Raw genomic sequence first — 56,997 nt, forward strand, 5'->3', positions numbered from 1 at the left:
ACCGCCCTTTAAGTTGTACAGAGGACCGGTGTAACCCGCTTCGCGCAAGGTGTTGATGGCAAGTTCGCTACGCTTGCCTTGTTTACAAATGAAAATCGTATCCTTATTTGGATCGAGTTCCTTTTGTCTGCGAACGAGCTGTCCGATAGGAATCACGATGGCGTTCGGGAAACGCAAAATCGCGCGTTCGTGCGGCTCGCGGACGTCAACAATTGTGATGTCGTCGCCGTTGTCGATGCGCTTGGCGAGTTCTTCGGGCGTGAATCCTTCCACTGGAGTTTCGTTTGTGGTCTTCAATCCGCAAAGGTCTTCGTAGTCGATATCTTCGACGTTTGTGATTGTCGGATTGTTACCGCAAATCGGGCAATGGCAATCGCGTTCGACCTTGAAAATTCTCGAAGATAAGTACAAACTATCCACGTGGAGAATTTTGCCGTTCAGGTGTTCACCGATGCCCAAAATGAGCTTGAGCGCTTCGTTTGCCTGGATGCTGCCGATGATTCCCGGGAGCGGGCTGATGGCACCGCCTTCTGCGCAGGAGGGGATGAGCCCTGCCGGCGGAGGGGATGGGTATTGGCAACGCAAGCATGGACCGCCATCCAAGTTGAAAATGCCGACTTGGCCTTCGAACTGGTAAATCGCGCCGAACACAAGCGGAATGCCGTGCAGAGCGCAAGCGTCGTTGATCAGGTAGCGAGTCTTGTAGTTGTCCGTGCAGTCAATAACGAGATCGTAGCCTTCAATTTCGGCTTCGATGTTCGATGCGTCGAGCTGTTCCCTGACGGCTTCAAAGACGATATTCTTGTTGATGTTTTTGACTTTGTCCTTTGCAGAGGCGACCTTCGGACGCTTGACGTCGCGTGTGCCGTGCAATACCTGGCTTTGCAAGTTTTCGAGCGAGACTTCGTCGAAGTCGATGGCCTTGATGGTGCCAACGCCTGCGGCGGCGAGATACTGGATCACCGGAGAGCCGAGTGCGCCAACGCCAATGACGACGACTTTTGCGGCCTTGATGCGCTTTTGGCCCTTGACGCCGATGTCTTTGAGCATCAGGTGCTTGCCGAAGCGTTCAATTTCGCTATCGTCAAAAGCGACTTCCTTGCGTCTTTCGTCAGAAATCAAGCTTTCGACGTGTTTGCTTTGCGATTCTTCAATCGGTGCGCCGCCTGCGATGGCGGGCAAGAGCAAAATTTCAGAATCGTCTTCAAGTGTGGCGTCCCAGAGTGTATCGACGTTCAAATTCTTGCCGTTGAGGTATATTTTGATGAAACTTCTGAGCTTGTTGTTTTCATCAAAAAGGACTTTTTCTCCTTCTGGATAAGTACTTATTAAATTGGCGAGAGCCTTTCTAACCGTGTTTTCGGGGACGCTGACTTGCTCGTTTTTCCCGAAGAAATTCCTAAGGGTTGCTGATATATAAATTCTCACTTTTTTCTCCGTACATTAAAAAGTGTTTGCTCCGTACAAATTTTCCCACAATAGTTGTAGGATTTTTTCGTGCTGAAATATAGAACGTAAAAACGCGTTTGTCCAATACTTAATTTTTATGCGGACTTATTGATTTTTTCTATAGCTCGGAGGCTTTTTGTTGTCGTAGGTTATTACTGTTGTTGGCGGATGGGATGAAGTTGTCATCCTGAGCGAAACGTAGTGGAGTCGAAGGATCCAGTGACGTTTTTTTTTTGCGGTGTCAAGCCGGATCTTTCCGGCATCGCCTTCTTGTATTTTTTTTGGAAATGTATTATATTTACAATTATGAAAAATACCTTGTTCATTATTTTGCCCGCTCTGCTTTTTGTTGCTTGCGGTAACGATTCGTCAACTTCGGCTAATAATTCGAATGATGATATTTCATCTAAATCCAGTAGCAGTCAAATGTCTGTTTTGTCATCGTCAGACAAGGTTGCTGATGTGATTGGGAACTCCATGACGGACTCTCGTGACGGGCAAAAATACAAGATTGTGAAAATTGGTTCGCAGGTTTGGATGGCTCAGAACCTGAACTACGAAATGGCCGACAGCTACTGCTACGAAAATTATGCCGGCAGTTGCACCAAGTACGGCCGCCTTTACACGTGGGCGGCGGCCATGGACAGTGCTGGTATATGGAGTACGACCGGCAAGGGTTGCGGATATGGCAAGATATGCTCGCCGACATACCCTGTTCGCGGTGTGTGCCCTAGCGGCTGGCACCTGCCGACCCAAACGGAATGGAACACCCTGTTCACGGTGGTGGGCGGATCATCGGTAGCCGGGGAAAAACTCAAGTCTACATCAGGTTGGTATAATAATGGCAACGGCACGGATGGTTTCGGTTTCTCGGCACTCCCTGCAGGCTACAGGCGCTACTATGGATTCAGCGGCGGGAACAACTGCGCTGGCTTCTGGAGTGCCTCTGAGCACGATAGCAACGACGCCTACTACATATACTTGAGCATCGACAATGTCGGTGCGTACCTGGAATTAAGCCTCAAGGACAACGCGTTTTCAGTTCGTTGCCTGAAGGATTAGCAACAAGGGACTCCACAGGAGTCCATTAGAAAAACGGATAGCCTTTGGGCTATCCTAAATGTTTTAGAATAAATCGCTATGTGAGCCTGTTGCTGTTAAACTCAAAATGAGTTCATTGTCCTTGTACTTGTATATCAGTAACCAGTCGTTTTGAATGTGACATTCTCGGTATCCGTTCCAATTAGATACCAGTGGATGGTCCTTGTATTTTTCTGGGAGAGGCTCGCCTTTTGCAAGAATCTCAATGACGGTTCGCAACAAATTTATGTCACGTCCTCTCTTTTTTGCCAATTTGTATTCTTTCTTGAAACGAGAGGTGTATTCGATTTGATATGCCATCTATTCCTTCGCATCAAGATCAGCAAATAGAGCTTCTACGGAATCGAACTTCTTTGCGTTCGGATCGTTGAGCATGGCTTCGCTTTCTTTGATGGCGGCGGTTAATTCATCGGATGGTTTCTTTTTCATTTGATGCTGAATCATCAATCCGTCGATAAAGGCGTCGATGATGGCAAGATATTCCTCAGGCACTTTTCTGATTTTTTCTTCGATTTCAGAATATGTCATAAAAGCCTCCGGAAAAACAGACTTCATTAAAATATATTTTTTCCCTTGAGCGTGAACTTTGGTGTTGCTTGGCATTATCCTTTTAGACCTCTTTTTTTTAAGTTCGAGGTAAATCTACAAACGGAAATCTCAAAAAACGGAATCAGCCTAAATTTTGCAACCAACCGTTAGCAAGAATGATGGAAAAATATTTTTACAACAGAATCTCTTAACTCATTTCCTATAGCTTTTCACATCCACGACTTCGCCGTTTTGCACAGACATGATGACGTATTCGAGGCCGGGGACCATGTATTTTTCGTCTTCTTTGGAGAGAATGGCGGGGCAGTCGGGGTGCGAATGGTAAATGCCGACAATCTCAAGGCCGCGGACTTCAAGTTCTTGCTCCAAGTGGTAAAGATATAGCGGGTCTATTTTGAAGTGGACTGCTTTTTGCCCTTGAAACTGGTTCTCGGCTTCGCGAATTTCGGTGACTTCGATTTCGCCCCTTTCGGACTTTTTACCCACCAAAATGCCGCAGCATTCGTTCGGATATGCTTTTTTGGCTGCTAAAACCATTTGTTCATAAATGTTTTTACTATATTTGGCCATCATTAAAATTTCCCCTATAAAAAAGCGCCCCCGGAATCGGAATTTCAGAAGGATCCCAGGGGCGCCACTTGTACGGAGACCTTTTACCCTATCACCAAGCCTTCGTTCGTGGCGTTGTCGCCTTCGATATGGAACGAATTGAGCACCGGATTTTCACGATCCATCAGCGAAAGAATCAAGTAGCTTGCCTTGCTGTCGAAAGCGAGGCGCTTGTCTTCTTGCGACGGGCGCGACGGGGACTCGGGGTGGGAATGCCAGTTACCAAGCGGGGATAGGTCGTTTTGGCGCATATCCTTGATGGCGGCTAAGTGTTCCTTGGGGTCAAGCGAAAAGTGCTCATTGGAATGGTCAATATTCGTGAGCAGGTAAATCTTTTCAATATGCTTGTCGTTCCCCTCAATTTTCCCGGCAATCAGCCCGCAAGCCTCTTCGGGGAGGTTCTTCTGGGCATGCTCCAGGATTTTTTGATAATTATCTTTTGAAATTGTAATCATTGAAATTCCTTAGTGCTTCATCTCACAGACGGCTTGTTCGTAGTCGATCAGATGGTCAATCGTCGGGTGGTCACCGCAGACTGCGCAATCCTTCGTGTTCGTCGGGAGCTTGATCTTGCGGAATTCCATTGTGAGCGCATTGTAGGTGAGCAAGTAGCCCGTGAGCAAATTGCCAACACCGAGAATGTACTTGACGGCTTCCATGGCCTGGAGGCTTCCGATAACACCGCCCATAGCGCCGATCACGCCTGCCTGCTTGCAAGTCGGCACGGCATCTTTCGGAGGGGGTTCCTTGAAGACGCAGCGGTAGCACGGACCTTGACCCGGAACGTACGTCATGAGCTGCCCCTGGAAGCGGATAATGCCCGCGTGAGAGAACGGCTTCTTGGCCATGACGCAAGCGTCGTTGATGAGGAACTTTGCCGGGAAGTTGTCGGTTCCATCAATGATAAAATCGTAATCCTTGATGAGGTCCATGATGTTTTCGCTAGTGACGAACGTGTGGTACGTAATCACCTTGACATCCGGATTCATCGCTTCCATCGTTTCCTTGGCGGACTGCACCTTGGGCTTGCCCACGTCCTTTGTCGCGTGGATAATCTGGCGCTGCAAATTGGAAAGGTCAACGACGTCTGCATCGGCAATGCCGATGGTGCCAACGCCTGCGGCAGCGAGGTACATAGCGACAGGAGCACCGAGGCCACCTGCGCCAATGACAAGCACCTTGGCGTTCAAAAGCTTCTTCTGGCCCTTTGCGCCCACTTCCTTGAGGATGATGTGGCGGGAATAGCGTTCGAGTTGTTCGTTAGTAAAAGCCATTACTGACCACCTCCCATGAAGTAGAGGAATTCGACGTTGTCGCCGTCCTTGAGGGCGGTTGTTGCGAAATTGTCGTTTTCAACAAATTCATCGTTCAGGGAAACGGTCACGTATTGCGGTGTTTCGACCTTTTCTTGTTCAATGAGTTCTGCGACGGTGAGGCCGTCTTTAACTTCTTTCTTGTTTCCTGCAACAGTAATAATCATGTTTGAAATTCCTTTTTGGTTAAAAATTATTGGTTAGTCCCCGACTTTTTTCACAAAGAGCGTAAAGGTTCCGTCCTGATTGTCGTTGAGCTTGAGGATTTCGTGACCTTCTTCCTTGAGGCTGCGCGGCACATTCTGCACCGGTTCGCCGTCGTTCAGGCGGATTGCGAGAATCTGACCTTCGTCAAGTTCTTCGATAGCGACTTTAGCCTTGACAAATGTAGTGGGGCATTTGACGTCGGTGACGTCGACGGTATCGTCTACTTTAATTTCTTCTGACATTTTTTATCTCCGTACTTTAATTTTGATGCTAAATATAGAACGCGTTTTTTAACTTGTCCAATACTTAATTTTTATGCTGAGTTATTGAAATTTTCTATAGGTTGCTCGCGGATTCTTCGACTACGCTGCGCTTCGCTCAGAATGACACCTTTTGGGGGCTGTCCTTCTACGAAATTTGCTTTATAGCTTGTTCGAAATCTTCCTTGAGGTCGGCAATATCTTCGATGCCTACGCTGATGCGGATGGAACCTTCGAATACGCCTGCGTTTTCTTTTTGCAGTTTGGTACTGTGCGTGAAAATCGTGCTATCCGGGTGGATGACGAGTGTGCGCAAGTCGCCAATGTTCGTGGCTATTGTAGCGTATTTCAAGTTGTTGATGAGCTTGAAAGCCTTTTCCTTGGAGCCTGCGTCAATCGAGATGATGGCGCCGCCCTTGCCGTTAAACTGCTTTTGAACGAGATCGTAATAGGGATTGCCTTTCAATGCGGGGTAGTTGACCTTGATGCCTTCGAAACCCTGCAAAAATTCAGCGAGTTGCAAGGCGTTATCGCAAAGGCGTTCCATGCGGAGTCCGAGAGTTTCAAGCCCGAGCGAGTTCAGGAATGCGGTAGCGGGTGCGAGACAACAACCAATATTGCGCCAGACACCGTTGCGGAGCTTCGCGAGGTACGCAAACTTGCTAAAGCGCTTGTATTCTTCCAAGCCCTTGTATTTGGTGTAATCCCACTTGAATTTTCCGCTATCGACGATGATGCCGCTGATGGCACTGCCGTTTCCGTTGATGTACTTGGAAGAGGAGTGGACAACGATATCTGCGCCAAAGTCAAAAGGATGAACAAGGTAAGGAGTTGCCGTCGTGCTGTCGACAATCAGCGGGACGCCTGCTTCGTGTGCGACATCTGCAACGCTTTGAATATCAACGACATTGAGTTTCGGGTTGCCGATAAGTTCTGTAAAAACTGCCTTGGTCTTATCGCTCAATTGCGAACGAACGCTCTCAGCGGTAACTTCTGTGACGTAACGGGTTTTAATGCCGAATGCTTCCAAATCATGGAACAAGTCAATCGTGCCGCCAAACAATGCCGTACTTGCAATAACTTCGTCGCCGGACTGCAAAATGTTCAAGAGCGACATCGTCACGGCAGCCATGCCCGACGAGCAGGCTATGGCTCCAATGCCCTTTTCAAGAGATGCAATGCGCCTTTCGAAAGAATCTGTCGTGGGGTTTCCAATGCGCGTATATGCAAAACCCGGAGCCCTATTGTTAAAAACAGCTTCGAGTTTCTCTGCGGATTCTTGCGAAAATGCACTGACTTGATAAATAGGGGTAAGCGTAGAGCCGGTACTTCGTTCACTTTCAAAATTATGATGCAATAAAGTCGTATTAAAATCCATTCAACATTCTCCGTACATAATCCTATAAATTTTGTGGGTAAATATAGAACGCAAATGTGTAATTGTCCAATACTAATTTTATATGGCTTTTAATAGGTATTTTCTATAGGAAAGAGGTTTTTGGTTGCTATAAAAAAAACTCGCTCAGCTATTGAACGAGGTGCTTCTATAACTAGGATTTTGTTACTTTATTTGCGCTTTGAAATGCTTAATTTTTCTCGTAAATCTGGTCGAAAATCCCATACTCGGAAAAGTGCGTCTTCTGTGCATTTTCCCAACCGCCAAAATGCTCAATCGTAATCAGATTGACATTCTGATCGAATTCTTTGTACTCGTCAAGAATCGCCTTGTTTGTCGGACGGTAATGATGCTTTGCCGCAACATGCTGCGCTTCGTCAGAGTATAGATAATTCAGGTATTCCGTCGCAAGTTTACGTGTGTTGCGCTTGTCTACAATCTTGTCTACAATCGCGACAGATGGCTCTGCTAAAATGCTCACACTCGGCATCACGATTTCGTAATCCTTAGGATAGTCCTTGAGCGAAAGGAACGCCTCGTTTTCCCAAGATAGCAACACATCGCCCTTGTGCTCTTCAATGAACGTATTTGTAGAACCGCGCGCCCCCGAAGCGAGGTCAAGAACATTCTGGTATAGCTTCTTCATGAATCCCTTGATTTGCGCTTCGTCGCCGTTGAACTGCTTTTCTGCATAAGCCCAGGCCGCGAGATAATTCCAGCGCGCACCGCCCGAAGTTTTGGGATCTGGCGTGATGATGCCGATGCCGTCCTTGACGAGATCGTTCCAGTCCTTGATTTTCTTGGGATTCCCCTTGCGCACGAGAAACACAATCGTCGAAGTGTAAGGAGCGCTGTTGCGCGGGAATTCCTTGATCCAGCCGTTTTCAATAAGCCCTGCGTCACGGACAATGTCCACGTCGTATTCCAGCGCGAGCGTGACCACATCCGCTTCAAGCCCGTTCACCACCTCAAGCGCCTGCTTGCCCGAACCGCCATGAAACTGCGTGATCTTCACATCTTTGCCGGTAGCCTCTTTCCAATGCTTCATAAAAATATGATTGTAATTGGAATAGAATTCACGCGTCGGGTCGTAAGACACGTTGATAAGCGAGTTGTTCTCAATCTCGGGAGCCTTTTCCGAACTGCAACCGAAAAAACAACCCGCGCCCACCACCAGCGCCACCGCAAAAACCGTCTTGAAAAAATGCAGATTCATAGTGAAATTCCTTCTTATTGAGAATGATAGTAATATTTTATTCCCAATATGTTTGTTTTTCTTGCGCATGGTAACAAAATGTGTATTATTTTCTTATTTTTATTGTAATCCAATTATGTCTGAAACAGAGCAAAAACAATACTGGACAATGAAAATTAAGCCACATGAAAAACTGTGGCATATTGATTTCAAGGAAATCTGGCATTACCGCGACCTGATAGAACTGTTCGTCAGGCGCAATATCGTGGTGCAGTATAAGCAGACCATACTGGGGCCGCTTTGGTATCTGATACAACCCATTTTGACCGTTATCATGAATATGGTGGTGTTTGGAAATATTGCTAAGATGAGTACCGACGGGATGCCCCAGGCCTTGTTTTATATGGCTGGCAACATCTGCTGGTTCTATTTCTCTAACTGTCTGAACCAGTCGTCAAACACTTTCGTAGCCAACCAGAATATGTTCGGCAAGGTCTATTTTCCCCGTTTGGTGGTGCCCATCGCTGTGGTGATATCCAATCTGTTGCGATTTGTCATTCAGGTAGGACTCTTTGTGGTGCTCTATCTCTATTTCTTTGTGAAGGGTGCTCCGATTGCCCCTAATTGGACTATTCTGCTTACTCCCCTCTTGGTCATGATGCTGGCTGGCCTTGGTCTTGGCTTTGGAATTCTGATCTCCTCGCTTACCACGAAGTATCGCGACTTCACGATTCTCTTCACTTTTATCGTCCAACTCTGGATGTATGCTACGCCTATTGTCTATCCACTCAGCATGGTGGAAGAAGGGCCCCTACGCACACTGATTATGGCCAACCCGATGACCTCCATTATCGAGGCTTTCAAGTATGCCACGTTGGGACAGGGCTATTTCTCATGGTTCGCCTTAGGCTATAGTTTCTTGTTTATGAGTGTACTGCTGCTATTCAGCGTCGTTATATTTAATAAGGTACAACGTAATTTTATGGATACTGTATGAAGGCTATTGAGTTTAATCATGTAGGCAAGCAATATCGCTTGGGGCTGGTATCCACAGGTACCTTCAAAAATGACTTGAGTCGTTGGTGGGCCATGAATGTCTTGGGCAAGGAAGATCCCTTCCTGAAGATTGGCGATACCAACATACGTTCCACGAAGGGCGACAGCGATTTTGTATGGGCGCTGAAGGATATCAATTTCAGTGTGGAGCAAGGCGATGTAGTAGGCATCATTGGCAAGAATGGCGCAGGTAAGAGTACCTTGCTGAAATTACTCTCTCGTGTGACTGCTCCAACCGTTGGCGAGATTAACGTCTGCGGTCGTATTGCCTCACTGCTTGAAGTAGGTACAGGCTTCCACCCAGAGATGACAGGTCGTGAGAACATCTATATGAATGGTGCCATCATGGGCATGACCAAGGCAGAGATTACCCGCAAACTCGACGAAATCGTTGATTTCTCTGGTTGCGAGCGTTATATCGACACCCCCGTCAAGCGCTATTCGTCGGGTATGAAGGTGCGCTTAGGGTTTGCTGTTGCCGCTCATTTGGAGCCAGAGATTCTGGTAGTTGATGAGGTACTGGCCGTAGGCGATGCCGAATTTCAGAAGAAAGCTATCGGCAAGATGCAGGATGTGTCGAAAGGGCAAGGAAGGACTGTTCTTTTTGTAAGTCATAATATGGCTGCAGTCCGTAGTCTCTGTCAGAAGGGTGTCGTCCTTCGCGATGGCATGACGGCTTTCATCGGCACAGTCGATGAAGCCGTCAATCATTATATGGAATCATCTACCTCTCAAGCGGAGGAACAGAAACTGATGACCGATTGCATCCAAGAATGCAAGAGTTTCTTGAAAATTAGCGAAATCCAGATAAACAACACGCCATATAACTTCACATCCCTCAACCATGGTCAGGAAGTATTTGATGTGCTTGTCAAGGGTAATACCAGTGAACCCATGAGGTGTGACATCAAGTTGGTCATAAAAAAGTTGGATGGAACTCCAATGGCATGTTATATGGAAGGTCGTTATAAAGGGCATCTTAACGATATTCCACCTAGTGAATTTGCCATTGAGCGCCACATTCGTCTTCCCAAATACATGGCTGATGGCGCTTATACCATAGACATGGCTTTATACGAACCCAATTGTCAGGTGTTTTTTAAAGCGCCCAATTGCCAGACCATCCGTGTTGAAGGTTTTTATGACCAATTTGCGCACCCAATCAACCTTTCAAGGGATGGTTTTTGGGGCCTGGAATCAGTATAATTAATAATTTGATAGACATTAGTGATGGAATATAGAATTTACTATCCTCAAATACCAAACATGGGTGATTTGCTTAATAAAGACATGCTTGAGTCTTTATTTCAAATTAAAGTTCAAAGAGTAAGTAAAAAAGAAAGTAATATATTTGCCATTGGCAGTTCTTTATCATCTGCACTTCGACTTCGTGCGCTGTATTCAGTCAATTTTAAAAGACAAATAAAACAAGTAATAATAAAATTATTCAATATTGATCCTTTTTATATTTGGGGAACTGGTTTCATGGATTATAATACTAAAGAAGAGAATATAGTTCAATTTAGAAATCTTAAGTTTTTATCATTGAGAGGAAATCTTTCTAAAAATAGAGTTGAGAGAGTTTTAGGAGAAGATCTTAATATACCTACAGGTGATGGAGGATTGCTTGTTGACAGATGGATTGGTGAAAAACCGCCAAAGAAATATCGTTTAGGAATTATTCCTCATTACAAAGAAAAGGATTCGCCATTTGTTGGTGAAATGAAGAAAAAATATTCTGATTCAGTAATCATTGATTTGGGAAAGAAGCCAATAGATGTGGTCAAGGAAATAGCATCATGTGAAACCATATTGTCAAGTAGTTTGCATGGATTGATAGTAGCAGATAGTTTTCATATCCCCAATAAGCATATACTCTTGTATCCTTATGGAGAGAGAATGTTGGGTGACGGATTTAAGTTTGCCGACTATTATTCATCATATGGATTGAAAGACAACCCTATAGATGTGACGACAACCACTTGGCCAACTATTCAGTCTATTATAGATGATTATTGCATAGAGCCTTCTGTTGTTGAAAAGAAGAAAGATGAAATCTTTTCGGTCTTCCCTAGATAAACTATATAAATAAGTCTACCTATAAATGAGTAAGATGTTATTTAGTATCATAATTCCTCATTACGATATTCCAGACTTGCTGATGCGCTGTCTGAAATCAATACCTGTATCTGAAGATATACAGGTGATCGTGGTGGATGACAACAGTCCAGATGCCGATACGTATTTGGAAAGATATCCAGAACTGTCGCGTCCTTATTTGGAGTTTATCAGAACGACAAAAGGCGGAGGCGCTGGCTATGCTCGCAATATAGGATTGGATCATGCAAAGGGTGAATGGTTGCTATTTGCTGACGCCGATGACTTCTTTGTGGAAGACATGTATGATATCATTACTTCAAATTCAGACTCAGAAGCAGATGTCATTTATTTCAAGAAAGAATCTGTACTTTCAGAAAATATTATCCAAAAAACAGATAGGGATATTAATATTGATAGGATAGTTGATAATTATTATGCGAATGGTGACGAATGGCCTTTAAAATTTATGTATTGTCCTACATGGGGCAAGATGATCAAAAGAGATTTGATTAATAAATATAACATCCGCTTTGAAGAAATAAGATACTCAAATGATGTGTTTTTCTCTTTGTTTGTAGGATATCATGCTGAAACTATTGAGGTAGTTAATAAAGTCCTTTATGTCTTGACTTCCCGCCCCGATTCGTTAGTGGCTAATTATTGTTCAAAACCAAATGAGTTAAGAATAAGGTCAGAAGTGCATTATCGTTCTGATCTGTTTTTGCATCAGCATCAAATGTGTAAGGAAAGGTCCATGAAAAAATATTTGTTACTCATGTTCAATAATGACCGGAAACTGTTCAAATACTACTTCTTTAAACTTGATGAGATTTATCCGTCAAAGTTATCGGCACTGCGGGATTTTTGCAAGAACAAACCCCTAAGATTCAAGATTAAATTCTATTTATATTCATTTTTAGTATGGACAAGGATTCTGTAAGTATTGTCGCAAATATTAAAACGATGACTCCAACGTATAGTATCATCATACCCCATAAAGGCATTCCGGATTTGCTGATGCGATGCTTGAGGTCAATACCTGTATCTGAGGATATCCAGGTGATTGTGGTGGATGACAACAGTGTGGGTGCTGACACCTATTTGGAAAGATACTCAGAGCTGTCACGCCCTTATCTGGAGTTTGTCAGAACGACTAAGGGCGGAGGAGCTGGCTATGCCAGGAATGTAGGACTGGAGCATGCTAAAGGCAAATGGCTGCTGTTTGCCGATGCGGATGACTTCTTTGTTGAAGATATGCATGACATCATCAGCTCATACGTTGATTCGGAAGCAGATGTCATATACTTCAAAAACAAGGCGGTTCTTTCGGAGAATATAAACATAGAATCAAATCGATGTTCTTGGATGAATAGAAAGATTGATCAGTGTTTGAAAGATGGTGATGAATGGCCTGTAAGATTTAAGTTGTTTGTTCCATGGGCCAAGATGGTAAAAAGGGATTTAGTTGTTAAATACAATATCCGATTTGACGAAGTAGTGTATTCGGCTGATGTATATTTTTCCATGCTTGTTGGTTATCATGCAGGAATCATCAAGGTTGCAAATATAACCCTATATGTCGTGACTTTTCGTCCCAAATCATTAAGTGCAGAATTTTGCACCAAGCCAGGTGAATTGAAAACAAGGGCAGAAGTGTTTTTCCGAGAAGAAAAATTCTTGATTAGGCATAATATCTGTAGAGTTAGGTCTATGAGAAAATATTTATTGATAATGTTGAAGAAAGACCATTCTTTATTCAAATATTACTTTTATAAATTAGACGAATTATATCCATCAAAACTATTGGCATTGCTTGATATTAGCAAAGGTACATCTCTGTTTATTAAAATCAAGTTGTATATATATTCATTGCTGATATGGGCAAGGATTCTGTGAATATTCAACAAACATGAAAACAATGCATCCTACATTTAGTATTATCATTCCTCATAAAGAGATACCGGATCTTCTAATGCGGTGCTTACAGTCAATCCCTGTATCTGAGGACATTCAAGTGATTGTGGTAGACGACAATAGTGCAGATGCTGACACCTACTTGGAGAGGTATCCGGAACTGTCACGCCCCTATCTGGAGTTTATCAGAACGACAAAAGGTGGAGGTGCAGGCTATGCCAGGAATGTAGGATTAGACCATGCTAAAGGGAAATGGATATTGTTTGCTGATTCGGATGACTTCTTTGTTGAAGACATGTATGATATCATCTGCTCATACGTTGATTCAGAAACAGATGTTATATACTTTAAATCTAATTCGGTTCTTTCAGCAGATATAAATAGAGAAGCAAAACGGAATGCTCATGTAAACAAAATAATTAATCAATACCTGATAGACGGTGACGAGTGGCCTATTAGAGCACAAATGTATGTACCATGGGGTAAAATGGTTAAAAGAGATGTGATGGTCAAACACGACATCCGTTTTGACGAAGTAATGTATGCTGATGATGCTTACTGTTCTTTACAGATAGGCTATTACGCAAGGACAATTCAGGTTGTTAATAGGGTCCTTTACGTTGTCACTTCTCGTCCTGATTCCCAGATGTCAGATTTTTGTTTAAAGCCCAATGAGTTGAAACTTAGAGCAGAGGCAGCCTTTCGGATGGACAAATTTATGCTGCAAAATGATTTTTGTAGAGAGCATCGATTGAAATTTTTTTTAGTTAAGATGTTAACGCATGACAGGAGGTTGTTCAAGTACTACTTCTTCAAGTTGGAAGAAATCTATCCGTCAAAGTTATCGGCATTACGGGATATTTGCAAGAATAGTCCCCGAAGATTCAAGATTAAATTCTATTTATATTCATTATTGGTATGGACAAGACTCCTGTAAGTATTATGGCAAATATAAAATCTATGTGTCCTACGTTTAGTATCATCATACCTCACTACGATATTCCGGACTTGCTGATGCGCTGTCTGAAGTCAATACCTGTATCTGAAGATATTCAGGTGATTGTAGTGGATGATAACAGCCCTGATGCAGATACCTATTTGGAAAGATATCCAGAGCTGTCTCGTCCATACTTAGAGTTTATTCGTGCTTCTAAGAATGGAGGGGCTGGATATGCCCGAAATATCGGATTAGATCATGCAAAAGGGAAATGGCTGTTGTTTGCAGATGCAGATGACTTCTTTGTGGGCAATATGTATGATATTATTAATACGCATGTAGAATCTGACGCCGATGTTATCTATTTCCAGAAACGGGCAGTTTATTCTGATAATCTGAACTGCAAATCATCCAGAAGTGGCTATATTGATAAAATAATGGATATTTATCTCAAAACGGGTGATGAGGTGCCAGTAAGAACCAGATATAATGTACCATGGGGTAAAATGATTAAGAAAAGTCTGGTAGAGAATCATCACATTTGTTTTGAAGAAATCAAGTATTCTAATGACATTCTTTTTTCCGTACATGTAGGTTGTTTAGCAAAGAAGATCGAAGCCATTGATACTGTTCTATATGTCGTGACATATCATGAAGGTTCAGCGACTTATGAATTTTGTAAAAAACCTGATGAATTAAGAATTAGAGCAGGAGCTGCATTCAGATATGATTCTTTTTTATTTCAACACAATATGAGCCAAGGAAGAGAAATTGTATCTTACATAAAAAGGATGTTAAGCCAGGACAGGAATTTATTTAAGTACTACTTCATAAGATTGGACGAAATCTATACATCAAAGATAGCCGCGCTCAAAGACATCACTAAAGGTTGTTCTTGTAGATTCAAAATCAAATTGTATTTTTATTCGTTTAAAATATGGATAAGCCGCTGTTTAGTATCATAATTCCTCATTACGATATTCCAGACTTGCTGATGCGCTGTCTGAAATCCATCCCTGTGTCTGAAGACATTCAGGTGATCGTAGTGGATGATGATAGCCTAGATGCAGACACATATTTGGAAAGATATCCAGAACTTTCCCGTCCTTTCCTCGAATTTATTCGTGCACCTAAAAATGGAGGGGCTGGTTATGCCAGGAATATCGGTTTAGATCATGCAAAAGGAAAATGGCTCCTGTTTGCAGATGCAGATGACTTTTTTGTTGAAGATATGTATGATTTGATATTATCCGATATTGATTCAGAAGCAGATATCATTTTCTTCAAAAAGAAGTCGGTTCTTTCTGATAATGTTAATATAGAAACAGTTAGGGATCCTCATATAAATAGGAGAATTGATCAATATCTTTCGGATGGTGATGAATGGTATATAAGAGTTAGGCTGGATGTTCCATGGGGCAAAATGATGAAAAGGGATTTGATAAACAAATACAATATTCGATTTGACGAAGTAATGTATGGTAATGATATAATATTTTCTATGCAATCTGGTTATTATGCTAAAAGCATTAAAGTTATCAATGAAATCCTTTATGTTAGTACTTCCCGCCCTAATTCATTAGCAGATGATTTTTGTTCTAAGCCTAGAGAGTTAGAGATAAGGGCGGAGGTGGCTTTTATGGCTGACAGATTTTTGATACGAAATAAATATGATAGAGAACGTAGGTTAAAGCCTTATCTATGGAGGATGTTAAAACAGGATCGAAGGTTGTTCAAATATTATTTTTATAAGCTTGACGAAATATATCCTTCAAAATTGAAAGCACTAAATGACCTGCGTAAAGGGCATTCTATCATATATCAAGTGCTATTATACATATACTTTTTCTGGTTATGGATAATTCGTTAGTCAGTATAATAGTCCCTGTATATAACACGGCAGAATACGTTGAAGAATGTGTTCAGTCTGTTCTGTCGCAATCATACAAGAATATTGAGCTGATTCTTGTGAATGATGGAAGTACAGATGGCTCTGGTGATATTTGCAAGAAGTATGAGAATCGTCCCAATGTGATATACATTGAGCAAGATAACCTTGGAACTACAGCAGCAAGAAGACGGGGTGTAGAAAAATCTCATGGTGAGTGGATTATGTTCGTGGATTCTGATGATATACTTTTGGATAACGGATTAGAGTATATGGTTGAACTATCTGAAAAAACGAACATTGTTCTTAGTGGACATACACATAACATCAATTTAATCCAAAAGCTTCCAGATATAATAAGTAAAGATGAGTATTTAAAAATGATTTATACAAGGGACATTTATGTGGCACCATTTGGTCGCCTGTTTCACAAATCATTATTTAATGAAAGAACTTTAGCGTTTCCCCGTTACTATGTCCTTGGAGAGGATTATTTAATGAATTTACAAATCGCAATAGATAATAAGGAAGATATAAGAGTATATAAACAGTCAATGTATTATAGAAGATACAACCCCCTATCAACTATGCACATAAATTCTCTAACCTTTGACTATTGTCAAAAGATATGTGGTTTAGCTGATAATATGGTAATGGGAGTTTGGGGAAATAGGTTTCCATTGTTGCAAATGAAACAACGAATGGTGTTCTTTAATCTGACTCTGAAAGATGTTCGATATCACAGCGACTCCCACCATCCGTTTGTCAAAGATATAAAGCGCTATATGGATGAGTCAGGTGTATGGAGGCCCATGGACAGATGGTTGTTAAGTGTGTCATCTCCTTGGGCTGTTAAAACTGTGTGGAATCTACGGAAGGTTTGGATGAGGCTGGAACATCCATCTATGTTTTTGCGTGACTTAAAAAAATGGCTGGGATGGTGCATATACCTTATATTATGGACTCGACAAGGAACAGCGGGTAAAGATTTTTTCAAAAAATAACATTATTTCCATTTTTGGAGCATTGCATTTTAGTTATTTGTTATAATTGTATTACAAATACATAACGTAAACATTTCAAATGAATTCAAAGTTGTGGAAAATAGCAAAGCCTGTGGTCAGGCCTGTGTTGGCGAAGGGCGTGCAGATCCTCTTCTATTTGCTACGCATGTTCCCTATAAAGAATAACAAGGTGTTGGTAAGTGTTTTTGAGGGTAGACGCTATGACGACAACCAAAAATTCATTATGGAGGAGTTGCATAAGCTTCGGCCTGATATGGATGTTGTTTGGGTGAGAAGGCGTCGTTATAATTACGAGTTGCCTTCGTGGATGAGGTCCGTAAATTGGCGCAGTTGGAAATGGCTGTATGAATATGTGACCGCAAAGATTTGGATTGATAATGGTACATTGCCTGACTATTTTGTTAAGCGTAAGGGACAGATGTATATAGAAACCTGGCATGGTGGGCTAGGAATCAAGAAAGTGGCGATGGATGAAGTTGGTGCGTTGGCTAAGATCAGGAACGACCGCAGATACCTAAAAGGGACATCTTTGGCTGACGTGTATATCTCGAATTCCGACCACCTGTCGATTATCTATCGCAGGGCATTCAATTATCATGGGCCTATCTGGAAATGCGGCTATCCGAAAAACGATATGCTGGTGCAGAACAACCCTAAGGAGGGAATGAAGGCTCGTAAGGACTTAGGCATTCCTTCTGATCATAAAGTGCTGCTCTATGCGCCTACTTGGCGATTGCGCTTTGCAGAAAATCATTATATCGACATGAATGTATATGATTTGGATATACAGCGTCTGAAGAAGACTCTGGCGAACAAATTTGGCGGTGAATGGATGATGCTCATCAGATTCCACCCATTGCAGCGCCTCTATGCCAAAGACTTTCAAGAGGCGCATCCAGAGGTAAAGAATGTGACGGACTATCAGGATATGCAACGGTTACTGATGGCGACGGATGTGATGGTAAGTGACTATTCGAGCTGTATTTTTGATGCTGCCTTGAGGCGGATTCCCTGCTTTGCATACGCAACAGACTTCGAACAGTATAAGAATGAAGAACGCGGCGTGTATTACGAAATGGATGAACTTCCGTTTCCATACGCCAAGAATAATGACGAGATGGAACAAAATGTGAAGGCTTTCGACATGGATGGCTATCTGAAAAAGTGGGACGCCTTTGCTGTGAGAATGGGACTTAACGAGACTGGCCATTCGGCTAAGGACATTGCAGAGAAAATGGCAGAGTTCTTAGATGGCAAGACCGTAGAATGGCAAAATGATTATCCAATACAAATAACGCAATCGATATGAACATAGCAGTAATATTTGCAGGTGGGCAAGGACACAGACTTTATAATCATAGTCGCCCCAAGCAGTTTTTTGAGTATCGTGGGAAACCTATCGTGGTTTATACCATCGAGGTGTTTCAGCATATTCAGGAAGTTGATGCCATTGTGGTGGTCTGTCTGGAAGACTGGATTCCTTATCTGCGTAGTCAGGTGGAAAAATATGGATTGACTAAAGTTATAGATATTGTTCCAGGTGGCGAAAAGGGACAAGACTCCATTTATAATGGACTGCAGTGCGTTAAGCAACATTTCCCAGAAGATTCTTTGGTGCTGATACATGACGGTGTGCGTCCTTTAGCGATGGAGAAAACGATTATTGAATGTATAGAAGTTGCCAAGAAGAAAGGTAACAGCATTGCTTGTGTGCCATCGACAGAGACTATCGTAATTAAGAAGAATGATGGCTCGCTGGAGGAACCTGAGCGAGACTCTGTTCTGATGGTTCGGGCTCCACAATGTTTTGTACTGAAAGATGTGCTGGAGGCTCACCAAAAGGCTTTGGCTGATGGCTTGCATGATTTCGTAGATACTTTTTCGATGATGAAACATTATTGTTATGAGTTGCATACGATTCTTGGAACTGCCGAGAATATCAAGATTACGACGCCTGCTGACTTTTTTATGTTTAAATCTATTATAGAGGCTAGGGAAGAGGGAGCTGTATTTGGTCTTTAAAAAGGTGTATAGTGAAAGACGAAATTGTCATAAATGATTTGCAGGGGATGTGTGAGGCTGGGTTGCCTTGGCGTGAACTTGACGGAAAAACGGTTCTTGTTACTGGGGCGACAGGTATGTTGGCCTCGTATGTGACTTGGCTGCTGCTTTATTTGCATGAGCATGTGGGCATCAATGTTTCTGTAGTAGCTCTTTGCAGAAATCGCCAGAGTGCAGAGCAATATTTTGGCTCGTATTTTGATAAGCCTTATTTCAATTTGTTGATTCAGGATGTTTGTGAGCCTATCGTTTATAAGGAAAGGGTAGACTACGTATTCCATTTGGCGGGGAATGCAAGCCCGCATTTCATCAATTCTGATCCTGTTGGAATCATGAAGTGTAATTTGCTAGGGACGATGAATGTGCTTGATTGGGCTCGTGAATCGAAAGTCGCAAAAGTCATCTTTGCCTCCACACGTGAGGTCTATGGAAAGAACGAAGACACCGAGCTGTTGGATGAGCATGCTTATGGAACGCTTGATCCTCTAGATGACAGGTCGTGCTATCCTGAATGCAAGCGTGCTGCAGAAACTTTGCTGAGAAGCTATTTTCTGCAATATGGTGTCCCTTATAACGTCGTTCGTATTGCGCACTCGTATGGCCCGACGATGAAGTTGGAAAATGATGGAAGAGTGATGGCAGACCTGTTGGGCGATGTCGTGGCGGGCAGGGATATTGTTTTGAAAAGCAGTGGTGATGCTGTTCGCGCATTCCTTTATGTGACTGATGCAGTCTTGGGTATGTTTACGGTACTTTTTAAGGGGAATGCTTGTGCGGCCTATAATTTGGCGAATGAATCCGAGCCAATCAGTGTTAAGGATTTAGCTCAAATGTTGGCCAGTTCAAGAAGTGATAAGTCTATTCAGGTGGTGATAAATAAAGGCGAACAGAAAGGCTACTGCGCCTATCGCCGCACGGCTTTAGATACGACTGCCATAGAGCATCTTGGATGGAAACCTCAGGTTTCTCTTAGTGAAGGAATCAGTCGCGTGTTAGCGTCTGTTTTATTTTTTGTTAAAAGACAAATTATTTTGACTTTATCCAAGGATTCTACGGTAAAAAAGGAAAATAAGGGACGCCCAATTCTAGGACTTGCGAAGGGAAAGTGGAAATACCCTGATGATATCAATTTGCATGATGATGAAATTGCAGATGCTTTTGGGGTATAAATGAGAATATTGGTTGATGCTCATATTCTTGTTTGGATGCATACATTCGATTTATTATAGTGCTGTTAGCATTTGGGAATCCGAAATGAAGCATAATTTGCATCCTGAAGATTTTCCATTTTCAGGCAGAGAACTGAATGCTCTTTCGGAAAAAGCAAATTTGAATTGTTGTGTCGGTATAGAATTTTCCTCACTTCACAATCCCAATGGCGCAATACAGTAGCGAGAGTCCCATGAGCGTGTAGAAAATTCTGTGGTGCTTTTTGAAAAGCCCTTGCAGTAAAACGCCTGCGAAAAGCCACGCCAAATTGCAGATGGGGCCTGTAAGCGGCAATAGTATGCCGAACAGCAGCAAGTGCGGAAAATCTTGGTGGTAGGGGAGAATGTAGGTTGTGATTGCCGTGAGGCAGAACACCATGATTTTGATGTTCGTGAGTTGCACGAAAAGACCTGTGCGGAAGCTGCCGGTTGTGCGGCTGTTGCGGATTTCTTCGAGAGGCTTGAACGCTTGAATTAAAAGGCTGATTGCCAAATATGCAATGTAAATTGCTCCGACGAAAGCAAATACCCGGATGAAATTTTCAAAAGCACTACTGATAAAATAAACTATAAAAACAGATGCTAGCGAGACGATTGTGTATCCGGTGAAAAGTCCGTACCATTGCTTTATGGCGACGCTTTTCCCGCTTCCCATCGCTACTGAGAGTGAACAGAGGTTCGCGGGTCCCGGGGTAATTCCCGAGACGAATGCGTATAGTAAAAAAGAAAGTGCTACTTCTAATGACACTAAGCGACCTGTTCAGTGGTTATTCGTCTTTGCTTTCTATAGCCCACGTGAAGCCTGCGTTTTCGATTTGGCGGAATGTGGCTTCTAGGCTTTGACCGCCTTCGGTGAGGTAACCCGAAGCGAAAATGGAATCGGCGACTTTGAAGAGTTCCTTTTCGTGTCCTTTGAAATAGACTTCGCGACCGGCGGCGCAGCGGATGTCCGATTTCGGGAGCAATAGACGGGCTAGGCAAAGGATTTTGATGCCGTATTCGAATGTGAGTCCGGAAATGTCGCGGTTGGCGAGGCGTGTGCCTTTGACCGGCAACAAAAAGTTTATGGGGACGGATTCTGGATTGATGGCGACCAAGTCAAAAAGCATATCGACCACGTCTTCTTTGGATTCGCCCATGCCAATGATTCCGCCGCAGCATATTTCAAAGCCGATGCTCTGCAACATGCGAATGTTTTGGATGCGTCGCTCGTATGTGTGGGTGCTGCAAATTTCGGGGTAAAAACGGCGGCTCGTATTCAAGTTGTGGTTGATGCGGTCAAGGCCTGCCGCCTTTAAAATGCGGGCTTGGTGCTCGGTCAAGAATCCGATGGAACAGCAAATGTGCGTGCCCGATTTCTTCATGTGCGCAATGCGTTCGGCGAGTTCTTCAATTTCTTTGTCTGTGAAGCCCATGCCCGAAAGCCCGATGCAATGCCTAGACAGGTGAAATTCATCAACAAGATTATTGTCGCTGTAGAGCTTGTCGTCCGAAACGCTTTTGTATTTTTCAATGGGCGCTTGGGAATCGCGAGATTGGGCGCAATAGGCGCAATTTTGAGTGCAGTTGCCGCTACGGACATTCGTCAAAAGCTGGATGTTGACACGGTTGCCTTTGTATTTCGTGCGTAATTTGAATGCGGCTTCGATTAACAAATCTAGCTGGTTGTTTGGAAAATTTAAAATTTGCAAACATTCTTCGCGAGTAAGGGTTTTGCTTTCGTCCCAGTCTTTTGTCAAATAATCTGTAATTGTCATTCCTAAACTACCGTCATTGAGCTTGTTGAATTTTGGTGACAAATATAAAAGCCAAGTTAATGCTTGGCTAATACAAAAAAGCTATGGCTTGTAGGGGCGTTATTCAAGAAATTGAATGCTCAATGGTGATGGTGGTGACCTTCGTGCATTGAATCCATGTGGTGTGCAGGGGGTTGAACCTCGGAAACTGCCTTCGCCTTGGGCTTGTAGCCAGCAATTCCCGGGTCAACCATCCCGAAGATCATGGCAATGTGAGATAGCACGAGAAATGCGGCGAGTAGAAGAATAGCGTATGTCGTTCTTTTCTGCTCAACAACTTTGCGGAATAAAAGTTTCAAGTTCAAAAGTGCAAGCAATATCATCGGGATGCCCGCAAGGATATAAGAGAATATGGCTACGACGTCAATCCATGTTCTGAATTCATCAGCAGATCCATATAGTGAGTAGAGTACATGTTGTATCCTTTTTGTTATGGGTTTGACTTATTCTCCATTTCGTAAAGCAATGTACAAAAAGAAATTATCAAAAGTGTTATTGAAAATTTTGATATCTAGCGCTAAGAAAAAGTGTAATTTTTTTACACATATTTTGAAAGCGTTTTGACGTCTTTACCGCTCCACGTGTAGAGCGCGAGCATGGGTTCGTGTTCGGTTTGCATGGAGTGAATGTGATTGGACGGGTGCAGTACAAACTCTCCAGGACCGCGTACTTTTGAGATTCCGTCTAATGTCCAGATGGCGTGTCCGGACAAAATGACGTACAGTTCTGTGGCGGGGTGCAAGTGGGAGGGGTAAAAGGTGTTTTTGCCTAGGAGCGTAAAACCGAAACAAAAATGCTCGTCGTGATAGGGCGCTTCTGGACCGAGAATTTCTCCCCATCCCATTTGATCGGCCAAATCAGGCATGTCGGGGCGCGGCTCGTAATTGTATTTCCACGGCAAATAGGGGAGGGCGGGCTCCAAAGCTTTTAGCAAATCTGCAGTTTCAGGGTTCCCGTGCTTGATAGCTTCTCCAATGTAGCGGATTAGCGGCGAGTCGTTTTTTTCAAATTTTCCAATTGGCTTTGGAATGTCTCGGACTGCAAAATTGGCGGCTTCAAGCCCGATTTTGTCGTCGATTTTGGCTCTCTTGAAAAGAAACTTTTGGGATTCTTCAATTAAATTGTGGATAACATTTTTCATGGAACCTCTATTTTAAACTTGATTTTAACACGGCGACGGTATGGCCGATGACTTCGCCTTTTTTGAACGCTTCGTATGCGGCGGTTGCGGTAAGCTTTACGGAATCGAGAGTTTTTTCAATTTCAAAAGCCCGTTTGCCGGAATCCTTGACAGAAATGTTTGCGAATGCTTTTTGCAAGTCTTCAGCGCGGTAGAATCTGAACGGGCCGAGGCCAGCTTTTTCTTGCGCGGCGTATCCCGAAATCACATCTTCCGGCTCGGCTTGGACTTTCCAGGAATACGTGAAAATTTCAGAACGGAGTCCGGCGAGTTCGCCAAGCTTGATGAATGCGCTGAGTGGAACGCGCCCGCCGAGCGTGGAATAGACGGCGCCGTTTTGTGCCAAATAATCGCGAGCCTGCTTGAGTGCGAGGTAATGCAAGTCGAGCATTTGCTCGTGAACGAATTCGGGAATAGCTTCTTCGCGCTTTTCCAAGTAATGGCCGCTATTGCGTTTGTCTTCAATCTTTGTGTTGTTTGCGAGCGGCACGTTGGGGAGGTTCTCGTAAATCACGTCGTAATTTCGCTTGCCGTTTTGGAGCGGTTGCAAAAGGTCGCCGTTGCCGAATTCAAATTCGATTTTGGAGGTCTCTTTGATATTGCTTCGAACGTTCTGTGCAGCGGCGGCGACAACGCTTCTTTGCAAATCCGTGAAGCCTACGCGCTTTGCTCCCAAAAGTTCAATGCCGGTCAACACGTCAATGCCGGAGCCTGTGCCGATGGAAACGAATGAATCAATATCGTGACCCAATTTTTCGCGAATCAGCTTGAATGCGGGGGCTGCAATGTAGGCGACCCAGTCGCTTTTAATGTCTTCTGTTTTCGGCAGGTAGGCGTGATCGGCAACTTCAATAGAGAGGTAATCTTTGATGTGCTTTGTCGCACCATTTAATGCAAGGTATTTATTGACATCTACAACGATACTCATTACTTACCGCCTTTGGTGCTTGCATTGATAGCTTGTTCGAAGTCAGCGATGATGTCGCGCGGGTCTTCGATGCCAACGGATACGCGGATCATATCTTCGGGGATGCCTGCGGCGAGTCTGTCCTTCGGCGAAAGCTGCGAATGGGTGCTTGTTGCCGGGTGCAAAACGCTTGTGCGTGCATCGCCAACGTGAACGACGAGGGCTGCGACTTTCAAAGCTTTGACAAACGAGCGGATGGCTGCTCTGCCACCTTTGAGGCCGAATGTGAGTACGCCGCTGCCGCCTTGATAATCAAAGTATTTGCGGATGCGCTTGAAATATGGGCTAGATTTGAGTCCCGGATAGCTGACCCAATTCACGGCGGGGTGCTTGGACAAAAATTCTGCCAATGCGAGGGCGTTGTTGCTGTGTTGCGGCATTCGCAAATGGAGCGTTTCAAGGCCCAAATTCAAAAGGAATGCGTTGAACGGGCTTAATGCGGCACCATAATCGCGCAAGAATTGAGCACGAGCCTTTGCGATAAATGCTGCACGTCCAAATTTTTGAGTATAGGAGGTGTTTGCGTATTGCGCATCCGGTTCCACGAGGTCTGGGAACTTACCGTTTTCCCAGTTGTAATTGCCACCGTCAATGACGACACCGCCGAGCGCAACGGCGTGACCGTCGATGTACTTTGTGGCCGAATGAATGACAACGTTTGCGCCGAGTTTCAAAGGTTTCACGAGGAATGGCGTTGCGAGTGTATTATCAACGAGGAAGGGAACGTCAAATTCCTTGGCGAGCTTGGAAAACTTTTCAAAGTCCAAAATGCCCAAGGCGGGGTTGCCAATCGTTTCGCCGAAAATGAGCTTGGTGTTGGGGCGGAATGCTTTGCGGAGTTCTGCTATGGAATCTTCCGGGTCGATGAATGTCGTTTCAATGCCGAGCTTGGAAAGTCTTACGCTGAGTAATGTGTAGCTGCCGCCGTAAATGGTTTTGCTTGCAACGATGTGGTCGCCTGCTTTCACGAGGTTTGAAATCGCAAGGAGGACTGCGGCTTGCCCCGATGCGGTTGCAACGGCACCCACGCCGCCTTCGAGTTCCGTAATCTTGCTTTCGAATGCCGCTACGGTCGGGTTCCCTGTGCGGGTGTATTTGTTGCCTGATTGCTTGAGCGCAAAGAGACGTTCCACTTCGTCAACGTCTTCGTACTTGTAAGTCGTGGACTGGAAAATCGGGAGCACGCGCGGCTCGCCAATTTTTGGTTTCCATCCTGCTTGTAAACACTTTGTTGCAAAATTCCATGTGCTCGGATCGGTAACGTTAGCGGTATTCTTTGCAGATTCAATTTTCTTTTTTGATATATTCTTTGTCATTTTAAAACTCCTCTTTAGCAAAAGATTTGCTCTCGAATAATTCTATTTGTACGGCGAAAATATAGAACGCAACTATTACCTTGTCCAATACTTAATTAATATTGTGTATAATAGAATTAATTTATTAGTAATTTGGTGTGCGCGGGGTGTCTATCGAAATAAGCAATTATCAGCAATTAGAAAAAAATATAACTCGCCGTATATTGCGTTTCAAAGCGCAAAAATCCGTGGGCGAATGCTGTCAATCATCCCCATAAAATTCTTATATTTCGAGCCATGGCATTATCAGCAAATATTACACGCGAAGGAGCGCTTGAACTCCTTAAGAAATACAATAAGGATCCGTTCCACCTTGAACATGGCGAAATCGTAGAAAATACGATGCGTTATTTTGCTCGTGAACTAGGTTACGGCGAAGACGAAGAATTCTGGGGAATTGTCGGTCTCTTGCACGATCTCGATTTTGAATTGTGGCCGGAACAGCATTGCATCAAGGAACGCGAATTGATGCAAGAGGCGGGCCTTTCGGAAGAGCTGATTCACGCGACAACGAGCCATGGCTGGTCTATCACGGTGGATGTCAAGCCAGAACATGAAATGGAAAAAGTGCTTTATGCCGTTGACGAACTCACGGGCTTGATTGGTGCGGTCGTTTTGATGCGCCCGTCCAAAAGCGTGCAGGATTTGGAACTGAAATCCGTCTTGAAAAAGTACAAGTCCCCGAAATTTGCGGCAGGCTGTTCCCGCGAAGTCATTGAGCGCGGCGCAAACTTGCTCGGCTGGGAATTAAACGACCTCATCTCCCGCACGATTGCTGCGCTGAAGACTTTCAGACCGTGATTTTTACGCCGTGATTTAAGCGGCGGATTTTTTCTTGAAAAAATTTTTGAGCCTTTTTACGCCTTCAACGCCCAAAATGGAAAGCCCGCTGTACTGAAAAGTCTTGGCAAGTCCAAAAAGTACAACCCATAACACGCCCTTGGCTTCTGCTGAAATGGGGAGTGTCATTTGCGCAAATGACAATATGTAAAAGGGAATGCAGAGCAGTAAAACGATTATACCTGTTCTGAATGAAAAACTTTGTAATTTTTTTACAATTCTGTCTTTTGTTGACACCAAAAAATTCTTCATAGCTGATATTCCTGATGCCAAAAGATATTTCTTTTTTCTACATAATCAAGGGAATTTTAAAAAAAGCAGAAAAAAGTATGATTAAAAATGACAGAAAACGCTCCGAAAAAAATCGGAGCGTCTTGTGTTTTTGGTTGTTTTGGATTGCTAAATGACGACGATTGGTTCGCGAATAGATTTGTTTTCAAGTAAGAACGCGTAATTGCCTACGGTCACAAAGAGACGGTAAATGAATACATCGACTTTTTCTCCAACGGAAATACTAGGCTCGTCGAAAGAGCGGCGCGCGGTAAGAGTTTCTCCGTTGACGAGTACTGTGATTTCGATGCCACTCCCGCGGAATGCGACGTCTGTCACGACACCTTCTTCGGCAGAATTCTTGAATTTTTGAACTTCGTTTTTCTTGGTGACCTTGACAAATTCAGGGCGGACTATCGCTTGGTCAACATTCGGGATTGTGTCAAAGCTTTGGAACTTGTTGTAATCTTTAAAAATGCTTGGTTGTCCAAAGAACGAGGCTACAAAAGCGGTTTTGGGCTTGCTGTAAACTTCTAGAGGCTTGCCAATTTGATCGATGCGTCCTTTGTTTGTGATGATGATTTCGTCGGCGACTTCGATGGCTTCGTCCTGGTCATGGGTCACGAAAATACTTGTGACACCGAGCTTTGCAATCATCTCCTTGAGCCAGTGGCGCAGTTCTTGGCGGACTTTCGCATCGATGGCGGCAAATGGCTCGTCAAGCAAAAGTAACTGTGGATTTGGCGCGAGGGCGCGTGCAAATGCGACACGTTGGCGCTGGCCGCCCGAAAGTTGGCTCGGGTAGCGGTTTTCGAGACCTTCAAGGCCGATGAGCTTTACCAGTTCGGCGACGCGTTCCTTGATTTCGTTTTCGGATTTCTTGAGCACGCGAAGGCCAAATGCGATGTTTTCGAAAACGGTCATGTAGCGGAACAGCGCATAGCTTTGGAATACAAAGCCGATGCCACGCTTACTGGCGGGGACGTTGTTGATGACTTTCCCGTCGATGATTATTTCTCCGCTATCGGGATTTTCAAGTCCTGCAATCATGCGGAGTATGGTCGTCTTTCCAGAGCCGCTCGGACCCAGGAGGCCGATGAGTTTGCCTTTTTCGATGCCGAAAGAAACGTTGTCTGATGCCTTGAAATTGCCAAAGTGTTTGTTGATGTTTTTTAATTCTACGTACATACAATCTCCTTTTATATTTTCTTTCGACCTCTATATTCAATCGCGCTTCGTGCAATCAAAATGGCGATGGCTAGCATCACAAGAATTGACGAAACTGCAAAGGCGGGCACGTATTGGAATTCGTTGAAGAGAATTTCTACATGCAAGGGAAGCGTATTTGTCTTTCCGCGCAAATGCCCTGAAATCACGGATACAGCACCGAATTCACCCATGGCACGGGCGGCGCAGAGCACCACGCCGTACAGAAAAGCCCATTTGATATGCGGAAATGTGATTTTGCGGAAAATGGTCCAGCCTTTAGCGCCCATCAGCGCGGCGGCCTCTTCTTCGTCGTTTCCGCGAGCTTCCAGAACGGGAATCAATTCACGCGAAATGAATGGAAATGTGACGAAAATCGTTGCAAGAACAATGCCAGGTACGGCAAAGACTATCTTGATGTCCCAACTTTGCAATAGCGGGTAAATGGGGCTTTGGCGTCCGAACGTGAGCAAGAAGATAAGGCCTGCGATAATCGGTGAAACCGTTACCGGCAAGTCTATCAATGTCGTAAGGATTTTTTTGCCTTTGAAATGGAACTTGGTGAGTGACCATGCTGCGCTCAAGCCGAAAATGGTGTTGATGATGACCGCAAGTAAAGTCGCTTCGAGGGTGAGCCAAATGGCTTTGATGGTGTAGTTGTCGCTCACGGCCTTTGCGTAAATGTCGAAACCCTGCTTGAACGCTTCGGCGATAACGGTAATCAGCGGGAGCAAAAGCATGAGAATCACAAAGGCGATGCTTATGCCAATCAAGGACCATTTGACAATCTTTGAAGAAGTCTTTTCTTTGTACATTAAGCGCCTCCTTTCAGAATTTTGGTATTTCTTGTTTGTATTAAGTTCACGAGGAAAAGCGTTACAAACGAGGCTACGAGCATGACAAGCGCAATTGTCGTCGCACTCGCGTAATCGTATTCCTGCAGTTCTGACATGATAATTAGCGGTGCAATTTCTGTTTCGAATGGCTTGTTGCCTGCGATGAAAACGACGCTGCCATATTCACCGAGGCAACGCCCGAACGCAAGCCCGAATCCCGTCAATGCGGCTGGCACGATCTCTGGGAAGATCACTTTCCAGAAAATGCGGCTCCGTGATGCGCCTAGCACGCCTGCGGCTTCTTCGTATGCAGGGTCCAGTTTCTCGAGTACGGGCTGCACTGCACGTACTACAAATGGAATGCCGATAAACACGAGCGCAACCGTAATGCCGATTTGCGTAAAGGCAATTTTGATGCCGAATTTTGCAAAGAATCCGCCCACAAGGCCTGTATCTGCTGTGAGTGCCGTGAGAGCGATGCCCGCCACAGCTGTCGGCAAGGCAAATGGAAGTTCGATCATTCCGTCAATCAATCGTTTGAGTGGAAATGTGTATTTTACAAGAACCCACGCAAGAACGATGCCCATTACTGCATTGATGAGCGATGCGATAAATGCAGTTGTAAAACTCACACGAAAGCTAGAGAGCACTCGGTCGCGCGTAATGGTCTCTATAATTTCGTCAAAACTCATTTGCGCCGTAAACACCACAAGCGATGCGAGCGGAATGAGCACGACAACGCCCAAAATGGCGAGCGTGATGCCTGTAGTAAGGCCGAAACCTGGTATAACACTTCTATTTGTTCTTTTCATAATTGGGCTCAAATATAGAACGCACTTTTCAGCTTGTCCAATATTTTATTTCTAGCGTCTGTTATTAAATTTTTTTATAATAGATAAAGTAATTGCCTGATTGTATGAAAAATCCTCGCCTGTTTGTGAGCGAGGACTGTTTCTATGGAGATAGATTACTTCTTTTCGTAAATCTGGTCGAAAATGCCACCGTTGGAGAAGTGCGTTTTTTGAGCCTTGTCCCAACCGCCGAAGTAGCTGATGTCAATCAGGTTCACGTTTTGGTCAAATTCCTTGTACTGGTCAAGAATGGCCTTGTTGGAAGGACGGTAGTGGTTCTTAGCTGCAATGTGCTGGCCTTCGTCGCTGTAGAGAAAGTTCAGGTATTCGGTGGCAAGTTCGCGGGTGCCGCGCTTGTCAACAACCTTGTCTACAATTGCAACAGACGGTTCAGCCAAAATGCTCACGCTGGGGATGACGATTTCGTAGTCCTTGGGGTAATCCTTGAGCGAGAGGAATGCTTCGTTTTCCCAAGCGAGCAAAACATCGCCCTGGCCGTTTTCGATGAATGTCGTCGTAGAGCCGCGAGCGCCAGAAGCGAGTACGAGCACGTTCTTGTAGAGCTTCTTCACGAATTCCTTGACCTTGGCTTCGTCGCCGTTGTACTGCTTTTCGGCCCATGCCCAAGCGGCGAGATAGTTCCAGCGTGCGCCGCCAGAAGTTTTCGGGTTCGGCGTGATGACTCCGATGCCGTCTTTGACGAGGTCGCCCCAGTCCTTGAGATTCTTCGGGTTACCCTTGCGAACGAGGAAGACGATGGTGGAGGTGTAAGGAGCGCTGTTCAGCGGAAATTCCTTGACCCAGCCATCTTCGATAAGGCCTGCATCGCGCACAGCGTTCACGTCGTATTCGAGGGCTAGTGTTACAACGTCTGCTTCGAGACCGTTGGCGACTTCCAAAGCCTGCTTGCCGGAACCGCCGTGGGACTGCGTGATTTCCACATCCTTGCCGGTCTTTTCCTTCCAGTGCTTAGCAAAGACCTGGTTGTAGTTGGCGTAGAGCTCACGCGTCGGGTCGTAAGACACGTTGGTGAGGGTTTGCTTTGTGCTTTCGGTCTTGCTGTCCGAAGAAGAGCAGGCGGTGAAAGCGATGGAGAGAAGAGCGATGGATGCTATAGTAATTTTTTTGAAATTCATGTTTAAAACCTCTTTTTGTTTAAATGTTTTGGTTGTTTTTTTTAGAAACGCCCTCAGCGGAATGGATCAAAGAAGCTGTTATGCTGCGCTGAGGGCGCTCGGGGATGTGCTAAGTTTTATTTGAGCGATGCAGTGAATCGTGCGGCAAGAGCAACGTCAGAAGCCTTCTTTTCACTATAGACGTTCACCTGGATTTTAGAATAATCGTTGATTTTCTTGATGAAGCTTACGGTCCATGCGATTCCATCGGCACCGGCCTGCAATTCGTCTCGGTTAGAGAGGTATTCCAATTCTGCGTACAGATTGCTCAAGAAACCTGCGGTCGGAATTTCCAAACCGACGAAGAACGGAATGTATCGCGAATCCTGAGCGTATTCAGGCTTGATGGCGTTTGCTGCCTTAAGATTTTCTTCATCACCGGTAGCGATCAAAGCGACTTCACCGTAAAGGCCAAAATTCTTTTGGAAGTAGTAGCTTGCGCGACCTGCAACGCGGTGCGTCACCTGAGCCGTATGCTGAATCGGATCAAGTGCGTTCGCGCGATAGGCTGCACTCACCTTGGCGTCGCCAAACTTAAGCGTTTCTTCAAGGCGGATGTAACCCGTGTTGAACTTGGCATCATAAGTACCGAGCAAGGCGTTGAATGTGAAAATGCCGTTTTCGTGACCAAAAGCGATTGCATCATGTTGGTAATCGCGGGCGAGGAATCCACGCTTGTTGAGGGCGACATCAACATAAGTACCGAAGTTACCGCCAACACTCCAATCAGTACGAAAACGACCGAATTGAACATTGAACTTGCCGTATTCGGTATCCCACTTGTAGTTGGCATAGTATGTATCTGCAGAAATCTTGTCGTAGTTCTTGCCTTCAATCGTATTACCGAAAGCCGGGCTGAAAATGCGCAAGTTAATTACGGCGCTGAGATTTTCAGAGTTGTACTTTGCACCGATATTTGCACGCAAGAAGGAATTGTCGAGCGTGTTGTCGGCATCGTTGTCGTAAAGTGATTTGATTGCCTGTGCTTGAACATTTCCTGTCAGCTTAAATGTGCTTTCGTTAGCAGATTCTGCAGCAGAGCAAATGGATGATACCAGTGCTGTTGTAATCAAAATCTTGGATATTGTCTGGTTCATTCGTAACTCCTTGTTATTGTTTTTTATTGTTGTTGTGTGTTTTTTTTTTTGTGCGGCAAAATATAGAACGCGTTTTTCACTTTGTCTAATACTAAATTTTTATGCTGAGATATTGATTTTTGCTATTGTGAAATTTATTTGTAATTTTTGATTATTTTATTTAAAATAAGAAATGCTCGGCGGTGTGCCGAGCATTATGGTGGTGAAGAAGCAAAAGTGATTTAGTGTAATACGACTTTGCGATATGTATTAAATGAAGCCCACTTGCGGAAGAATTCTTCGCGACCTGCGATACCTGCTTTTTCGTATTCGTTAAGCAGCTGCTTAACGTCTTCATCGGAATGGACCTTGATTTCAAAACCGCGACCGTTGATGACCGGAACGTTTCCGTAATGGTACTGGTCCGCGGCCGTGATTTCGGCGATGTGCTTGCCACGCACCTTGACAGCGATACTATCGCGCAAGATGATGATGTCGAAATCGTCGGGGTAGTGGTAGCTTTCGCCTGTGGTGGGAATTTCGTCGCCAACCGTGTAGTGTTGCTTTACGGGTTGCTGTTTTACGACAGAGAGCGTTGATGTGTCGTAGAAAAATTCTTCAAAAATTTCTCCGCGACCATGGCGCTCGCCTTGCACAAAGGCTGCCTTTTCGTTGGATTGAATTTGCTTTTCGTAGAGCCCTTCAACAACGCCGCAAGCGGCTGTTGCATGCGTTATGATGTCAATGAGAATGAGCTCGCCAAGCGTTTTGTGCTTTTCAAAAAGATCAACGACAATGGCTTCGGCGAAAATAAGTTCGCAGACGGCAATCCCGTTTTTGGAAATGCTTTCTGTTTCTAAGTGTGCGCCTGTGTTCACGTCAATGGCATAGTCGATTTTCGTGAGTGTTCCAGGAATAATCTTTGTCCCGATTTTGACGAGGTAGTCTTTGCCTAGCGAAAGCGGCTCGTCATCCATCCACAAAAGTGACGCCTTGATTTTCTTGTAGCTACCGATGCTTGCATCTCTAGCGAGCACGCAACCTCTCGATACGTCAACTTCACGGTCTAGCGTAATCGTGACCGGTTCGCCAGCGTGGGCTTCTTTGACATTCCTGTTTGTGTAGAGAATGCTTTTGACGGATGCTTTCTCGTAACTCGGGAGGGATTTGATGACGTCTCCGACTCGAACAGTTCCTGATTCAATCTGCCCCTGGAATCCGCGGAATGTACGGTCGGGGCGGCTCACGCGCTGCACGGGCATGTAAAATCCCTTTTCTAGTGCAGAGCTTGATGTATCGACATTTTCAAGGTATTCAAGTAATGCAGGACCTTGATACCATGCAATGTTTTTCGATTTGATGGTAACGTTGTCGCCTTCTGTTGCCGAAAGCGGAATAACTTGTATGTTGCTCAGGGAATGAGTCTGTGCAAGTTCTGCGATTTGTACCTTGATTTTGTTGAATACATCTTCGCTGTAGCCCACAAGATCCATCTTGTTCACGGCAAAGACAAAGTGGCGGATGCCCATCAGTCTGCAAATGCGAGCGTGTCTGCGCGTCTGTACGAGAACTCCCTGCGAAGCGTCCACGAGAATCACGGCGAGGTCGGCAAATGATGCGCCCACAGCCATGTTGCGTGTGTATTCTTCATGCCCCGGCGTGTCTGCCACGATAAAGCTGCGGTGATCCGTCGTGAAATAGCGATACGCTACGTCGATAGTGATACCTTGTTCGCGTTCAGCCATGAGACCGTCGAGCAAAAGTGAATAGTCGATTTTACCGCTGCGGCTACCAACTTTACTGTCTAATTCCAGAGCCTTTTCCTGATCGGTGTAAAGCAATTTGGAATCGTAAAGAATATGACCGATAAGGGTTGATTTTCCGTCGTCAACGCTACCGCAAGTAATAAACTTCAATAAACCTTTCATTAGAAATATCCCTCCCTCTTGCGGCGTTCCATGCTGCCGGCGGCTTCGTTGTCAATCACGCGCGATGTTCTTTCCGAAGATACGGCGCTCAAAGTTTCGTCAATGATTTCGTCAAGCGTTGTAGCTGTTGATTCTATGCCGCCTGTAAGCGGGTAGCAACCGAGCGTGCGGAAGCGCACCGACTTGATTTCGGGCTTTTCGCCTTCACGCAAAGGGAATCGTTCGTCATCGACCATGATGATGTTGCCATCGCGTACAACGACTGGGCGTGGGGCTGCAAAGTAAAGCGGGACTATGTCAATATTTTCGCGCTTGATGTACTGCCAAATATCTTTTTCGGTCCAGTTCGAAATCGGGAAAACACGGATGCTTTCGCCCTTGTTGATTTTGGTGTTGTAAAGCTTCCACATTTCCGGACGCTGGTTTTTCGGGTCCCAAGCGTGTGCAGAATTGCGGAACGAGAAGATGCGTTCCTTGGCGCGGGACTTTTCTTCGTCGCGGCGGCCTCCGCCAAATGCGGCCGTAAAACCGTATTTGTTGAGAGCCTGCTTTAATGCCTGCGTCTTCATGATGTCAGTATAGGCGGCACCATGGTCAAATGGGTTAATGCCTTGTTTGACGCCATCCTGGTTGATGTGTTCCAGCATTTCAATGCCGTACTTTTTTGCAATCCTATCGCGAAATTCAATCATTTCGCGGAATTTCCAGGTCGTATTGACGTGCAAAAACGGGAAAGGAGGCTTTTCGGGATAGAAGGCCTTGATGGCTAAATGCAGCATGACAGAACTGTCCTTGCCAATGGAATAAAGCATCACCGGCTTTTCGCATTCAGCGGCGACTTCGCGGATGATGTAAATGGCTTCGGCTTCCAGCTCGTCGAGGTGTGAAAATTCGCTCACTGTGAAACTCCTAGTATTTATTTGATTCTTTAGGGTCAATGTCAATGGATTTGACGCTCCCGTCTGGGAATTCCACAATCCAGCGAATTAGACCGTTTACTTTTTCGGTATGTACCTTGCTTCCCTTGCCGCCAATGTCTTCACCGAGGAAAAATTGGATGGCGTGAACAGGGCATTCCTTGATGCACGATGTGCAACCCCAGCAATCTTTGGGGTATTTGATAAATGCTTTTTTGTCTTCATTTATCTTGATTAGCGTGCCGGGGCATACGTCGTGGCATCTCCTGCAGCCGATACATTTGCTTTGATCAATGCTGATGCTCATAGTTCTTTTGCCCTTCTGCGGTGAGGTCGCGCAAGATGATTTTGATTTTGCCGTTTTCGAGTCTTGAATTGACGTACTTGCGGAAGTTTGCGTTGTCCTTTTCGGGGTAGTCCAGGTTTTCTGCAAAACTATGCCAACGTGTTTCGTGACGTGCCTTGAGGTGGGCTATCACGCTCTTGCAAACTGTTAGACGTTCCTTGAGTTCGTAGATGTACATCACTTCTTGCAAATCGGCTGCGCTAAGCTTGTCTGTAAGGCTTTCAATTTCGTCAATTTTTTCTTTGGCAATATTGAGATGCTTTTCGCTGTAGCCATAGCCCGTCTTGATTCCGCCTGCATATTCGTCCATGGCTATTTGCATGGCTTCTTCAAGTTGTTCTGTAGTGTACAGCGAGTTTTTCTGCGATAAATATGTTTCGATTTCTGCGACATGTCGGGCGATTTCTGCTTCCTTGATGGTTGCTTTGGCGTCTACGTCTTCGCGAGGATCTGCATCAATGTCATTGCGAGCTCCCTGTAAGGGGGTGCGGCAATCTACCGCATTGATATATTCCACTGCCGACTTTGCCGCAATTTCGCCTTCGGCAAGCGCGCCCGTCACGTATTTTTGCGGGGCTCCACCGGCAACATCGCCTGCAGCGTAAAGCCCGGCAATTGTCGTTGCACGCTTGGTATCGACCCAGTAACCGCTTGCCGTGTGGCCGCCCACGATGTAGGGTTCCGTTCCTTCGATTTCGACATTCGCTTTCGACGGCGTGCCGTTTTCAATCCAGCGAATCGTCTGAGACGGAGCCATGTTCAGGTAAGCCTTCAGTAGCGAGTCTTCCTGTGCGGGCGTAATCCCGACGGTGCGCAAATAGCACGGTCCGCGGCCTTCCAGGTTTTCTGCCACTGTTCCGTACACGCGTTCCGAAGTTGAAATGCCGTACTTTGTCTCGTAAACTTCACCGAGTGAATTGACCTGCTTGGCGCCAACTCCCTGCGCGAGCGTTCCTGTCGGGGCAATTGTATCCTTGCAGCGGAGCGCAATAAAACGCATCTCGAACGTTGTCATCTCGGCACCGTGACGGATTCCCATCGCATAGCCTGCACCCGTGTTGAAGGGCGGATACCACATCTTGTGCCTTGAAAATCCCGGATTGTTCGGGCGATAAAGCCCGGCGGCACCGCCCGTCGCGATAATTACAGCACGCGCCTCGATGGCATAGAAAGTATCGTTCTCAATTCCGAAACCGAAAGCGCCATCAATTTTGTTGTTGTGAACAGAGTAATCGAAAATGTTCACGTGGTTTAGCACCTGAACGTTCGGAGCCTTCGCAACTGCTGCTGCTAAAATCGGCTTGATATTTTCGCCGTTGATTTTGATATTACGATTCCCGCGGGTCACATACTTTCCATCCTTGTCCTTCAAAATGACAAGGCCCAGCTTTTCCAAGTGCGCCGTGACCTCGTTGAACTTCTCGGAAATACTGTACAGCAAATCCTCGCGAACGATTCCGTCGGCGTCTTTCTTGGCGTACTCCACATAATCCTTGGGCGTACGGCCTTCGGTAATGTAGGCGTTCAGCGCGTTTACGCCAGCAGCGAGGCAACCGCTCCGCTTGATGTTCGCTTTTTCGACAACCAATATCTTGATGTCTGCGACATCTTTCGCTGCACCTAAAGTACTTGCTGTAATGGCTGCATAACAGCCAGCGGTCCCGCCGCCAATTATCAGCAGGTCTGTCTTAATTTTTTCAATCTTCATTTGTTAATAAGTGGCTAGAATACTGGCTTGTTATGTCAACGCTTAACCGTTGTACACGTCCTGGATTTTCTTTGCGAATACATCGCGGCCGACGCGGTCGATCGTGTACTTGAAACGTTCACCGCTCTTTCCGTTGTCTGCAAAGAATTGAATCGCAGCATCGCAAATGTCCAAGAGCTTCTGCTTGTCTTCTACAAACGGAATAATCGTTTCGCCCTTGTTGATGTTGTTGCCGAAAAGCCCGCCAAACGATACGATGTAGCCGTGAATGTGGCTCCAGGCGTCAGTGGGGCAGGACTTGTAACAACGGCCGCAGTAATTGCATTTTTCCTTGTCGAAAATGACCTTCTTGTTTTCGATCTTGATGGCCTCTTTGCGGCAAACCTTTGCGCAAAGCCCGCAACCGATGCACTTGTCTTCGAGCCAGTCCACCTTGATGGCGCCCTTGATGCCCACGTCGTTTTCTTCGGCCTTGAGACAGTTGTTCTGGCAACCCGTCACACCGAATTTGAACTTGTGCGGAAGTTCTCGTGCAAAGTAACGATCGTCAAGCTCTTTCGCGATTGCATAAGTATCAATGCAGCCGCTCGGGCAAACGGCCTCGCCTTGGCACGCCGTAATGGTACGCACGCGGGCTCCGCAGACGCCCGGTTCAACGCCACCCTCGGCAAGTGCGTTTTTCACATCGTCAATATTTTCAAGCTTGATGAAAGGAATCTCGACGCTCTGCCTCGAAGTCAAGTGAGCGTAACCTTCGCCATATTTTTCAGCGACTTCGGCGATTTTGGCAAGCTGTGTTGCAGTGAGGTTCCCACCAACAACGCGAACGCGCAACGAGAAATTGTTCTTCTGCTTCTGGCGCATCCAGCCGCCCTTTTTAAGAGTAGAATAATCAACTGCCATAGAATGTCTCCCATTTTTGAGAAACAAATATAGAGAACTCAAAACCCTTTGTCCAATACTAAAAAAATATCGCTACTAATAGAATTACTTTATTAGTAATTTCGTCCGGCGCATTTTAAGGTTCAAAAAGGAATGTCAAAATGTGTTATTGAAAATTTTGATAGCTTATGAAGGATGGGGGAGGAATCCCCCTGATTGCAGCCTCGGCAACCTAGTCAATTCGGATTGTCACGCTATTTGAACCGGCTCAAGGAACTCCCCGAAGAACTGGACGAGGGAAAGTTCAAGGACTTGACAGAAAGCGCGAAAGTATCTAACTTCAACAAGAAAGAATTCGAGGTTTATCGGAATATGTATCACAAGGTCTGGGACCATAACGCCATGAGACGGGGAATCTTCAAGGAATTCGCGGATGACATCAACGCGAAGATTGAAGAACGTACCCGCGAAATCGCGAAGAAGATGATACAGCTTGGCGTTTCTGACGAGAAAATTGCCGCAGCCACGGATATTTCCCTAGAAGACGTTGTTGTGCTTCGCAGTCAGTTAGAAGCGTAGTTTGTAACCATTTTTACAATGTTAATCTGATAAAAAAAGAGCCCCGATTTCTCGGAGCACTTATCACAAAGGACGTTGCCTGCGCTCGCTCCCAAAGGTAGCAAGCGCGGCGCAAACTTGCTCGGCTGGGAATTAAACGACCTCATTTCCCGCACGATTGCCGCCTTAAAAACTTTTAGACCGTAAACGAAAAACGCTCCGAATTCTCGGAGCGCTTTGTCTAGTTGTTTGTTTTTTGATAAGAATAATATTATATTTCTCCAAAATTTTTTTTAGGAAAAAAAATGAAAAAAGCATTCTTATTGGTTCTTTTTGTAGCTTGCTTTGTTCTCATGGCTTGCTCGAATTATACTCGAAAATTTTATACAGAAATCCCTCTTGCTGAAGGTGAAAAAATAACCCCTGCTACAGAATTCTGCTATTTTGAAGATTTTCCTCAAAATGTTCCATTTAAGGTATTGAAGCCTCTTGTTATGGGTAAGAGCTTTTATGGTTCTGCTGCTAGTATTAGGGATGATTTTGCTTACAAGGCAAAGCATAGGGGTGGTAATGCCGTTGCAAATTATCATGAATCTCAACGATTTGGCTTTTGGCCGTGGCGTCTCATTCGACCTGTGATTAGTGGTGATGTGATTGTTATATTGAATTCTCGAGGAAAGTCTTGTGCTGAAATGGGTGGCTCAAGTTACTATGATCTTGATTAAAAAATGATTAATAGTTTTTATAAAAAAAATCCTGAAGCAAATGCTTCAGGATTTTTTTGTAAAAGATTTATCTCTAGCTGTTTGTAGCGACTTTGACTTCCTCGATCTTCTTGAGAACAGAGCCGTCTTCCATAGCCTTAATCGCCTTGTCAAAGCCTTCCTTGATGCTTGCAGCCTTGTTGCTGATGTAGAGAGCGGCGCCTGCGTTCAATGCGCAAGCGTACTTGATGCCCGGACGGCCCTTGCCGTTCAGCACGTCGAGAGCGAGGTTGAAGTTGTCCACGCCCGTACCGCCTGCGAGGTCTTCCGGGTCCACAGCCGGGACGCCGAATTCCTTCGGGTCAATGCGGTATTCGCGATACTCGCCGTCTTCCAAGATTTCGGCAATGGTCGTCGGGACGCACGGAGAGATTTCGTCGTAACCGTCGTCGGAGATGGCGACCATGACACGCTTGGCACCGAGGGACTTTGCAGCCTTCGTGAACGGTTCGAGAATCGACTTGCTGTAAACGCCGAGCATGAGGTATTTGGCTTCGGCCGGGTTCGTGAGGGGGCCGAGCAAATTCATGATGGTCTTTACGCCGAGTGCGCCACGAACCGGGCCTGCAAAACGCATAGCGCTGTGGTAAACCGGAGCCATGAGGAATACAAAGTTCGTCTTGTCGATGACGCTTGCTGCTTTTTCCGGAGTCATGTCGAGCTTGAAGCCTGCAGCTGTGTAAAAGTCGGCGGCACCGGACTTGCTCGAAACCGCGCGATTGCCGTGCTTGGCAATCTTGGCGCCACAGCTTGCTGCGATAAGGCCGGAGAGAGAGCTCACGTTGAAGCTACCCTTGCCGTCGCCACCGGTACCCACGATATCGGTGAGTTCGTCACCGCTGTACGGGAACTTGCGCTTCTTGCTGCTCAGCACCTTGGCGCAGCCTGCAATTTCTTCGGTCACGGGGCCCTTGCTGGATAGTGCGGTAAGGATTGCAGCCATCTGGCGTTCGTCCATGATGCCGTCGGTCAAGTCTTCCATGAACATTTCTGCAGTTTCGCGGCTCAAGTCCTTGCCTGCAGTAAGCGTGTTCAAGATTCCGCGGATATCGAGCGGTTCGCGACGGTAGTTGAGGAATGCCTTGAAGAATTCGTCGGCGCGGCCGCTAGCGATGGATTCCGGGTGGAACTGCACGCCTTCAATGGGGAGCGTCTTGTGGCGAATACCCATGATGTCGCCGTCTGTTGCGCGGGCGGTCACTTCGAAATCGCCCGGGAGCGTAGATTCGTCGATGACCAAGCTGTGGTAACGCGTGAAGATGTTCTTCTTGCCGATGGTGCGGAAAAGTCCCTTGCCGTCGAGGTCGATTTCTTCGGCGATGCCGTGCTTGATGAACTTGGCCTGCACAATCTTTGCGCCAAAAGCGTAACCGATGGCCTGGTGGCCGAGGCACACTCCCAAAATCGGGAGCTTGCCTGCAAAGTGCTTGATGGCTTCGACAGAGATGCCGGCATCTTCGGGGCGGCCCGGACCCGGGCTCACGATGAGGCGGCTCGGGTTCAACTTTTCAATGTCTGCAATGGTGCATTCGCGGCTACGGAGCACGCGGATTTCTTCGGTGGTAATCTTGGCTAAAGCCTGATAAACGTTGTAAGTAAAAGAATCGTAGTTGTCGATAATGATAATCATGGTTGTAATCTCTTTTTTAAAGTTTTGGGGTGTTACGTCATTGCGAGGCTGAAAGCCGAAGCAATCTAGTTGTCACCCTCCAGTACAGCCCTGATTGCTCCGAGCTTTTCATTCGTTTCTTCAAATTCGCGGTCAGCGTTCGATGCTGCCACGATGCCACCACCGGCCTGGAGGCTGATGGTCTTGCCCTGCTTTAAGCAGCAACGGATAGCGATGCAGAAATCCAAGTCACCGTCCGATTCAATGTAACCCACGGCGCCAGCATAGAAGCGACGCTTGATTTTTTCGAGACCAGAAAGAATTTCAATGGCGCTGATTTTCGGAGCGCCGCTCACCGTACCAGCAGGGAAGCTGGAGCGCAGCACTTCAATGGCCTTCTTGTTCTTGGAAACTTTACCTTGTACGTCAGAAACCAGGTGGATCACGTGGCTGAACTTTTCGCATTCCATGTACTTGGTCGTTTCGACCGTACCGGCATCGCAAACGCGGCCGAGGTCGTTGCGGGCGAGGTCTACGAGCATCAAGTGTTCTGCGCGTTCCTTCGGATCGCCCTTCAAATTCTTCATCAATGCTTCGTCTTCTGCGTCGTCCTTACCGCGGCGGCGGGTACCTGCAATCGGGTGGATGGTGGCGATGCCTTCACGCACGCGGATCAAGCTTTCCGGAGATGCGCCGATGAACTGGTGCGTGCCGTAATCGAGGAAGAACATGTACGGAGACGGGTTCACTGTGCGGAGGCGGCGGTAAATGTCGAGGGCTTCGATATCGCTTGCGAACTGGATGCGGCGGGACGGCACTGCCTGAACGATGTTGCCTGCCACGATGTGCTTCTGCAATGCGGCGACCTTTTCCACGTATTCCTTGCGGGACTGTTCGAGGTCGGTCATCGTGATGCCCTTGCTGTACTGCTTTTCCGGAGCGAGATAGCTGAAGTCGAGGTCTGCAAGACGGGCCTTCACCTTTTCAATTGCGGCCTTCAGGTCAATCTGGTGTTCTTCGTAGTTCAGGGCGAACAAGTGAAGCTTTTCGGTGAAGTGGTCAAACACAATGTAAATGTGGCCGACCAAAAATTCAGCTTCGGGAATGTTGAGCTCATCCACCTGCGGGGCAAGGCGAATCGTATCGCAGCGGGCGCAGAATTCGTAGCCGAGGTAGCCCACGCCCGAAGACGGAATAGGAATCTGGTTGGGCGGCACCGTATTTTCGGCGGAAATCTTGAGCAAGGCGTCGAGAATATCGCCATCACCTTCAGCCAAGAATTCACTTTCCTTGCCATCCACGACAATGCTTACGTTCTTGTCGTTCTGGCGCAGGCGGAAACCTTCGTCCACCATCAAGGTCGAATAGCGGCTGCGACCGTGGTCAAAGCTTGCCGATTCGAAGATGGCCTTTGCGCCGAGCTTCTTGGCGAGTGAAAACGGGGTGTAACGTTCACCGGGGAGAGCGACGTAAATGCTGTCGGTACGCGGAGCGTAACCCGGGCGTTCGGTGATGTGAGTAATCTTAGTCATTTTAATCCTCTAGTTTTAAAACTCGTTTGCCTTTTCGTTTAAGGTTCACAAAGGCTTTATTTCCCGGAGGATTTCGTCAATTTTCGGTAAAAAGGAAGGCCTCCGTGAGTCCGGAAGCCTTTGCCTAAAAATCTTGGGTGATTTGTAACAAATACCGGGCTCTATGTTAGAGTCCGCGCCACCAACGACGGTTCATAGTTGCACTTGTTACGAAATTCATCATGACACAAAAATATCAATCAAAATTGCACATGGCAAGGGGTTGTTCTAAAAATTCTTGAAAAATTTTAAAAACTCGCGTTTCGCGTCATCTTGACACTCGCTTCTCGTCATCCTGAGGCTCCGCTTCTCGTCATCCTGAGGCTCCGCCTCTCGTCATCCTGAGCGAAGCGATATACGAGACTTGGGGCTTCAGTCCCTTAGTGGAGTTAGGTTCGGAGGAGCAGGATCCATTATTTCTTGAAAAACATTTGACATTTTGCCCCCTCAAGTCGATAAGTATGAAGAAAAAATTTTTGGGAGGCTTTATGTCCGAATTGAAAAAAGGGGATGTGGTCGCGATCGCTGGCGGTGACACTTGTCAAGTTGTCCGTGAATTGGGGCGCGGCGGTCAGGGAATCGTTTACGCTGTCAATTATAATGGTAGTGAGTATGCGTTAAAATGGTACACGCAAAAGGTGAGTGAGCGTTTCCGTGAAAATCTGAAGCGCAATGCGAATCGCCAGACGCCGAACGAACATTTTATTTGGCCGATGGCTGTCGCCGAAGACCCAAATGGTGGATTTGGCTATTTGATGAAAATCCGCCCCGCAGGCTATGTGGATATGAGCAAGTTCATCTTGGTGACTGCCCGTTTTGCCGATGTGAATGCCCAGCTGAACGCCTGTATGCAACTCGTGAAGGCTTTTTTGGACCTGCATCGCGACGGTTATAGCTACCAGGACATGAACGATGGCAACTTCTTTATTAACCCTAAAACGGGTGACGTGCTGATTTGCGATAACGACAACGTGGCTCCCGATGGTACCGACGACCTTGGCATTCTTGGCAAGGCGGGGTATATGGCACCCGAAATTGTCGAAGGAAAGTCTCGACCGCGCAAAGTGACGGATTACCATTCGCTTGCGGTTTGTCTGTTCATCTTGATTTATATGAACCGTCCGTTTGAGGGGAGGCGTTATCTCTCTTGTCCGTGCGATAACGACCCGGAAATGGCAAGGCAACTTTTGGGGTATAACGCCGTATTTATTATGGATCCAAACGACAAGAGCAATGCGCCGGATCCGAGCCTGCATAAGAATGTGATGCGCCGTTGGGATATCTATCCGAAGGTGTTGCGCGATGCTTTCTGCAAGACGTTCAGCAAGGAGGCTCTGCAAAATGGAGACCTCCGCGTGAAGGATAAGGAATGGCGCGATATCTTGCTGCAGGTGCGTGCGGATTTTGTCAAATGCCCGAAATGCGGAAAATTTTCATTTGCGGACCCGGATTGTGTTGACAAAAAGTGTGCTTACTGCGATAAGTCCTTTGGAGATTATAGAATGTTGTGCGTAGGTAAGTTTAAAATTCCGCTGATGCCGGAACAGAAGCTCCATGAATGTCTAGTCCACGGCTCGACCGATTACGACAAGGTCGTTGGCAGAACCGTCGTCAAGAACAATGAGGTGGGGCTTTGCAATAATTCTGGCGAATCCTGGACGGTGACGTGTTTGGACGGCACTCAGCGAGTCGTTGCGGATGGTCAGGGCATGCCTGCCCGCAAAGGTTACAAGATCAAGTTTGGAAATCAAGGCGAAACTGCCGTTATTGAATAAAAGGAGAATAGAATATGGCTACAAAAGACCCGTTTGCGTTGGAACCGATCCCGCGTCGTGTCACGCATCTGATTTTTATGGTGGATACGTCGGGCAGTATGTCCGGTTCAAAGATTGCTTCGCTCAATACGGCGGTTCGTGACGCTCTTGACGATGTGGGCGACATCTCCAAGAATTGCGGCGATTCGCAAATCAAGATTGCCGTGCTCGAGTTCAGTAGCGCTGTCAACTGGATGTATGAACAGCCGCTTGAAGCCGAAAAGTTTCAGTGGCAGGATTTGAGCGCAAGTGGTACGACATCGTTTGGCAGCGCCTGTGCGGAACTGGACGCTAAACTTTCCAGGTCCAATGGCTTTATGGGCGAAAAAACGGGATGCCGCGCACCTGCCATTGTCCTCCTTTCGGACGGCGCTCCGACGGATGGCTATGTCCGTAAGTTGGAAAAGCTCAAGGGGAATCGCTGGTTCAAGGCTGGTGTGAAGGTGGCTATCGCCATCGGTGACGATGCCAATAATGACGTGCTCCGGGAATTTACGGGCAGTTCGGAATCGGTCATCACGGTTCACAATGTGGATCAGCTCAAGAAGATGATTCATACGGTCAGCGTGTCTGCGACAACGGTGGCAGGCCAAAGTGCATCTGTCGGCGCCGCAATGGTAACGCAGAACCAGCTTGTCGCGCAGTCGATTTCGAATACGGTTGCTAATGACGCCTCGCTTTCTGGAGTCGATGTGGGTTCAAGCAAGGCGAATTCCGGTTCCGATGACTGGTCGGGCTGGAACTAGGGAGTCTGAGATGTGTATGCAAAATGCTGAAACGTTTGCGGTGAGCAAAGTCGGGGCGAAGCATTTGCCTGCAAATATCCCGTGCCAGGATTTCTCGCTAGAATATAATGATGGCGAAATCCAGTTGATCGTGGTATGCGATGGGCATGGTTCACCGTCTTACGTCCGGAGTGATGTTGGGGCAAGGCTTGCGGCTGGGATTGCAAAGGATGAACTGATGCAGTTCATGCAATCCGAAGATGCCCGCAAGTTTCTTGGAAATCGGACGGGGGCGGTGACAGCCCGCACGGATGTGGGGGATTCCTGTTGGTCTGAAAAATCGGAGGAAAAATCCGAAACAGCGAAGCTTCGCGAAGAGCAAGCAATGCTGTATCAGCAACAGATTGGGAATATCCAGCCGCAAGAAAAGCTAATCCGCGACGTGTGTCGTCGAATTTGCGAAAAGTGGGTTGCCGCCATCCGGCAGGACGCTCAAGAAAACCCGCTGACCGATGCTGAGAAGGAACTCTTGGGCAAAAACGACTTGGTAAAGGCTTATGGCTCGACGCTGATGGCTTATGTGCAGACGCGGTGGGGCTGGCTTGCGATTCACGTGGGCGATGGCAGACTGCTTTGCCTGAACGATAGCGCCGAACCTTACGAAAACTGGACTCCGCCAGTGCCGTGGGATTCAACGTGTTTCTTGAACTACACGACATCGCTTTGCGATAAGAATCCCGCGGACTCGTTCCGCTACGCATTTGACGGTACAGGGCATTTCCCGTTTGCTGTGTTTGCGTGTAGCGATGGAATCGAGGATTCTGTAGGCGATTACGATTTGGCTCCTGAATGTCTGAACCGGTTCTATATGCGGCTTTTGCAAATGTATTTAGATATCGGTAAAGAGCAGGCGGTCGCCCGTATGGACGAAGGCTTCAGCGATATGAGCTTGCACGGCAGCAAGGACGACATGAGCCTTGCCGGGATCATCAACAAAAAAGGAAACGAACAGTAAATGAATAAGCGCCCCTTACATATTATCATGCGTCAGCTTGTCGATACTTATGGTAACGACATTGTCTGCGATCATAGATTGCGGGGGTTGCTTGCCGATGAACTTGGCGAGTCGTTTTATGAATACCGTTCGTCAATAGTGCTTGCGGAGCAGCTGGGCGTGGGGAGTTCCATGCTCGGCTTTGCAAGCAATCGTAGTGACCTGAACCTCTGTATTCGCAAGCAGAAACAGTCTTTTGCCGAAAATTCCAAGCTTGACCGCGTGATGAGCGATTATGTGATTGACTCGTATGCGTATGCATTGGGGCTTGTCAAGAATGTCGTTGTGCCGACATTGGAGGGGACTCTTGTTGGGTTGACTCAGCAGATTACAACTCTGCAGCGTGAGCGCGATTCTACGCAACAGAGAGCGCGTGAAACAGCGATGTATTCGCAGGTGGCTTTGGTAAAAGCCCGTCGAGTAAGACTTTGGGGCTTGCTTTTTACGTTGATTGGTGCTGCGCTTTTGATTTCTGTGGCTTATTTTGTCTTGTACGATAACGGCTACATTCCGAAAGACCCTAAGCGTAAAATGGAAAAGCTATTCTCGGCTTGCGCTGTGGGTGATGCTAAGTACGTTGCGGATTTGTTAAACAACGGGGTCTATGTCAATAGTAAGGACTCAGTTGGTGATGCGCCTTTGCATTATGCGGTAAGGATTGGCTCTGCGGAGCTGATTGATACGTTGTTGCATCATGGCGCTGATGAGCGGTTGACCGATAATATGGGGCGTACCCCGTTGGAGCTTGCGCTTGAATCGGGATGCTCTTATTATGCGAAACCTTTTGTCCAGGCGCGTCCGCATGAATGGATCCAGGAAAACTATGAGCATTTGAAGAATTATGCTAAGACACAGCAGAGTTTGCTTGTACTTCACGATGCGTATACCAAGGTGGAGCAAATTCAGAACGCCATCAAGGCGGGGAATATTGCTGCGCTTGATGCAAAGCTTGCGTATAGAAATGGCGCAGACTTGCATTACACGGATGAAAAAGGCAATACTTTGCTCCATTATGCTGCTGTGAACGGTAATGTGCCAGTCCTTAAGCATCTCATTGCACTAGGTCTTGACGTGAATACTCCGGATAATGCAGGTGTGCTGCCGGAAAAATTGACGAAGAATACAGCGAACAAAAAGTTCCTGAACCATTATAGGCTAAAAAATCAGTTGATTTTCGATGCGGTCAAGAAAGGCGATATTGTTTTGCTGAAAGAAGTTGTAGGGTATGGTGCAAACGTCAATGATAAGGACGAAAATGGCGTCCCGCTTATTCATTATGCGGTTGCTCGCAATCTTACGATGTTTACGGAATTGCAGAAATTGGGTGCGGATATTCACGCCAGGAACCGTTTGGGCGAAACAGCACTTTTCGTGGCTGTCAAGAAGAACGATCTCGCGACCGCTCAAAAGCTGATGTCGTTTGGGCTTTCCGTGTATGATAAGAACTCTTCTGCGCAGAATCCCATGACCTTTGTCCACAACAAAACCTCGAAATATCTGTTTGACTATACCTATAGGGATAGCCTTTTTGTGGCTGCTGTAAAACATCGTAATTTGGACCAGGCAAAGTCTTATTTGCAGTTGGGCGCAAATATCAATTATGTGTCGAAATACACTGGTTGTGCGGCTATTCATTATGCTGTAGAAAATAATGATGTGTCTTCTCTGAAATTCCTGAAGTCAAAGGGCGCCAATATGATGCTCCCATATAAGGGCATGGCGCCTGTTGAAAAGGCGCTTATGGGCCAGAAAAAGGAATCGTTGCAGTTCTTGCTTGCAAACGATGTGGGCTCTGCGACTCGAGTCTTTGCAAACGGAAAAGCGCTGATGCATCGTGCCTTGAGCATGCAGAATGGAGCGATGTGGATGAACGTTCTCCTTTCGCATGGAGCAAAAGTCGATGCGATGGACAATGCGGGCGAAACGCCGCTTGCTTACGCCATCCAGCGGAACAGAACGGATTTGGTGGCTTTCTTGATCAAGAAAAATGCGAATGTCAACCGAGTTGATGCTTATGGAAACCGTCCGCTCCATATTGCGGCGCGTTATGCGAATGGTCGTATCGTCAAAATGCTTGTTGATGCCGGCGCTGATCCGTCCGTTGAGAACAATGAAGGCGATAAGCCTGTGAATGTCGCTGAAAACGTCGGCAATGAATCCGCGCAAGACGAACTTGATAATTACAGTTTTTTTGGAAAGGCTCGCAAAAGTCTCAAGTCTGTGAAAAATGCTGGCGCCAAGCTCTGGGACAAGGTCAAGGATCTCGCAAGCTGAGCGTAGGAATCATTATTTCTCGAAAAACATTTGACATTTTTCATTTAAATAGCGATATATTGATAGAACGTTAAAAGGAGTATGTTCATGACCATAGCCGTAGCCATTATTTGCGCTGTCCTCGGAATTGTAATCGGCATCTTGTTTGCCCGTAATGGAAATTCGCAGCGCGAAGCCGCCGCGCGTCAGGCGAATGTCGAAATGGAAAAGGAAGTCGCCGTGCTGCGTAGCCAGCTCGCGACAGAAACTGCTAAAAACGCAGAACTTAAGGAAAATATCGAAAAACAGCTTGAAATGGTAAAAGCCGAAGCCTCGAAAATGCTTGCTGACGAACGGGCTGCTGCAGCTAAGACTCTTGCCGATGAAAAAGAGGCGAGTGCCAAGCGCTTAGAAAGTATGAAGTTGGATATGGAACGAGTGCATCAGTCTTCGCTAAATGAGCAAAATGCTCGTTTTACGGAAATGTCGCAGCGCTTATATGCCCAAGCAAAGAACTCTACTGAAGAAATGCTTAAACAGCGCGAAAAGCAGATCTCGGAATCCGGTCATGCGACCATGGAACAGCTTGTAAGCCCGCTCAAGGAAACCATCGCCAAGATGGAAAAGACCATGAACGACACGACGTTACAGCAGACTGCGGCGAATACCTCGCTTAAGGAAGTCCTGCAACAGTCCATCAATTCCAACAAGGCGACAAAGCAAACCGCCGATGACTTGATTCGCGCTTTCAAGCACGATAGCAAGATTCAGGGCGACTGGGGCGAATGCGTCCTCGAAGAACTTCTGCAGTCGCTCGGGCTCCAAAAGGGAATTCATTTTGAAACGCAATCAACGCTGCGCGATGAAAATGGCAATGTGCTCCGTGCCGAAGAGACCGGATGCATGATGCGCCCAGATGTTATCGTCCATCTGGATACGAAAAAAGATGTCATTGTCGATTCTAAGGTTTCCATGAAAGCATTTATGGACTATGTCGCTTGCGAAGATGTAGAACAGCGAAAGTCCCTTTTGAAACGTCATATTGAAAGCCTCAAGAAGCACGTGGATGAACTTGCCAGGAAAAAGTATTCGGCATACGTGAAGGCTCCGAGAGAAACCGTTGATTTTGTAATCATGTTCGTTCCGCGTTCAGCCGCTCTCTGGACTGCACTTTCCGAAGAACCCTCTCTTTGGCGTGATTCCATGGATCGCGGAGTGTATATTGCCGATGAACAGACGCTATTTGCCGCACTCCGTATCGTTAAGTTGACCTGGCGCCAAGTGCAACAGGCTCAAAACCAGCAAAAGGTCTTTGAACTTGCGAACGAAGTGCTCAAGCGCGTGGGCATTTTCGTAAAAAACATGGATGAAATCGGTGCCGCTCTCGGTAAGGCTCAGGAAGCCTACAATAAGGGAAAGGCAAAACTTGACGATAAGGGCCAAAGCATTGTACAGTCCTGCCGCAAGCTGGAACGTCTTGGTGCAAAACAAGACTCCAAAAATCCGCTCCCGTCGGATGTCGACACTATCGAAATGCAAGAAATCGAAGAAATTTAACTGCTTAACTCCGTTGGTGAAAAAATCCCTGCGACTTCGGTCGCAGGGATTCTCGTCTTACATTCTAATAACTAATGACCAATGACTATTGACCAATAACTATTGACCAATAACTAGTCGTCCAAGCAGTCGTTCATCACCTGGATGATCTTCTTCTTGTCCATGTGCTGGCCAATGAACACCAGGCGGATGATGCGGTCACCGTACTTTTCGTCCCAGATTTTCTGGAGCTGCGGATTTTCTTCGAGGATGCGCTGCTGTTCTGCCTTGCTTTCGGCGGCAAACCAACGTCCAAAATTCTGGGCGGATGCCTGCTTGCCAGCCTGTTCGAACAAGTAGCTTTCGCTGCGTTCGTCGCTGAACCAGAGGAGACCCTTCGTGCGGATAATGCTCGTCGGATAGTCATCGAGGAATGCTTCGAACTTTTCGCGGTTCAGCGGACGGTGGTCTTCGAACACGAATGTGCTGATGCCGTATTCGTCGCCATGCGGATGGTCCTTGTCATGGTGGTGCCCGCAGTGGCAAACACCATGCTCGTGGTCGCAATGGCTGTGGTCTTCATCATCGTGGTCATGATCGTGGTGGTGATGTTCATGTTCGTCATGATCGTCATCATCATCGTCATCGTGGTTGTCGTGACCTTCTTCGTTGAGCTTGATTGCCCAAGTGCTCGATTCGGCAACCTTGTTGAAGTCGAACTGCTTCGTGTCGAGAATGTCCTTCATGTCGACCTTGCCGTAGTTCGTCTCGATCATCTTGGCGGTCGGCTGCAAAGCCTTCACGACTGCCTTCACGTGTTCCAAGTCATGCTTGCTGAGAGCGTCGACCTTGTTCATGATAATCGTGTTGCAGAATTCAATCTGCTGGATGAGCAAGTTTGCGATATCTTCTTCTTCGAGGTCTTCTTCGAGGAGCTTTTCGCCACCGGCAAATTCGTCTGCGAGGCGGAGCACGTCAACGACTGCCACGATGTTGTCCAAATGGCAGGGGAGAGGTCTGCCGTCTTTGCTACGGAGCTGGCTACCCGCAAAGCTGATGGTCTGGGCTATAGGAATCGGCTCGCAGATACCGCTAGCTTCGATGAGAATGTAGTCGAACTTGCCCATTTCCAAAAGTTCGGCGATTTGTTCGATCAAGTCGGTCTTGAGTGAGCAGCAGATACAACCATTCGAAAGCGGGACAACCTTGCCCGAATCTTCCTTCGTGATGTTTCCGCCCTTTTCAATTAAAGTTTGGTCGATGTTCACTTCGCCAATGTCATTTACGATGACGGCGACGTGGTAGCCCTGCTGATTGTTGAGAACGTAGTTGAGGAGAGTTGTTTTGCCGGCTCCCAGGTAACCGGTCAGGAGCGTTATAGGTACTGATTTCATGCGCTAAAATTTACTAAAAAATGGAATTTTAGGCAATGTGACACGGATTACAGGTTCTAGAGCCATTCCAAATTGTACTATCAAACATCTTGCCGTTTTCTTAAAATTTTAATACATTTGTTTTTAGGGATTGAAGCGAGGGCTTTTGAGCCGAGTTTTGTTCCGAAACGAGCTGCTTTGGTTTTCTACCTTTCCTTGAAGGTGGCAGATTGTAGCTTCGCTGTGCTAAATCTTTAATCAAAACAGTTCTGGGCGTCCTTCGGGGCGCCTTTCTTATATGTCATGCCGGACTCTGTTCTCTTTGACTACTTGCAGCTTTGCTGCTTAGTAGTCATGATCCGCGAATGGGGACGGCATCACCTTCTTGTATTGCGAAAAACTATAGATCCAACGACATTTGATCTTCCGCGGGCTTTGCCGTATTGCTCACGGCATCAGCGGGCGCGCGGTCTTCGCTGGCGTTTGCCCCATCCTCGCTTTCATCGGCATTAGCAATCTGCGCCATAAGCCATGCTTCGTCGTGCACGGGAATTCCGAGCTCGTTTGCCTTGGTGAGCTTGGAACCTGCCGCTTCGCCTGCCAAAACCCAGCTAGTCTTTTTACTGACGGAGCCGGAGACCTTGCCGCCGTTCTCTTCGATGAGCTTGCGCGCTTCATCGCGGTCCATGTTCGGGAGCGTTCCCGTGATGACTGCCGTTTGCCCTTGGAACAATGTTTTGACAACGCCCTTGAATTCCGTCGGGAGTCCAAGCGCCACGAGTTCATCAATTTCGTTCGTGTAGAGCGGCGTGTGGAAAAATTCGTAAACGGATTTTCCGATGCGTTCGCCGACGTCGGTCACATTTTGCAGTTCCTCGACCGTAGCCGTGCGGATTTTTTCGAGTGTGCGGAAATGCTTCGCTATGTTTCGGGCGCTGGTGCGGCCTACAAAGCGGATGCCGAGACCGTGCAACAGGTTTTCGAGGCTCTTCTGTTTCGAAGCTTCAATAGCATCGAACACATTCTTAGCGCTCTTCTTCGCCATGCGTTCCTGCGATTCTAGGTCTTCGAGCGTGAGGCGGTAAAGGTCAGGGATGCGCTTGATTTTGCCAGTGGCAAGGAGGCTTGCGATAAGCGCTGGCCCGAGATTTTCGATGTTCATCGCTTCACGGCTTACGAAATGCTCGAACAAACATTGCACTTGTGCCTTGCAATGCAAATTCTCGCAGCGCAAAATCACTTCGCCGTCGATGTGCGTGAGTGGCTCGCCGCATTCCGGGCATTTCTCCGGAGCCACGACGGGGGAGGCGCCGGCGGGGCGCAGCTCGCGTTTGACGTCGGTGATTTTCGGGATGATCTCGCCACCTTTCTCTACGCCGACTGTGTCGCCGTAGTGCAAGTCAAGCCTTGCCACTTCGTCGAAGTTGTGGAGGGTGGCGCGCTTTACGGTCGTGCCGGCGAGGCGCACGGGTGCGAGATTTGCCACCGGCGTCACGGCACCGGTGCGGCCGACTTGGAATTCTACAGACAAAAGCGGCGTGTAAGCACGTTCCGCCTTGAACTTGTAGGCGATTGCCCAGCGCGGGCTCTTGCTTGTGCTGCCGAGTTCTCGCTGCCGCTGCAAATCGTTCAGCTTCACGACCATGCCGTCAATGTCGAACGGGAGGCTGTCGCGGCTTGCGCCAATCTTCTCAGAAATCGCCATGATTTCATCGACCGTATCGGCGGTCCAGTAATCGTTCGTATGGAATCCGAGGCGTTTGAGCTGTTTCAAGTTCTCTTCGTGAGTCTTGTTGTTGCTCTGCGGAATGTGGTACGCAAAAAAGCGCATCGGGCGCGTCTTGCATTCGGCAACGCTCTTGAGCTTAAGCGAACCCGAAACCGTATTGCGGCAGTTCTGGAACGTCTTCTTGTTTTCCAAGATGAACTGTTCGTTCAATCGTTCAAATGCTTCGCGTTCCATGTAAACTTCACCGCGGACTTCGAACGTTCCCTGCGGAATCTCGCTCGGGTCAATCTTCAATTTCTTCGCATCAAAGTATTCAGGAATATCCGCAATTGTGAGCGCATTCAACGTCACGTCATCGCCCTGAGCACCATCGCCACGAGTCGCCGCCTGCTTCAGACGACCATTCTCGTAAACCACCGAAAGGCTAACCCCGTCGATCTTCCTCTCGCAAATCCACGTCGCGCGCTTTTTACCCTGCGCGCTGCCTTTCTCGTCATCCTGAGCGCGAATGCGCGAAGGATCCAGTGAAGTCTCGAGACTCGCAATCCCTTCTTCCGCAGCCTTCACAAACTCGCGCATTTCTTCTTCGCTGTACACGTTTGCGATGCTGAGCATCGGCACCGCATGCGCCACCTTCGCGAAATCGTTCGTGAGGTCGCTACCGACCTTCTGCGTGAGCGAACCCTTCCCGCGCAATTCCGGATACTTCGCCTCAAGCGCTTCCATCTCCTTGAGTCCAAAGTCAAAATCTTGGTCGCTCATGGGGGAGACCCCGTCCTTGTAATAAAGACGGCTAGCTTCTTCCAGTTGTTTCTTTAATTCAAAATAGCGGGTACGGTCAATATCTTTCTGCTCACTCATGGAATGCAATATAGAAAGAGTTTGTGGTGGTCGCACCGAAGGCGCTACACAAACATCTTCACGCCAATGGCAATCAAGATAATCCCGGCAATAAATTCCGGGATTTTTGTTTTGAACCGCTTGGAGGCGTGTCGCCCGATTTCAAAACCGATGACGCCCATCGCAAAGCTTGCAATCGCAATGGCTGTGGTTGCAAAAACCATGTTGGCATTCAAGAACGCAAACGAAATGCCGACCGCAAATGCATCAATGCTTGTGGCAACCGACAAAAGCAGAATGTTCATGAGGCTCAGGTGCGCACAAGAGGCTGTCGCTTCACCGCCCCGAATGGCGCCCCAGATCATGCGTGCGCCCAGAATGCAGAGAATCGCACAGGCAATTGGCGTGCCCACTGCATTAAACCAACGCTCGGCAAAGCTACCCAAGAAATACCCGAGAAACGTCATGCCTCCCTGAAAAACGCCAAACGAAACAGCCTGGAGCACTGCGCGCGAACGCCTGATGCCCGATTTGCAAAGCCCGGTCGAAATAGCGACTGCAAAGCAGTCCATCGCTTCGACAATCGCGATAATGATAATTTCAAGAGTACTCATGACGCGCCCAAAAATAAAAAATATATTGTATAATAATTTAGTTCTTAGTCAATGGTCATTAGTCTTTAGCGATTAATTGCGGCAAAGCCGCCAAGTTTTAAACTAATAACTAGTGACTGATAACTAGTGACTATTTATGAACAACAAAGTCGTTACTATAGTTTTTATTGGGTTGTGCTTGTTGCTCCTGCTGTCTGTAGGGGGCTCGTTTTGGGATGGCTCCTTTGACGTTCTTTTGCACGATAGCGGGAACTGGAAATTTTCCAAGACGCTATTTATCTTCTGGATTGGCATGTCCCAGGCGGGCGTTCTTCTATCGGCTTTCCTGCTTATCATGAAGGTAAAAATCCATCGCCGCACATCGCTTTTGCTAGAACTCAGTTCACTTTGCAGTCTCGTCTTGGCTATTGTTCTGTCGTTTGTTTACTCTCATTCCATCCAAATGAATAGCGATGTCCATAGCGATGTTTATGGCATTGGCATCGTTGGCTTTATGTCGCTCCTGTTTTTCGTGACGCATCTTGTGGCTGCGGATAGCGCCGAAGATATGACGCTTTGCAAGGAACTTGCCAAAATTAGGCGACCGCTTGCATGGATTATTCTTCCGACGGTATTTTGGGTTATTTCCGAATTTGCACTCGATTTTGCCCGACTCGAAAATCCCGTGTGGCGTGGCGCGTTCTTTCCGTTGTATGTGGTCTCGATTGTCTTTTATATGGGGCTTGCAAGTTCGATTGCGCTCCTTTCATTCGAAAACTACTACAACCGCTTGATAGAACGCTTTGTCCTGCTTTGCAGCTGGTTTATATCGCTTTTGTTCCTTTGGCTTGTCCTTGTCAAAGGCGAGGGGAGTTATACTGCTTTTGCATTTGCGTGTGTTGTACCGCAATTACTATTCTTTGAGCCAGTTCGCGAAAGCCTCTGGGGACGATTGCTGGTGGTTTGTTTTGTTCTGTTTGGTATTATACTCAAGTGCGACTTTGTTGTAAACCTCAACGATTTCCATTTCTTCTCGAATGCAACGTTTGCAAATGCGGGCTTGATGTTTGCGTGTGGTGCGTTTTTTGTCGCTATTTTCTTTGGGGTGCGTTTCTTGTTGTCGCGCTTCTTTGAAAACGATGAAATCCTGATGGGCGAGGAGAGCGATAGCTCCGATGGTGAAGTTCAGGAAGATAAACAACAGAAATATCTTTCGCCGTTTTCTGCCCCCGAATTCAAGGTGGTGCGCTTGCCGGTGCTGTGTGGCGTTCTCACGGCGGTGGCGTATGGCTATTTCACTTCGGACTGGGTCAATTTGGCAGGACCGTTTGGCGCGTATGTGAGTTGTATATTAGTCTGTCTGCAACCGTTTGTGCATCTTGGATTTTCTAGAAAGTGTAGGAGGGGTCGCAAATGAGCATGTTTGCAAATGCCGTGGCATGCTTGTTGTGCCTTGTTTTTGCGGCGTTCCTTTGGAAAATAAAGGGCATGTACCGCATTACATTCGTGATGTTCCTGATTGTCATGACGAGTTGCCTTTACACAGCCTTTGCTGGGAATCTCGCCAATCCGATGCTGGAAAATTACCCGTTCCGCATGGTCGCGCTCACCTTCTGCGTTTTCACGACGGGGCTTCGCGATAACCGCAGGCGCTTTATGGTGCTGGCTCAGACATTCTGGCTCTGGGTAGAACTTCTCGGAAACATTTCGCTTTACCAGGGCGGCGAAGAAGCTCCCTGGATACGATTAGCCGCAATTGCCGAGATTGCTCTTGGCTGCTGCTTTATGGCTCGAATTTCAAGAGAAATCGAGTTTGGACTCATCGTCCTGTGGATGGCAGTCTGGATGTTCTTTTAAGAGATGTGCGTATAAGTGACTTCGTTTGAAAGTCTCTTTTCAAAATCTTCCTTGGTCAGCGGCTTGTCGAATAGGAATCCCTGAATAATCGAGCACTTGGCGTTCTGCAAGAAGTCAAGCTGCTTCGAGTTTTCGACACCTTCCGCAACGACTTCGAGATTGAGCTCGTTGATCATGTTCACCATGTTCTTGATGACAACTTCATCGTGGTACTTTTCATCGCCGATGTGGTCGAGGAGCGACTTGTCGAGCTTGATGACGTTGACATTCAAGTCCTTGATGGCGGCGAAAGTGGAATAGCCTGTACCAAAGTCATCGATAGAGACGGAAATGCCGTGTTGGCGGAGTCCGTTCACGAACTTCTGCATGGCGATTTTGTCTTCAAAATTGGAGGATTCCGTGAGCTCAATTTCAATGAACTTGCTGTCGATATTGAATTCCTTCATGATGTCGAGGATATCTTCGGTCAAGTGCGGGTTGCTCAGATGGTGTCTTGAAAAGTTCGAAGACACGCGGACCGGTTCAATACCCGTGTCTAGCCAATTGCGGATGTCTTCGCAGACCTTGCGGAATACGTAAAAATCGAGAAGGCAGATGGATGCCTCTTTTTCGAGAATCGGCAAAAATTCGTTGGGCGGAATGATCTGCCCGTTGCGGTACCAACGTACAAGTGCTTCACAACCGCAGAGCTTCTGGTCCTTGACAGAAACCTTGGGCTGGTAGTAGACGATAAATTCCTTGCGGCGTAAAGCCTCGCGGAAAAGAGAGGAAATCTCTTTTTCGTGGTAGGCGTCTTCGAGCATCTTCTTGGTAAAGTAAACGATGTCGTTTCCCGGATGAATTCTGGATTCGTTCAGCGCTACAGAACTGCAATGCATGATTTCGTTCATGGTGTCCTGAGGCTGGATATCGTAAACGCCAATGCGGCTCTGTATTGTCAGTGGAATCTGCTGACCTTGCGGTGTAGGGACGGTCACCTTTACCATAGCGAGGTTCTTGACGAACATGTCTCTATTTTCTTTTTTGACAAGCACAAAGAAGTTGTCGCCACCGAGTCTTGCGATCATTTCGTCATCGTGGCACATTGCCATGACAACGTGCGTAAAGGTGGCAATGCCCA

General features: G+C 46.6%; 56 protein-coding genes (2 of these 56 only partly in view). 23 read left to right on the forward strand and 33 right to left on the reverse strand.

The genetic code is table 11. The features are described from left to right. A protein-coding gene (thiF, locus tag B9Y77_RS01305) for a thiazole biosynthesis adenylyltransferase ThiF (protein ID WP_085490172.1) crosses the window boundary here: on the reverse strand, positions 1-1,428 show its 5' portion. It extends 51 nt beyond the left edge of the window; the window shows 1,428 of its 1,479 coding nt (coding positions 1-1,428); its start codon is at positions 1,426-1,428; its stop codon lies off the left edge, out of view. Between the two features lie 327 nt (positions 1,429-1,755). Between thiF (B9Y77_RS01305) and B9Y77_RS01310 the strand changes: the two genes are divergently transcribed. Next, entirely contained in the window at positions 1,756-2,511 is a 756-nt protein-coding gene (locus tag B9Y77_RS01310) for a fibrobacter succinogenes major paralogous domain-containing protein (RefSeq protein ID WP_085491411.1), read from the forward strand. A gap of 63 nt (positions 2,512-2,574) precedes the next feature. Here B9Y77_RS01310 and B9Y77_RS01315 read toward each other — a convergent pair whose 3' ends face one another. The 9 genes from B9Y77_RS01315 to B9Y77_RS01355 all read right to left on the reverse strand — a co-directional run bounded on the left by B9Y77_RS01315 (position 2,575) and on the right by B9Y77_RS01355 (position 8,100). Next, positions 2,575-2,850, reverse strand: coding sequence for a type II toxin-antitoxin system YafQ family toxin (locus B9Y77_RS01315; RefSeq protein ID WP_085490173.1), 276 nt, complete (start codon positions 2,848-2,850; stop codon positions 2,575-2,577). Then, entirely contained in the window at positions 2,851-3,078 is a 228-nt protein-coding gene (locus B9Y77_RS01320; RefSeq protein WP_139829234.1) for a hypothetical protein, read from the reverse strand. It abuts the gene before it with no gap. A gap of 213 nt (positions 3,079-3,291) precedes the next feature. Continuing rightward, on the reverse strand, positions 3,292-3,672 hold the full coding sequence (locus B9Y77_RS01325) for a M67 family metallopeptidase (protein ID WP_085490175.1): 381 nt from the start codon (positions 3,670-3,672) through the stop codon (positions 3,292-3,294). An 80-nt stretch (positions 3,673-3,752) separates the two neighbouring features. After that, entirely contained in the window at positions 3,753-4,163 is a 411-nt protein-coding gene (locus B9Y77_RS01330) for a M67 family metallopeptidase (protein WP_085490176.1), read from the reverse strand. 9 nt (positions 4,164-4,172) lie between these two features. Beyond that, a complete protein-coding gene (gene thiF, locus B9Y77_RS01335; RefSeq protein ID WP_073424443.1) occupies positions 4,173-4,982 on the reverse strand; it encodes a thiazole biosynthesis adenylyltransferase ThiF in 810 nt (269 codons plus the stop codon). Beyond that, a complete protein-coding gene (gene thiS / locus B9Y77_RS01340) occupies positions 4,982-5,188 on the reverse strand; it encodes a sulfur carrier protein ThiS (protein WP_085490177.1) in 207 nt (68 codons plus the stop codon). Before thiS ends, thiF (B9Y77_RS01335) begins: the two co-directional genes overlap by 1 nt. Positions 5,189-5,221: 33 nt before the next feature. Then, positions 5,222-5,470 carry a sulfurtransferase TusA family protein gene (locus tag B9Y77_RS01345; RefSeq protein WP_012820007.1) on the reverse strand — a complete coding sequence of 83 codons (249 nt, stop codon included), beginning with the start codon at positions 5,468-5,470 and terminating at the stop codon, positions 5,222-5,224. 166 nt (positions 5,471-5,636) lie between these two features. Continuing rightward, positions 5,637-6,866: an O-acetylhomoserine aminocarboxypropyltransferase/cysteine synthase family protein gene (locus tag B9Y77_RS01350; RefSeq protein WP_012820006.1), complete on the reverse strand. Its 1,230-nt coding sequence runs from the start codon at positions 6,864-6,866 to the stop codon at positions 5,637-5,639. Between the two features lie 208 nt (positions 6,867-7,074). After that, positions 7,075-8,100, reverse strand: a complete 1,026-nt coding sequence (locus B9Y77_RS01355) for a sulfate ABC transporter substrate-binding protein (RefSeq protein WP_085490178.1) — start codon at positions 8,098-8,100, stop codon at positions 7,075-7,077. A 115-nt stretch (positions 8,101-8,215) separates the two neighbouring features. Here B9Y77_RS01355 and B9Y77_RS01360 point away from each other — a divergent pair, with 115 nt between their 5' ends. The 12 genes from B9Y77_RS01360 (at position 8,216) to B9Y77_RS01415 (ending at position 20,229) form a co-directional block, all read left to right on the forward strand. Then, positions 8,216-9,076 carry an ABC transporter permease gene (locus tag B9Y77_RS01360; RefSeq protein ID WP_073424706.1) on the forward strand — a complete coding sequence of 287 codons (861 nt, stop codon included), beginning with the start codon at positions 8,216-8,218 and terminating at the stop codon, positions 9,074-9,076. Beyond that, the gene (locus B9Y77_RS01365) at positions 9,073-10,341 is read left to right on the forward strand and encodes an ABC transporter ATP-binding protein (RefSeq protein WP_073424439.1); all 1,269 of its coding nucleotides are present in this window, start codon (positions 9,073-9,075) and stop codon (positions 10,339-10,341) included. The genes B9Y77_RS01360 and B9Y77_RS01365 overlap by 4 nt, the downstream gene beginning before the upstream one ends. A 60-nt stretch (positions 10,342-10,401) precedes the next feature. Next, positions 10,402-11,214 carry a polysaccharide pyruvyl transferase family protein gene (locus tag B9Y77_RS01370; protein ID WP_073424438.1) on the forward strand — a complete coding sequence of 271 codons (813 nt, stop codon included), beginning with the start codon at positions 10,402-10,404 and terminating at the stop codon, positions 11,212-11,214. 25 nt (positions 11,215-11,239) lie between these two features. Then, positions 11,240-12,175, forward strand: a complete 936-nt coding sequence (locus B9Y77_RS01375) for a glycosyltransferase family 2 protein (protein WP_083555674.1) — start codon at positions 11,240-11,242, stop codon at positions 12,173-12,175. After that, positions 12,157-13,131 (forward strand): glycosyltransferase family 2 protein, encoded by a 975-nt coding sequence (locus B9Y77_RS01380; protein ID WP_073424436.1) that lies wholly within the window; start codon positions 12,157-12,159, stop codon positions 13,129-13,131. The genes B9Y77_RS01375 and B9Y77_RS01380 overlap by 19 nt, the downstream gene beginning before the upstream one ends. 13 nt (positions 13,132-13,144) lie before the next feature. Then, a complete protein-coding gene (locus B9Y77_RS01385; RefSeq protein WP_073424435.1) occupies positions 13,145-14,086 on the forward strand; it encodes a glycosyltransferase family 2 protein in 942 nt (313 codons plus the stop codon). Further along, positions 14,068-15,051 carry a glycosyltransferase family 2 protein gene (locus tag B9Y77_RS01390; RefSeq protein ID WP_073424434.1) on the forward strand — a complete coding sequence of 328 codons (984 nt, stop codon included), beginning with the start codon at positions 14,068-14,070 and terminating at the stop codon, positions 15,049-15,051. Before B9Y77_RS01385 ends, B9Y77_RS01390 begins: the two co-directional genes overlap by 19 nt. Next, positions 15,024-15,956: a glycosyltransferase family 2 protein gene (locus B9Y77_RS01395; RefSeq protein WP_073424433.1), complete on the forward strand. Its 933-nt coding sequence runs from the start codon at positions 15,024-15,026 to the stop codon at positions 15,954-15,956. Before B9Y77_RS01390 ends, B9Y77_RS01395 begins: the two co-directional genes overlap by 28 nt. Then, complete coding sequence (locus B9Y77_RS01400) at positions 15,941-16,978, forward strand: glycosyltransferase family 2 protein (RefSeq protein WP_085490179.1); 1,038 nt, start codon at positions 15,941-15,943, stop codon at positions 16,976-16,978. Before B9Y77_RS01395 ends, B9Y77_RS01400 begins: the two co-directional genes overlap by 16 nt. A gap of 79 nt (positions 16,979-17,057) precedes the next feature. Beyond that, positions 17,058-18,308, forward strand: a complete 1,251-nt coding sequence (locus tag B9Y77_RS01405; protein WP_085490180.1) for a CDP-glycerol glycerophosphotransferase family protein — start codon at positions 17,058-17,060, stop codon at positions 18,306-18,308. Further along, positions 18,305-19,021, forward strand: coding sequence for an IspD/TarI family cytidylyltransferase (locus B9Y77_RS01410; RefSeq protein WP_085490181.1), 717 nt, complete (start codon positions 18,305-18,307; stop codon positions 19,019-19,021). The genes B9Y77_RS01405 and B9Y77_RS01410 overlap by 4 nt, the downstream gene beginning before the upstream one ends. A gap of 11 nt (positions 19,022-19,032) precedes the next feature. Continuing rightward, complete coding sequence (locus B9Y77_RS01415) at positions 19,033-20,229, forward strand: NAD-dependent epimerase/dehydratase family protein (RefSeq protein WP_085490182.1); 1,197 nt, start codon at positions 19,033-19,035, stop codon at positions 20,227-20,229. 190 nt (positions 20,230-20,419) lie between these two features. Here the strand turns inward: B9Y77_RS01415 and B9Y77_RS01420 are convergent, their stop codons facing one another. The 6 genes from B9Y77_RS01420 to B9Y77_RS01445 all read right to left on the reverse strand — a co-directional run bounded on the left by B9Y77_RS01420 (position 20,420) and on the right by B9Y77_RS01445 (position 25,527). Further along, entirely contained in the window at positions 20,420-21,016 is a 597-nt protein-coding gene (locus B9Y77_RS01420) for a LysE family translocator (RefSeq protein WP_085490183.1), read from the reverse strand. 19 nt (positions 21,017-21,035) lie between these two features. Then, positions 21,036-22,025: a biotin synthase BioB gene (gene bioB / locus B9Y77_RS01425; protein ID WP_085490184.1), complete on the reverse strand. Its 990-nt coding sequence runs from the start codon at positions 22,023-22,025 to the stop codon at positions 21,036-21,038. Positions 22,026-22,144: 119 nt separating this feature from the next. Next, positions 22,145-22,498: a DUF6803 family protein gene (locus tag B9Y77_RS01430; protein ID WP_369597151.1), complete on the reverse strand. Its 354-nt coding sequence runs from the start codon at positions 22,496-22,498 to the stop codon at positions 22,145-22,147. A gap of 104 nt (positions 22,499-22,602) precedes the next feature. Further along, complete coding sequence (locus B9Y77_RS01435) at positions 22,603-23,205, reverse strand: dimethylsulfonioproprionate lyase family protein (RefSeq protein ID WP_085490185.1); 603 nt, start codon at positions 23,203-23,205, stop codon at positions 22,603-22,605. Positions 23,206-23,212: 7 nt separating this feature from the next. Further along, the gene (locus B9Y77_RS01440; RefSeq protein WP_085490186.1) at positions 23,213-24,172 is read right to left on the reverse strand and encodes a class I SAM-dependent methyltransferase; all 960 of its coding nucleotides are present in this window, start codon (positions 24,170-24,172) and stop codon (positions 23,213-23,215) included. After that, entirely contained in the window at positions 24,172-25,527 is a 1,356-nt protein-coding gene (locus B9Y77_RS01445) for an O-acetylhomoserine aminocarboxypropyltransferase/cysteine synthase family protein (RefSeq protein ID WP_085490187.1), read from the reverse strand. The genes B9Y77_RS01440 and B9Y77_RS01445 overlap by 1 nt, the downstream gene beginning before the upstream one ends. Before the next feature lie 276 nt (positions 25,528-25,803). Between B9Y77_RS01445 and B9Y77_RS01450 the strand changes: the two genes are divergently transcribed. Then, the gene (locus B9Y77_RS01450) at positions 25,804-26,367 is read left to right on the forward strand and encodes a hydrolase (protein WP_085490188.1); all 564 of its coding nucleotides are present in this window, start codon (positions 25,804-25,806) and stop codon (positions 26,365-26,367) included. 15 nt (positions 26,368-26,382) lie between these two features. On the opposite strand, the gene B9Y77_RS01455 is transcribed toward B9Y77_RS01450, so the two are convergent. The 11 genes from B9Y77_RS01455 to B9Y77_RS01505 form a co-directional block, all read right to left on the reverse strand. Further along, a complete protein-coding gene (locus B9Y77_RS01455) occupies positions 26,383-26,658 on the reverse strand; it encodes a hypothetical protein (RefSeq protein WP_012819997.1) in 276 nt (91 codons plus the stop codon). Positions 26,659-26,805: 147 nt separating this feature from the next. After that, positions 26,806-27,864 carry an ABC transporter ATP-binding protein gene (locus tag B9Y77_RS01460; protein ID WP_085490189.1) on the reverse strand — a complete coding sequence of 353 codons (1,059 nt, stop codon included), beginning with the start codon at positions 27,862-27,864 and terminating at the stop codon, positions 26,806-26,808. Between the two features lie 11 nt (positions 27,865-27,875). Beyond that, on the reverse strand, positions 27,876-28,697 hold the full coding sequence (gene cysW / locus B9Y77_RS01465; protein ID WP_085490190.1) for a sulfate ABC transporter permease subunit CysW: 822 nt from the start codon (positions 28,695-28,697) through the stop codon (positions 27,876-27,878). Beyond that, positions 28,697-29,530 (reverse strand): sulfate ABC transporter permease subunit CysT, encoded by an 834-nt coding sequence (gene cysT, locus B9Y77_RS01470; protein ID WP_085490191.1) that lies wholly within the window; start codon positions 29,528-29,530, stop codon positions 28,697-28,699. The genes cysW and cysT overlap by 1 nt, the downstream gene beginning before the upstream one ends. A gap of 155 nt (positions 29,531-29,685) precedes the next feature. Further along, positions 29,686-30,705, reverse strand: coding sequence for a sulfate ABC transporter substrate-binding protein (locus B9Y77_RS01475; protein WP_085490192.1), 1,020 nt, complete (start codon positions 30,703-30,705; stop codon positions 29,686-29,688). A 116-nt stretch (positions 30,706-30,821) separates the two neighbouring features. Next, a complete protein-coding gene (locus B9Y77_RS01480) occupies positions 30,822-31,841 on the reverse strand; it encodes a hypothetical protein (RefSeq protein WP_085490193.1) in 1,020 nt (339 codons plus the stop codon). 221 nt (positions 31,842-32,062) lie between these two features. Beyond that, positions 32,063-33,748, reverse strand: coding sequence for a sulfate adenylyltransferase subunit 1 (locus B9Y77_RS01485; protein WP_085490194.1), 1,686 nt, complete (start codon positions 33,746-33,748; stop codon positions 32,063-32,065). Further along, a complete protein-coding gene (gene cysD, locus B9Y77_RS01490) occupies positions 33,748-34,647 on the reverse strand; it encodes a sulfate adenylyltransferase subunit CysD (protein WP_085490195.1) in 900 nt (299 codons plus the stop codon). The genes B9Y77_RS01485 and cysD overlap by 1 nt, the downstream gene beginning before the upstream one ends. Positions 34,648-34,657: 10 nt before the next feature. Beyond that, complete coding sequence (locus B9Y77_RS01495; protein ID WP_073424415.1) at positions 34,658-34,972, reverse strand: 4Fe-4S dicluster domain-containing protein; 315 nt, start codon at positions 34,970-34,972, stop codon at positions 34,658-34,660. Then, positions 34,956-36,719: an adenylyl-sulfate reductase subunit alpha gene (locus B9Y77_RS01500; protein ID WP_085490196.1), complete on the reverse strand. Its 1,764-nt coding sequence runs from the start codon at positions 36,717-36,719 to the stop codon at positions 34,956-34,958. Before B9Y77_RS01500 ends, B9Y77_RS01495 begins: the two co-directional genes overlap by 17 nt. 42 nt (positions 36,720-36,761) lie before the next feature. Further along, the gene (locus tag B9Y77_RS01505) at positions 36,762-37,622 is read right to left on the reverse strand and encodes a 4Fe-4S binding protein (protein WP_012819987.1); all 861 of its coding nucleotides are present in this window, start codon (positions 37,620-37,622) and stop codon (positions 36,762-36,764) included. Positions 37,623-37,859: 237 nt separating this feature from the next. Between B9Y77_RS01505 and B9Y77_RS01510 the strand changes: the two genes are divergently transcribed. Next, positions 37,860-38,180, forward strand: coding sequence for a hypothetical protein (locus B9Y77_RS01510; protein ID WP_254899879.1), 321 nt, complete (start codon positions 37,860-37,862; stop codon positions 38,178-38,180). A gap of 284 nt (positions 38,181-38,464) precedes the next feature. Then, entirely contained in the window at positions 38,465-38,884 is a 420-nt protein-coding gene (locus B9Y77_RS01515; RefSeq protein ID WP_085490197.1) for a hypothetical protein, read from the forward strand. Positions 38,885-38,957: 73 nt separating this feature from the next. Here the strand turns inward: B9Y77_RS01515 and B9Y77_RS01520 are convergent, their stop codons facing one another. Together B9Y77_RS01520 and B9Y77_RS01525 are read right to left on the reverse strand one after the other, a co-directional pair. Further along, entirely contained in the window at positions 38,958-40,553 is a 1,596-nt protein-coding gene (locus tag B9Y77_RS01520) for a bifunctional anthranilate synthase component II/anthranilate phosphoribosyltransferase (protein WP_085490198.1), read from the reverse strand. A gap of 65 nt (positions 40,554-40,618) precedes the next feature. Beyond that, positions 40,619-42,064, reverse strand: a complete 1,446-nt coding sequence (locus tag B9Y77_RS01525; protein ID WP_073424412.1) for an anthranilate synthase component I family protein — start codon at positions 42,062-42,064, stop codon at positions 40,619-40,621. Between the two features lie 527 nt (positions 42,065-42,591). Between B9Y77_RS01525 and B9Y77_RS01530 the strand changes: the two genes are divergently transcribed. From B9Y77_RS01530 to rmuC, 5 genes are all read left to right on the forward strand, one after another. Next, positions 42,592-43,878, forward strand: a complete 1,287-nt coding sequence (locus B9Y77_RS01530; protein ID WP_254899880.1) for a protein kinase domain-containing protein — start codon at positions 42,592-42,594, stop codon at positions 43,876-43,878. Between the two features lie 14 nt (positions 43,879-43,892). Further along, positions 43,893-44,663, forward strand: coding sequence for a vWA domain-containing protein (locus B9Y77_RS01535; protein WP_085490200.1), 771 nt, complete (start codon positions 43,893-43,895; stop codon positions 44,661-44,663). Between the two features lie 16 nt (positions 44,664-44,679). Continuing rightward, positions 44,680-45,657, forward strand: a complete 978-nt coding sequence (locus tag B9Y77_RS01540; RefSeq protein WP_073424409.1) for a protein phosphatase 2C domain-containing protein — start codon at positions 44,680-44,682, stop codon at positions 45,655-45,657. After that, complete coding sequence (locus B9Y77_RS01545) at positions 45,658-47,970, forward strand: ankyrin repeat domain-containing protein (RefSeq protein ID WP_085490202.1); 2,313 nt, start codon at positions 45,658-45,660, stop codon at positions 47,968-47,970. A gap of 87 nt (positions 47,971-48,057) precedes the next feature. Continuing rightward, positions 48,058-49,506, forward strand: coding sequence for a DNA recombination protein RmuC (gene rmuC, locus B9Y77_RS01550; protein WP_085491412.1), 1,449 nt, complete (start codon positions 48,058-48,060; stop codon positions 49,504-49,506). 113 nt (positions 49,507-49,619) lie between these two features. Here the strand turns inward: rmuC and B9Y77_RS01555 are convergent, their stop codons facing one another. The 3 genes from B9Y77_RS01555 to B9Y77_RS01565 all read right to left on the reverse strand — a co-directional run bounded on the left by B9Y77_RS01555 (position 49,620) and on the right by B9Y77_RS01565 (position 54,041). After that, positions 49,620-50,879, reverse strand: coding sequence for a CobW family GTP-binding protein (locus B9Y77_RS01555; protein WP_085490203.1), 1,260 nt, complete (start codon positions 50,877-50,879; stop codon positions 49,620-49,622). Between the two features lie 379 nt (positions 50,880-51,258). Beyond that, on the reverse strand, positions 51,259-53,448 hold the full coding sequence (gene ligA / locus B9Y77_RS01560) for an NAD-dependent DNA ligase LigA (protein ID WP_085490204.1): 2,190 nt from the start codon (positions 53,446-53,448) through the stop codon (positions 51,259-51,261). Positions 53,449-53,492: 44 nt separating this feature from the next. Next, positions 53,493-54,041 carry a manganese efflux pump MntP gene (locus tag B9Y77_RS01565; RefSeq protein WP_085490205.1) on the reverse strand — a complete coding sequence of 183 codons (549 nt, stop codon included), beginning with the start codon at positions 54,039-54,041 and terminating at the stop codon, positions 53,493-53,495. A 136-nt stretch (positions 54,042-54,177) separates the two neighbouring features. Between B9Y77_RS01565 and B9Y77_RS01570 the strand changes: the two genes are divergently transcribed. After that, positions 54,178-55,437: a hypothetical protein gene (locus B9Y77_RS01570; RefSeq protein WP_139829235.1), complete on the forward strand. Its 1,260-nt coding sequence runs from the start codon at positions 54,178-54,180 to the stop codon at positions 55,435-55,437. Further along, positions 55,434-55,877: a hypothetical protein gene (locus B9Y77_RS01575; protein WP_073424400.1), complete on the forward strand. Its 444-nt coding sequence runs from the start codon at positions 55,434-55,436 to the stop codon at positions 55,875-55,877. Before B9Y77_RS01570 ends, B9Y77_RS01575 begins: the two co-directional genes overlap by 4 nt. Here the strand turns inward: B9Y77_RS01575 and B9Y77_RS01580 are convergent. Next, on the reverse strand, positions 55,874-56,997 hold the 3' portion of the coding sequence (locus B9Y77_RS01580) for a putative bifunctional diguanylate cyclase/phosphodiesterase (RefSeq protein WP_085490207.1). Its footprint extends 571 nt past the window's final position; only the last 1,124 of its 1,695 coding nucleotides appear in the window; its start codon lies off the right edge, out of view; it ends in the stop codon at positions 55,874-55,876. The genes B9Y77_RS01575 and B9Y77_RS01580 overlap by 4 nt on opposite strands.

The organism is Fibrobacter sp. UWB13 (assembly GCF_900177805.1).
In the GTDB taxonomy this organism is placed as follows: Bacteria; Fibrobacterota; Fibrobacteria; order Fibrobacterales; family Fibrobacteraceae; genus Fibrobacter.

Excerpts from the sequence above, each read along its gene's own strand:
- B9Y77_RS01310 (WP_085491411.1), top strand. The coding sequence starts at position 1,756 with ATGAAAAATACCTTGTTCATTATTTTGCCCGCTCTGCTTTTTGTTGCT.
- B9Y77_RS01315 (WP_085490173.1), bottom strand. The coding sequence starts at position 2,850 with ATGGCATATCAAATCGAATACACCTCTCGTTTCAAGAAAGAATACAAA.
- B9Y77_RS01320 (WP_139829234.1), bottom strand. The coding sequence starts at position 3,078 with ATGACATATTCTGAAATCGAAGAAAAAATCAGAAAAGTGCCTGAGGAA.
- B9Y77_RS01325 (WP_085490175.1), bottom strand. The coding sequence starts at position 3,672 with ATGATGGCCAAATATAGTAAAAACATTTATGAACAAATGGTTTTAGCA.
- B9Y77_RS01330 (WP_085490176.1), bottom strand. The coding sequence starts at position 4,163 with ATGATTACAATTTCAAAAGATAATTATCAAAAAATCCTGGAGCATGCC.
- thiF (WP_073424443.1), bottom strand. The coding sequence starts at position 4,982 with ATGGCTTTTACTAACGAACAACTCGAACGCTATTCCCGCCACATCATC.
- thiS (WP_085490177.1), bottom strand. The coding sequence starts at position 5,188 with ATGATTATTACTGTTGCAGGAAACAAGAAAGAAGTTAAAGACGGCCTC.
- B9Y77_RS01345 (WP_012820007.1), bottom strand. The coding sequence starts at position 5,470 with ATGTCAGAAGAAATTAAAGTAGACGATACCGTCGACGTCACCGACGTC.
- B9Y77_RS01350 (WP_012820006.1), bottom strand. The coding sequence starts at position 6,866 with ATGGATTTTAATACGACTTTATTGCATCATAATTTTGAAAGTGAACGA.
- B9Y77_RS01355 (WP_085490178.1), bottom strand. The coding sequence starts at position 8,100 with ATGAATCTGCATTTTTTCAAGACGGTTTTTGCGGTGGCGCTGGTGGTG.
- B9Y77_RS01360 (WP_073424706.1), top strand. The coding sequence starts at position 8,216 with ATGTCTGAAACAGAGCAAAAACAATACTGGACAATGAAAATTAAGCCA.
- B9Y77_RS01365 (WP_073424439.1), top strand. The coding sequence starts at position 9,073 with ATGAAGGCTATTGAGTTTAATCATGTAGGCAAGCAATATCGCTTGGGG.
- B9Y77_RS01370 (WP_073424438.1), top strand. The coding sequence starts at position 10,402 with ATGGGTGATTTGCTTAATAAAGACATGCTTGAGTCTTTATTTCAAATT.
- B9Y77_RS01375 (WP_083555674.1), top strand. The coding sequence starts at position 11,240 with ATGAGTAAGATGTTATTTAGTATCATAATTCCTCATTACGATATTCCA.
- B9Y77_RS01380 (WP_073424436.1), top strand. The coding sequence starts at position 12,157 with ATGGACAAGGATTCTGTAAGTATTGTCGCAAATATTAAAACGATGACT.
- B9Y77_RS01385 (WP_073424435.1), top strand. The coding sequence starts at position 13,145 with ATGAAAACAATGCATCCTACATTTAGTATTATCATTCCTCATAAAGAG.
- B9Y77_RS01390 (WP_073424434.1), top strand. The coding sequence starts at position 14,068 with ATGGACAAGACTCCTGTAAGTATTATGGCAAATATAAAATCTATGTGT.
- B9Y77_RS01395 (WP_073424433.1), top strand. The coding sequence starts at position 15,024 with ATGGATAAGCCGCTGTTTAGTATCATAATTCCTCATTACGATATTCCA.
- B9Y77_RS01400 (WP_085490179.1), top strand. The coding sequence starts at position 15,941 with ATGGATAATTCGTTAGTCAGTATAATAGTCCCTGTATATAACACGGCA.
- B9Y77_RS01405 (WP_085490180.1), top strand. The coding sequence starts at position 17,058 with ATGAATTCAAAGTTGTGGAAAATAGCAAAGCCTGTGGTCAGGCCTGTG.
- B9Y77_RS01410 (WP_085490181.1), top strand. The coding sequence starts at position 18,305 with ATGAACATAGCAGTAATATTTGCAGGTGGGCAAGGACACAGACTTTAT.
- bioB (WP_085490184.1), bottom strand. The coding sequence starts at position 22,025 with ATGACAATTACAGATTATTTGACAAAAGACTGGGACGAAAGCAAAACC.
- B9Y77_RS01435 (WP_085490185.1), bottom strand. The coding sequence starts at position 23,205 with ATGAAAAATGTTATCCACAATTTAATTGAAGAATCCCAAAAGTTTCTT.
- B9Y77_RS01440 (WP_085490186.1), bottom strand. The coding sequence starts at position 24,172 with ATGAGTATCGTTGTAGATGTCAATAAATACCTTGCATTAAATGGTGCG.
- B9Y77_RS01445 (WP_085490187.1), bottom strand. The coding sequence starts at position 25,527 with ATGACAAAGAATATATCAAAAAAGAAAATTGAATCTGCAAAGAATACC.
- B9Y77_RS01450 (WP_085490188.1), top strand. The coding sequence starts at position 25,804 with ATGGCATTATCAGCAAATATTACACGCGAAGGAGCGCTTGAACTCCTT.
- B9Y77_RS01455 (WP_012819997.1), bottom strand. The coding sequence starts at position 26,658 with ATGAAGAATTTTTTGGTGTCAACAAAAGACAGAATTGTAAAAAAATTA.
- B9Y77_RS01460 (WP_085490189.1), bottom strand. The coding sequence starts at position 27,864 with ATGTACGTAGAATTAAAAAACATCAACAAACACTTTGGCAATTTCAAG.
- cysW (WP_085490190.1), bottom strand. The coding sequence starts at position 28,697 with ATGTACAAAGAAAAGACTTCTTCAAAGATTGTCAAATGGTCCTTGATT.
- cysT (WP_085490191.1), bottom strand. The coding sequence starts at position 29,530 with ATGAAAAGAACAAATAGAAGTGTTATACCAGGTTTCGGCCTTACTACA.
- B9Y77_RS01475 (WP_085490192.1), bottom strand. The coding sequence starts at position 30,705 with ATGAATTTCAAAAAAATTACTATAGCATCCATCGCTCTTCTCTCCATC.
- B9Y77_RS01480 (WP_085490193.1), bottom strand. The coding sequence starts at position 31,841 with ATGAACCAGACAATATCCAAGATTTTGATTACAACAGCACTGGTATCA.
- B9Y77_RS01485 (WP_085490194.1), bottom strand. The coding sequence starts at position 33,748 with ATGAAAGGTTTATTGAAGTTTATTACTTGCGGTAGCGTTGACGACGGA.
- B9Y77_RS01495 (WP_073424415.1), bottom strand. The coding sequence starts at position 34,972 with ATGAGCATCAGCATTGATCAAAGCAAATGTATCGGCTGCAGGAGATGC.
- B9Y77_RS01500 (WP_085490196.1), bottom strand. The coding sequence starts at position 36,719 with ATGAAGATTGAAAAAATTAAGACAGACCTGCTGATAATTGGCGGCGGG.
- B9Y77_RS01505 (WP_012819987.1), bottom strand. The coding sequence starts at position 37,622 with ATGGCAGTTGATTATTCTACTCTTAAAAAGGGCGGCTGGATGCGCCAG.
- B9Y77_RS01515 (WP_085490197.1), top strand. The coding sequence starts at position 38,465 with ATGAAAAAAGCATTCTTATTGGTTCTTTTTGTAGCTTGCTTTGTTCTC.
- B9Y77_RS01520 (WP_085490198.1), bottom strand. The coding sequence starts at position 40,553 with ATGATTATCATTATCGACAACTACGATTCTTTTACTTACAACGTTTAT.
- B9Y77_RS01525 (WP_073424412.1), bottom strand. The coding sequence starts at position 42,064 with ATGACTAAGATTACTCACATCACCGAACGCCCGGGTTACGCTCCGCGT.
- B9Y77_RS01530 (WP_254899880.1), top strand. The coding sequence starts at position 42,592 with ATGTCCGAATTGAAAAAAGGGGATGTGGTCGCGATCGCTGGCGGTGAC.
- B9Y77_RS01535 (WP_085490200.1), top strand. The coding sequence starts at position 43,893 with ATGGCTACAAAAGACCCGTTTGCGTTGGAACCGATCCCGCGTCGTGTC.
- B9Y77_RS01540 (WP_073424409.1), top strand. The coding sequence starts at position 44,680 with ATGCAAAATGCTGAAACGTTTGCGGTGAGCAAAGTCGGGGCGAAGCAT.
- B9Y77_RS01545 (WP_085490202.1), top strand. The coding sequence starts at position 45,658 with ATGAATAAGCGCCCCTTACATATTATCATGCGTCAGCTTGTCGATACT.
- rmuC (WP_085491412.1), top strand. The coding sequence starts at position 48,058 with ATGACCATAGCCGTAGCCATTATTTGCGCTGTCCTCGGAATTGTAATC.
- B9Y77_RS01555 (WP_085490203.1), bottom strand. The coding sequence starts at position 50,879 with ATGAAATCAGTACCTATAACGCTCCTGACCGGTTACCTGGGAGCCGGC.
- ligA (WP_085490204.1), bottom strand. The coding sequence starts at position 53,448 with ATGAGTGAGCAGAAAGATATTGACCGTACCCGCTATTTTGAATTAAAG.
- B9Y77_RS01565 (WP_085490205.1), bottom strand. The coding sequence starts at position 54,041 with ATGAGTACTCTTGAAATTATCATTATCGCGATTGTCGAAGCGATGGAC.
- B9Y77_RS01570 (WP_139829235.1), top strand. The coding sequence starts at position 54,178 with ATGAACAACAAAGTCGTTACTATAGTTTTTATTGGGTTGTGCTTGTTG.
- B9Y77_RS01575 (WP_073424400.1), top strand. The coding sequence starts at position 55,434 with ATGAGCATGTTTGCAAATGCCGTGGCATGCTTGTTGTGCCTTGTTTTT.